Origin of the sequence: Rothia amarae (assembly GCF_042677725.1) — a bacterium.
Classification (GTDB): Bacteria; Actinomycetota; Actinomycetes; order Actinomycetales; family Micrococcaceae; genus Rothia; species Rothia amarae.
This window is the reverse complement of the sequence record NZ_JBHUCN010000005.1, coordinates 191,546-242,098: the sequence shown is the minus strand read 5'-3', so window position 1 is coordinate 242,098 and position 50,553 is coordinate 191,546. Positions and strand designations below refer to the sequence as shown.

Sequence of the window (50,553 nt, the reverse complement as noted above, 5' to 3'; positions counted from 1 at the left end):
GTTCTTCCGGTTTGGCTTGAGGTTATTTGTGATGATTTAACGCTCATTTTTGCCTTCGGTGGGACCGTTGTCTAGTTGGTGGCGGGTTCCTGGTTTTTACCCCTTATGAATAAGCCTCATGGCTTCCAAAGCCCCTTGCTCAAAACTTTTCAATTCGAAAGCGCCGATTGCTGTAGGTGGTAAAACTTCTGAAGTCGATCCATCTCTTGCTAATGCCACTTTAGGATCTGCTCCTGCCTCGAACCGCTCATTTCTTCTCCCACTCCATTCCATCTGCCGACACAAACGTCACGCCCTCGCCCGCGTTCTTCACCCAGCTTGGGTAATTGGTGGTGAGGGAGTAGCCCTCTTTGTCTGCTTTCGCTTTCTCCAAGAAACTCGGCTCTGAACCACCCGGGGTAAAGCCCTCGGGGAGGAAAGCTGACCAGGTTGCGCCGGCGTCGGTCGTAATGAAATTCTCGCCACCGTCTGGTGTTCCAAACCCGATGACCCACACATGATCGTCCAGCGGAATAACATCGTAAACTTCGCGGTGCATTCCAATCGCGGTAATGTCGCCGCCGCGTACCCATTCCCCATCAACTTGCTGAACGCTCTGATAGAAATTGCCGTCCAGAACTATGCTCAAATTGTGCGCTGCACCCGCACCAGGGACTTCAACGGGAGCGTGGACGAGCGAATCCTCCGAAACCGCCGACGTCGCCGGGGTATGGAGCGGCGGAGTAGTAGATTTTTCAGCCGAGGTAGAATCGGTGTCTCTAACACTGGGTTCAGTTGTGGATAGAGAATCTGGATAAGTTGGTGATTGAGTAGGATTCAGCATTGAATAGACATCCGAACACGATTGAGCAGAATATCCGGCTGTTGAAGGTTGCCAAGATTCAAGAAAGAATAAGTTTTTCGCTTGCATATAGCGGCAATCCCTGCTCATACTTGCAGGGCGAATGTAATATGTTTTTCCATCAACCGTTATATATGTTTCCGGCTTCACAAAGCTGATACATACAAAGATTACCGCCGCAGCAAGTGCAATCACACCGCTTGAACCAAGAATCGAAGAAATTGCAAAATCTCTCCGGGGTTTAGCAAAATTTTTCCCAGGATAATCGGCAGCTATTTCACGGTGCTCCTTCAAGCTGTTGAAGAGGCATCCAAATGCTAAAAACAAAAGCTGAATTGCGGCTAAGGAATATAGCCCCAGGGGAGTGAGGGAATTCGACCCAAAGATGCCAAAGACTGCGCAGAAGAAAAACCCTGTAATCATTATCCCAGCTAGGGAAGTGAGCGTCGTTTGTTTCAAGTTTTCTCCAAAAGCTATGAGTCTTTGCCGCAGTGTATCTGACCTGAAAGAAGCGAACGAATTGAACTGGGCTAGCCACTGTCGAAGCAGACGAGAGGGATTGCTTGCCGAGACTGTGTCAGGTTGTCCGAGACACATCTTCAAAGCCTTGTGGGTACGGGTTTTATTATTCCTTCCTCTGGGTTTGGGTGGAGGGCGTGGACTAAACCCAGGACATATCAGTCTTTTGGCTAAAGCAGGAAAGAATCCACATAGTCTTCACTTCAATAGAAAAACTTAGTACCAACTAATTTATAGAGGTTTATTAGAAGCTTCATTATCAGAGTGGAATTAATAGTGCCCCCTCTTTCGCCGGAGGGGGCACTATTAAAACATTTTGAACGCTAGCTTCTTGGGGCGATTTCGTCCTCAGTGACCCATTTATGGTTCTTCATTGTCATACCATTTGCCTCATAATCGACCATATAAACAGTCTGATCGGTAACCTGGGAAATTGTCGCTTCAGCACCCTTCATCCCTGGCATGTGGTCTGCCTCAAGCACCGCTTTATCTCCGACTTTAAGAGGCGTCTTGCCTGCATCTTTGAGCTCTTCCTGAACTACCCACTTATGATTTTTGATGGGTGTTCCGCCATCTGTGGGAGTGTAATCTACGGCGTAAGTTGTGGTCTTGTATGCACCAACAATCTTGGCTGGCGCTTCTTTCATGCCTTCCATGTGGTCCGTAGTAAATGTCACCTCGGTACCTACCGGGTATTTGGGAGCGTTGGCGTCAACGATACCCGCAGGAGCTGAACCGCCATCCATACTGTGGCTGGCCATCGAATGACCCTCCGATGAGGAGCTATGTGATGTGGAATCATTCGATGTGTTCGTTCCACATCCAGCTAAAGCAAGCGTAGCTACTACAGCGGTGGCGAATATTATGGGTCTACGGGACATAGTAAACTCTCCTTAAGTTAGACAGATAACTAAAACTGGGTATAGCTAGTTCTTTAAATCTAACCTAGCCTTCTGATAAGACCCTGATAACATCCTAGAAATTTATTCAGTCGAGAACCGAACCACTGATTCATCTGAATTTTGCAATAACTCGCCTTTTATCGTCTTCTCATACTTTGCTGGCGGGTTTCTTGCAATCGCGCCGCAGGGGTTACGGAGGTAGCCGATTTCTTCTGTGCCACTGTCTGACTCTTGCGCTGAATCAGTGCTTTCTCGGCGGCTAGGCTTTCACGTGCCTTTGCAGGTGAAGACCCTGCTGCCAAGTATCGCTGGTCGCGTTTCATCTGACGTTCAGAAACCTCATGTGCCTTCGCCTCGGTCATCGACGGTTTGATGACCCGTGATTCTTCATGGGACTCATGCTCTGCCACGTAATCCGTATAAGCACGCTGGCGGGTATCGGTTGCGGTTGTGGCCTTCGACTCTAAGGAACCAACCTCGGACTCTGCTGCCTCTACTCTCTTCTGCGCCTCGTCAGCTACACCAGCGCGACGAGCATACTCACCATCAGTACTCAACCAGTCCACGTCGGTACGCTCTGGCACATCAGAACGACCGTACTTCGCCTCGAATTCACCCTTGACCGCCTCAAACTCATTCGTCCGTGCAGAGCGAGTGAAGAAGTTCGCGGATTCCGCACGTTGTTGAGCTTGCTCAACTCATCCTAATCGCACCCAGCCACTCGCGGAATAAAACCATGCCGTCCTACTGTTTAATGGGTGAGAACAAGCTAACGGAAACAGGGGGAGTCACCTATGTCGAACATCCAAGAATTCGATCTCATCATCATCGGATCAGGTTCAGGCAACTCAATCATCAACGAAGAATGGGACGGCAAAAAGGTTGCCATCATCGACGGCGGCACCTTCGGCGGTACCTGCCTCAATTTCGGCTGCATCCCCACCAAGCAGTACGTCTACCCGGCAACGGTAGCCACCGAAGCCACGCACATCGGACGCCTCGGTGTTGAAGCTGAAGTCACCCACGTGGACTGGAAGTCCATGCGCGACCGCATCTTCAAACGCATCGACGCTATCTCCCACGGCGGCCTCGACTACCGCAAGAGCCTGGACAACGTCACCGTCTTCGAAGAATATGCAAAGTTCACCGGCACTCACGAACTTGAAACCGCATCTGGTAAAAAATTACGCGGCAAGCAAATCGTTATCGCTGCCGGCTCCCACAATCAACTTCCCCAGGTTCCCGGAATCGACCACCCCGCCGTCCACACCTCTGACACCGTCATGCGTATTGACGAACTACCTCAGCGCGTCGTGGTAGTTGGAGGTGGATTCATCGCTGCCGAATTCGCCCACGTATTCAACGGGCTCGGCTCAACGGTCGTGCAGGCAAACCGTAGCGAAACCCTGCTACGTAGCTATGACCAAGAAATCGTCGAGCGTTTCAAACGTGAAGCCGCAAAACAGTGGGACTTGCGCCTCAACTACGCACTGGCGAGCATCGAGAGCAATGACGACGGCTCAGCCCGCGTCGTCTTCGAACACGACAGCAAAAACCTTTCAATTGACGCCGACCTCGTGCTCATCGCAACAGGCCGCACACCCAACTCAGAATCCCTCAACGCCGCAAGTTTCTTTGATCTGCGCGATTCTGGTGCCATTGAGGTCGACCGTTTTCACCGTGTACTATCCGGTGGAAAACCCGTCGACGGCGTCTTCGCACTCGGCGACATCAGTTCCAATTACCTGCTCAAGCACGTTGCCAATGCCGAAACCCGCACGGTACAGCACAACCTCGTCCACCCCGATTCGCTACGCGAAACCGACGAGCGCTTTGTTCCCGCCGCCGTCTTCACATACCCGCAAATCGCTACAGTCGGTTTGACCGAAGACGAAGCGCGCACCAAAGCAACCGAAGAAGGCTTCGAAATTGCGGTGAAAGTGCAGAACTTTGGCGACGTCGCCTACGGCTGGGCAATGGAAGATCAGGTCGGGCTGTGCAAGGTCATTGCCCGCAAAGATACCGGCGAACTTTTGGGCGCACACCTGGTGGGCGAAGAATCCTCGATGCTCATTCAACCACTGATTCAGGCAATGAGCTTTGGACTCACCGCCCATGAGATGGCGCGTGGGCAGTTCTGGATTCACCCGGCGCTTACAGAGGTAGTAGAGAATGCGCTTCTGGGCCTAGAACTAGAAAAGTAAAAACTCGACGGTATGAAAAGGACACTGGCTTAGCTTATTACTGTAGCTTCCTTCAGCGCTGACATTGCTCGCTTCGCAAAACTCGCACGTCTCGTTCTACAGTAAACGCTTCGCGCGTGCCCTTTTCATGACCGCTTATACCCTGTTGTTGATTTGTTCTTAGGCTTCCTACTTCTCCTCAGCCTTAGACTTTCCATGTTTCTTAGAGTTCTTCGGTTGAGGATTCTTTAGCTGTGAGCCCAAGTCAATCAACTTATTGCCGGTCTCATGGCGGAATTCCTCAAACTTCTCAGCTCGTTCTGCACGCTTAACCTCAACCCGCTCCGAACGCTTATCCGAATACTCCTGGAGCTTCTTGCGAGATTCCGCGATAGAATCCTTGGTGCGGTTGTACATATCATCTACGTACGCCGAAAATTCCTGCAGAATAACTGGACGCTTAATCTTCTGCGAGGGAGTCAAATGTCCGTCTTCCTCAGTGAAATCGCGGTTAAGGATACGGAATTCGCGGATCGACTCGGCACGAGATACAAAAGTATTGGCATCATCCACAAACTTCTGTACAGCCTCCCGCACACGAGGATTAATAGCTGCCTCAGAGACACTCATATCGCGGGGTAGACCCAGGTGTTCCAGCTGATCTGGTAAGGTGTCCGGATCGAGTGTAACTAGCGCTGCAATAAAAGGCTTTTCGTCGCCAACCAGCATGGCATTAGAAACCATGGGGCTGGTACGCAAACGATCCTCTGCAGAGACGGGAATGACGTTCTTACCGCCCGCCGTCACAATAATTTCTTTCTTGCGTCCCACAATCTTAAGGAAACCGCGCTCGTCAATCTGCGCTAAATCTCCGGTGCGTAGCCAGCCGTCTTCTGTGTACGCCACCTTATTTTCTTCTTCATTGTTGAAATAGCCAGGGGAAACTCCGATACCCTTAATTTCCAGCTCGCCATCCTCCGCCAAACGCGCTGAAGTGCCGGGAATCAAAGGTCCCACATTGCCCACTTCGAATTCACGAGTGCGCCCTACAGCCAAGGAACCGGTGGTCTCTGTCATACCGTAGCCCTCGATTACCTTCACGCCTACAGCGTGGAAGAAATGACCAAGCCGCGGCGCCAACGCACCACCGCCAGATACAGCGTACTTAATTTCACCACCCATCGCCTTGCGCAACTGGGAGTAGACTAAGCGGTCATAGAAGCGGTACTGCATTTCTAAACGCTTGGGTACGTCACCGGCAATCTTCGCCTCAGACCATTTACGAGCCACATCAACCGAGCGGTGGAAGAGCTTGGAATTAATGGCGCTTCCCTTTTCGGCCTTCTGAACCGATGCCTCATAAATCTTTTCAAAGACGCGCGGAACCACCAGTAGAAAGTTTGGCTTGAAAGAGTCAAGGTCTGAGGTGAGGTTCTTAATATCGGGGGAGTGACCAACCACCACTCCAGCATCCAGAGCCAAAATCTGGATTTCACGTGCTAAAACATGTGCCAGTGGCAAGAAGATAATGGTGGAGTTACCCTCGCGCGCTACGTTGGGCTCACATACCCTAACGTTTGCAGAGAGACGCACAAAATTCCCGTGGGTCAGCAAGCACCCCTTTGGTTTTCCAGTGGTACCAGAGGTGTAGATGATAGAGGCTGTGTCTTCGAGGGTAGCTGCAGAACGGCGTCGCTCAACCGTTTCATCTGAAATATGCTGCCCCTGTTCTACCAGTTCAGCGAGTGCACCGCTATCAATCACCCAGGTATTTTTAAGGGAAAGCGTTTCAAAGTCGTTGCCCTGCTCGACGACACCGGCAAGTTTCTCAGTCTCCACAAAAACTGCTTTAGCACCGGAATGGGAGAGCGCCCAGGCTGCCTGAGCCGGCGATGAAGTTTCGTACACAGGAACAGAAACCAAACCCGCATACCAGATAGCGAAGTCGATAAGCGTCCATTCATAACGCGTGCGGCTCATAATACCTACGACGTCGCCGCGGTTAAGACCGGCTGCAATCATGCCCTTGGCGAGCTCCACTACCTGCTTTTTGAATTCGGTGGCTCGTACCGGAACCCAGTTGCCGCTCGATCGCTGCACCTTGTAAAGGACAGGATCAGTAGAATCCGATACCTTGCGTTCGAGGATGCTGGTGAGGTTCTGCGAGGGGTCGGAAACTACTGCTTCAGGTATAGAGATGTGTTTCATGCGTGACCTTTCAGATCAGCTTCTAGTGATTGCACAAACTCAAGGGAGTTTTTCAAAATAACGGGCGCATCATAATCGAGCGTTGCTACGTGGTAACTGCGTTCAAGCTCAATAAACTTTACAGGGCATTCAGCATGCTTATGAAAAAAATGGTGGGATTTGTCCGAAACCACATGGTCTTCAGCTGACCGAAAGTAAAGAACGGGAGCCTTAAGAGAGCGAACGAGCGGGCGTGTTTCTTTGCCCAGCGCATGTAGCTCAGCGGCGGCTTTCAATGGAACGCGCGGGTATCCTCCCTCGTCAGCACCGGGTTTAGCAATGTCAGAGGTAATCCCCTTAGTGCTTGCCACAAAACGAGAAAACAATCTTGCAAAGCGCAATAAGACGGTTGGATCTTGCACAAAAGGATTGATGAGCACTGTCCCTAAAACTTCCCTGCGCACAGATTCCCGTAGAGCCAGCATCCCACCCATTGAGAGCCCAAAAATGACGACGTGCGAAGCTCTTTGACGAAGTTTCCAATAGGCGGCGTCAACTTCCGCCATCCAATCGTGGTGAGTCACCGGCATCATGTCTTTCCAATGGCTACCGTGGCCCGGCAGCAGAATCATCTCCACAGGGTAGTCCTGCTCGGCAAAAAATTCCGCAAGCGGTCGCATGCTCCAGGGCGAGCCCGTAAAACCGTGGATTAGCAAAATGCCGATGGGACGGCTACCTGGATGCGATAGCGGGTCGTGAATAATCTCGGAACTCATAGTGCGATGCCTCTCTGTCGGTGCACTTTATTCTGACATTTCCAGCGCTCGACGGCGAGGACCTGCACCATATAGCTCGCTCTCAGCGCATTCTTTCTTAGCCGGGGAGAGCTTTGTGCGGAAATGAGAGCCAGGCAGGTAAAATTTTAAGAAACAGGCAGAAAAATACGTTTGAGGAGTTTTAGATGCTCTATATGGCATTGAAAAAGACCGTGGTGGGGCCGCTGATGTCTCGACTAGTACACCATGAAATGCAGGGCGTGAAAAACCTTCCCCAGACAGGCGCCATCTTAGCGAGCAACCACCTTGCTTTCTGCGACTCTATTTTTCTGCCCCTTGCTGTTCCGCGCCAGGTATACTTCTTGGCTAAGTCTGACTACTTCACCGGCACCGGCATTCAGGGCGCGGTCAGTCGCTGGTTTTTTACCGCGGTAGGGCAGCTACCGCTGGATCGCTCCGGTGGCGCTAAGAGCCAGGCATCGCTAGATGGCGGAGCGCAGAAACTCCAAGAAGGCGGCTACTTGGGTATTTATCCAGAAGGCACCCGCAGCCCCGACGGTCGCGGCTACCGCGCCAAGCTTGGCGTCGCACGTCTGGCACTGACTCAGCGCGTACCCGTGGTACCGGTGGGACAAATCGGCAACAACGATTTTCAGCCTAGTGGTAGCAATAAGATTAACCTGCGGAAGAATGGCAAGAAAGTTACCATCCGCACCGTCATTGGTGAACCTCTTGATTTCTCCGAATACTGGGACCGCGCCAAAGACCATAAAGTTCAGCGTATGGTGGCAGACAAAATCTCTGCAGCTATTAGAGAACTCAGTGAGCAAGAATATGTGCCGCTCTACGCCAGTGATGTTAAAGATCTCATGGCAGAGAAGAATATTTCAGCCTCCGCCGCTGTTGAAGAATTATTGAACAAATAGAGTCATGGTTAGGGGCTACGTGAAATTCTCTCAGCATCTGAAATAAGAGACCGAGAGCGCCTGCCCCGACCCTAGACTGGACAAACAGGCTTGAGTGAATTCTTAAACCCTGTTCTCATTGACTACATAACTAAAGGATTCTCCACCATGACTATGGATCAAGAGACTTTGGAAAACGGACTAGCTGGTAGCGCAAGCTCGGCAAAAAATTTTCCCGGTCTTGACGACTGGCGCCAACTTAACATTGACCAGCAACCCACATGGCAAGAGCATCCTGACTATACGAATGTTATCAACGAGCTCAACACCGTGCCCCCGCTGGTATTTGCTGGGGAAGTTGACCGCCTGCGCAAGAACCTCGCTGAGGTAGCAAAGGGAAAGGCATTCTTCCTGCAGGGCGGCGATTGCGCTGAAACTTTCGAGGGAGCAACTGCCGATAAGATTTCAGCCCGCGTAAAAACCCTGCTGCAGATGGCAGTTGTTTTGACCTACGGTGCCTCGATGCCCGTGGTCAAAATGGGGCGTATGGCTGGGCAATTTTCGAAGCCCCGCTCGTCTAACACCGAAACCCGCGATGGAGTGACTCTGCCGACTTTCCGCGGTGAAATGGTCAACGGTTTTGAGTTCGCTGAGGAAGCACGCGCACATGACCCCCGCCGGATGGTGCAGGGGTACCACACTTCGGCATCGACGCTGAATTTGGTGCGTGCGTTCACCACAGGCGGCTTTGCTGATTTGCGCTTGGTTAACCAGTGGAATCGTGGGTTCACATCTAACCCCGCTCATGCCCGCTACGAATCGCTCTCGGGTGAGATTGATCGTGCACTGAAGTTCATGGAGGCATGCGGAGCGGACTTCGACGCCATGAAGACCACCGAACTTTACGTGGGTCACGAAGGTCTTTTGCTCGATTACGAGCGCGCTCTGACCAGGATTGATTCTCGTACCAATCAGCCGTACGACACCTCAGGACACTTTATCTGGATTGGCGAGCGTACGCGTGGGCTCGACGACGCTCACGTCGATTTCCTCTCGAAGGTACGCAACCCCATCGGCGTCAAACTCGGTCCCAGCACCACTGCTGATGATGCCCTGCGTCTGATAGACAAGCTCGACCCTGAGCGGGAACCTGGCCGTCTTACCTTCATTACCCGCATGGGGGCTTCTAAGATTCGGGAGAATCTGCCTGCGCTGGTGGAGGGAGTTCAGGCCTCCGGTGCCAAGGTGGTGTGGGTGACTGATCCCATGCACGGCAACACTATTTCGGTACCTTCGGGCTACAAGACTCGCCGGTTCGATGACGTGGTTGATGAAGTCAAGGGTTTCTTCGAGGTGCATGAGGCGTTGGGTTCTTTCCCCGGCGGTATCCATATTGAGATGACCGGCGACGACGTCGCAGAATGCTTGGGCGGTTCGGATCCGATTAATGAAGAAGCTTTTGCTGATCGTTATGAGACCCTGTGTGATCCGCGTTTGAATCACCGACAATCACTAGAGATTGCTTTCTTGGTGGCAGAGTACCTTTCCCGCCGCTAAAGAGAGTGAGAGAAAGGAGCGTTACCTTGGGAGGTAGCGCTCCTTTTTGCTGAGCACATTGAATGAGCTAGGTGCCAAGGTGGGCTGTTTAGGCGGAACCGGAAAAGCTATCAACAAAACTGACCCAGCTGGCAAACCAGCCTGACTGCACCGTGGATTGGGCTATTTGCCAACCCATAAATCCTGCAACCACAAATGCCAGCAGGATGCCGATAAAGATTAAAACAACGGTGGGCAGGGCTGGGGCAGGTTGCCATAGTTCCGGTGCTTTTCGAGGATCCCCTTTGGTGGGGAAATCTTCGCTGGCGGGGGGTACCTGTTCAAACTGTGAGGTATGAGGAAGACTATGCTCTTGGGCCGATGAGCTGCTTTCATGCCGGTAGGACGCTGAAATCGGTTCATAGCGGGTGCTGCCGCGTTCGTCGATGAAGGTGGCGCCTGTTTCGTCTTCTATGAATTCTTCAAGGTAAGAAGTATGGGGCGCCGGTTGGGGGCCAACCCCTGAAATTTCCTGGGGCTCGTAGTACTCGGTTTCAAGGAAATCAGAATCTGTCTCGTTCCACGAGGAGTCGTCGTGGTCATTTTCAAGAGTTCTGAACCCGCTGATGGAAGTTCGTTGAAGCACGTTGGTCGCGCCGGTGCGCTCCGCGATGTATTCAACGTCGTCCCACATCTGCGTTTCTTGAGGGGCAGAACTTTGGGCGCGATACGCTAACTCGTCCTGGGTGAGTCGCTCGCGAATAGACTGCAGAACTTCAAAAAGTTCTGACCCGTCGGCGGGGCGGGCAGATGCTTGCTTGCGCGTGCACCACTTCACGACCCCGACAATATCCGAATCAATACCCGGTGCAAACTGCGCCAGTGAAGGTATTTCGGTATTGATGTTGTGGTAAATAATTTGCTGGTCGTCGCTGAGCCCGGTGAAGGGTAGCCGACCAGCGAGCATCCGAAACATCACTATACCCAGGGCAAAAATATCGACGCCGGGACCAACGCTGGCTTTGGGGTCAACAATTTCAGGAGCCACGTAGGCTGGAGTTCCCATGAGCTCGCCGGTCCATGACTGGTCGGTGCGCCGCGTCAAACCAAAATCGGTGAGTTTGATAGAGCGTTCCAGCGATGAGAGAAGTATGTTGCTGGGCTTAATATCTCGGTGAATAAAGCGGTGGGCATGTACTTCAGACAGGCCTTCAGCTACCGGAACGATGATGTCTAAGGTTTCACCAACGGACAGGACTGGGCGCGTGGTCAACAGCTGCTGGAGTGTACAACCGTGCACATAGTCGAGCACGATAAACATCAGCTTCAAACCGTGTACCGTTTGCGTTCCAGACCCCAGAACGCCCACCACGTGTTCATGGCTAATCTGCCGTAAAGACCGTTCTTCGCGAAAGAATTTCTGCTGTTGCGAAGGGTCGGCTGAAAGTTGAGGAGAGAGAACTTTGATCGCAACCGGGTTGTTGGACCACAAATCCACGCCGTGGTAAACCTCTGCCATTCCGCCACGGGCAATCAGGTGGCCTACCTCGTAGTGGCCATCAAATATTTCGCCTGTTAGCCAGGGCTGTTTCTTCTTCTCACTCATATCCCTATAGATAGTAGGGGAAAAAGCTGGAAAGTTCGTGTACTGAGCCAGAGGCCTGGGAGGTGTGAGGCAAGCGGTGAAAGAATTTGCAGCTAAAACTCGTCAAACACTGGGGATTTCTGGCAGACTCATAGATGTGACTGAAGAAAACTCAACTGCACAGATTTTTGACCTCGTGGGCGAATGGCTCACCATCCCCGACCTTGCTGAGGCATTTGACCTCAAAGTAACTCGGGTACACACTTTGATTTCCGAGCGGGCTCTGCTTGCTCTGCGTGATCCTGAAACCGGGGTGCGGAAGGTTCCTGCCCTTTTCGTACGCGGAGACCGCCCGTTGGAACCGCTCAAGGGTACCTTAGTGGTTTTGGGCGATGCTGGATTTACCGATGAAGAAGCAATCGAGTGGCTCTTTACCGATGACGAATCGTTGCCGGGCCGCCCCATCGATGCACTCATCGATGGCCGCAAGACCGAAATTCGCCGTCGTGCCTCTGCGCTTGCCTGGTAGTACCTCACTCGGTAACCGCTCAGTATTTTATAAAAGCGTGCGTGTGATTCATCTAATGGATGGATCACACGCACGCTTTTTAGTGAAAAATTAGGACGCGCGGTGAAGCAGCCGAGCCACAATATTTTCTAGAGCCAGCCGAGGCGTTTCTTCAATCGGCATTGCCTCAAGCGATGAAATCACGTGCTGACCGATTTTCTCTATTTCTGCTTCTAAGCTGGCTAGTGCTCCGCAGTCGATAATGATGTTTTGGAGCTCTACGATGTCGGTCTCTGTGAGGTCTTGGTTGCCGAGGGCAGAATCGAGTTTTTTCCAGAGCGCGGGTTCTGCTTTTTGCTGGGTGAGGGCAATCAGGAGGGTGCGCTTGCCTTCGCGGAGGTCATCCCCTGTGGGTTTTCCTGTGATGGCGCTTTCGCCGAAGACGCCCAGGACGTCGTCGCGCATTTGGAATGCTTCGCCGAGGGGGAGTCCGAATTGGCTGAGGTTTTGAAGGAGTGGTGCGGGTGCGTCCACGCGGGCGGAAAGCGCCAGGGCTGCGCCCAGCACGAGGGGGTGTTCGCAGGAGTACTTTGCAGATTTGAAGCGCAGTACATTGCGGCTGCGCGTGATGGCGGCGCTGTTTTTTTCGGTGTTGACTACTTCGCCGAGAATGTCGAGATATTGACCTGCCATAACTTCGGTGCGCATGAGGTCGAAGATTGCTCTTCCTTGGGAGAGTCCTTGGGCTTTTTCTCCAATGGTGTTAAACATTTGTTCTGACCAGGAGAGGCAGAGGTCGCCGGTGATAATAGCACTGGAGATGCCGAAGGTTTCGCTGTCGGTTCGCCAGTTTTGCTGGGTGTGCTGAGCTTGGAACCGGCGGTGGACGGCGGGTGCGCCACGTCGAGTGTCGGAGCGGTCGATGATGTCGTCGTGGATGAGCGCTGCCGATTGGAAAAGTTCGATAGCGGCACCGCAGCGGATGATTTCGGGGGAGTTTGCGTCTCCTCCTGCGCTACGGTTACCCCAGTAGGCAAGGAGAGCCCGGAGCCGTTTGCCGCCGGTGGAGAGCTGTTGGATAGATTCGAGCAGGGGCAATGATTCGGGGGAGATGCTCTCAAGGATAGTTTTTTGCTGGGCGAAGAAGTAGCTCAGTTCTTCTTCGAGAGCTGCGAGGTATGCCTTTTCTTCGGCGGCGACGCTCTGAAATTGTTGCGCGGTGCTCATGGGCTGCCCTTTCGGTTGGGAGAATCTCTTTCCAGCTTAGGTCAGAGTAAATGTTTTGACTATTGAGGGATTCTGACGGGGTAGCGGTACAGACCATTGCGGACTAGAATCGAATATGTATTCGAATTGAGGGGGTGCTGTGGAACGAATGTCTGGTCGGGTCATTATGCATCTGGATATGGATGCTTTCTTTGTCAACGTTGAACTTCTACAGCGCCCTGAACTGCGCGGCAAACAAATTATTGTGGCGCGGGAGTCTGAGCGTTCGGTGGTTTTGTCTGCTTCTTATGAAGCACGGGTTTATGGAGTGCGATCGGCAATGCCGTTAGTGCAGGCCAAGCGTGCGTGCCCGACTGCGATTGTTGTGGAACCTTCACAGCCGTATCGGGAATACTCGGCGAAAGTGATGAAGATTTTGCATGAGGTCACTGACCGGGTGGAGCAGGTCAGCGTCGATGAGGCTTTTGTTGATTTGACGCCAACGCTAAAGCGGCTGGGGGATCCTGTGCAGACTGCCCAGCGGGTTCGGGAGCGTATCCATGATGAACTTAACCTTCCCTGCTCGGCAGGTATTGCTGCCAATAAGTTTATTGCCAAGATGGCGTCCTCAGGCAGTAAGCCTAATGGGCTGTGGGTTATCCCTCCTTATAGAGTGCAGGAGTTTCTTGATCCATTGCCGGTGGGGAAATTGTGGGGGATAGGGCCGAAAACAGCGCAGAATATTGAGTCCATGGGCATCCACACGGTCCAACAACTGCGGGGATGCACTCTTCCTTTTTTGCAACAAAAATTTGGGCAGTCTTTAGGGGCACATCTCTTTGCAATTTGCAGAGGGAAGGACGACCGCGCGGTAGTTACCGAGCGCGAAGAAAAGTCCATGGGCGCAGAACATACTTTTCTTAAAGACACCCATGAAGGCACACAAATAACCCAAGAGCTCTTTTCCTTAGCGATGGGAGTAGCCCGGCGTCTGCGTTCGGCAGATAAATATGCCCAGAATCTGAGTTTCAAGATACGTTTTGAAGGATTTGAAACCATTACTCGCTCATGTATGCTCACCAGCCCCACCGATTCGGGGCAGAAAATTTACCGAGCGGTGATCAAGCGGCTATTGGAATTGGGCATCTTGGAGAAGCAGAACGACGGCGCGCTCATTGCCCCTCGCGCCATCCGATTATTGGGTGTGCGAGCTGAACGGTTACAGACTCGTTCCTCTGGTTTTCAAGAATCTCTCTTTGCCGAAGATATGACGGCGGTGCGTGAGCAGGGGGCTCCAGACTGGTACTCGGTGGAAAGTGCTATGGACCAGATACACAGTAAATTCGGCTCCCACGGACTGCTCCCTGCAACTCTGCTAAAAAAACACTCAGGGTGATTCATAGCGTGCACCCCGCAATATCTGTAATATTGAGAACACTTCCTATTGGATTACTAACCGCACCACTCAAGGAGAAATCATGGCTCTTTCGGATCATGAACAGCAACTGTTTGACCAACTTGAGCGTGAGTTGCGGGAGAATGATCCGGATTTTGTGAGCTCAATCAGCGCTGAAACGTCTGAGTCTACCCAAGCTACTCAGCTTTCGGTACGAAAGATTGTATTGGGTGTTGTTGCCGTACTTGTGGGACTGGGTCTCATTATTTGGGGAGTATCTACTAAAATTATTTTGCTGGGAGTGCTTGGTTTCTTAGTGGCGGCAGGCGGAGTCTATTGGGCATCTACCTCTGACAGAGGTGCCAAGAGCGCAGAACGAACCGCCGGCGCTTCAACAGCTGCGCCCCGACGTCGTGAATCCAGCACCTTTATGAAGAACCTGGAACAGCGTTGGGATAATCGCCAGGGTGGCTCCTTCTAACCGCATTGCTTCGATGGAACAGAGCAAGAATCTTGAGAAAGATTCTTGCTCTTTTTCTTTAATAACTTTTCCCTCCACTTCCCACCCCGTTGATGACGTTCGGCGAAGAATCGTGGCGCATTCGAACTCCCATAAGCTCTTTCACCCAAAAAATTTTCCGCAGAAAACCCTGAAAATTCGCAGGGTGGAGCGTCTTTTGATTGAATGTGGTTCATTGTGGAGTAAAGTGGAGGAAAGTAGAACAACAAACATGTAGTTTTGGTGCTCTGCACGCAAGAAGAAGAGAAATGAGGTGTGGTCCATGTTCCTTGGAACATACACACCTCGACTGGACGAAAAAGGCCGAGTCATCCTCCCGGCAAAGTTCCGCGAGGAACTGTCTGCGGGTCTAGTGCTTACCCGGGGGCAGGAGCGTTGCCTCTACGTCTTTTCCGCCCAGGAATTTCAGCGAGTCTATGAACAAATGCGTTCAGCGCCGCTTTCTTCGAAGCAAGCCAGAGACTACATCCGCGTGTTTCTTTCAGGAGCCTCCGACGAGCAACCTGATAAACAGGGTCGTGTAACTATTCCTCAAGCATTGAGGGACTACGCGGGACTGGGAAAAGATTTGACTGTGATTGGTGCAGGTGCACGGGCTGAGATATGGGATTCAGCCGTGTGGAATTCCTACCTTGAAGAGCAAGAACAGCAATTTTCCCAAACCGATGAAGAAGTAATCCCCGGACTTCTTTAATCACCCGGCGCAAGCCACCAAATATCGCACCAGCTGACCAAAAGCCAGAGGAGCCCCAGTGACCGAAAACGCCAACATCCCAGGTGTTTCGGGTAAGCGCGCAGAAGAACGTCACATGCCCGTCATGCTAGAGCGTTGCCTTGAATTGCTTGCCCCTGCCTTTGACCGCGAGAACCCCGTGGTCATTGATGCGACCCTTGGTATGGGCGGACACTCGGAAGCCATGCTGGAACGTTTTCCTCACCTCACCGTCATCGGAATTGACCGAGACCTCATGGCACACCGCATGGCAGGAGAACGCCTACAGCGCTTTGGCGATAGATTCAAACCTGTCCATGCTGTCTATGACAAGATTGAACAGATCTTACTCGACCGCCAACTTCAGGGAGTCGACGGCATCCTGATGGATTTGGGCGTATCCTCCATGCAACTAGACGAACGTGAACGCGGTTTCGCATACTCCTATGACGCGCCGCTCGATATGCGCATGGATTCGACCGAAGAACTTACTGCAGCGGTTGTTGTCAACGAATACGAAGAACACCAGTTACGCCGCATCATCCGAACCTACGGTGAAGAAAAGTTTGCTTCCCGCATTGCACGAGGAATCGTAGAGGCACGAGCCAACCAGCCGCTGAAAACCACAGGCGAGCTGGTTGCCGTCATCCAAAATGTGGTACCAGTTGGCGCCCAGCGTAAGGGCGGACATCCAGCCAAGCGCACCTTCCAAGCCTTGCGTATTGAAGTCAACCACGAACTAGACGCCTTAGAACGCGCCGTTCCCGCAGCCATCAATGCCCTGAATCTGGGCGGTCGCCTGGTTGCTATGAGTTATCACAGCCTGGAAGACAAGATAGTCAAACAGGCCATTGCCGAAAAAGCTCGATCTAGCGCGCCCAAGGGATTCCCTGTAGAGCTAGAGGAACATAAACCTGAGCTCAAAATCATTACCCGCGGAGCAGAACCACCCACTGAAACCGAGATTGAAGAAAACTCTCGAGCCGCCAGTGCCAAACTACGTGCCGCTGAAAAAATCAAAATGACGAAGGTTGCATCATGAGCGCCGAACCACAGTTCCCCGGCAACGAGCGGGAGGTCAAACGACGCCACCTGAGCGTCGTGCCTCGTGGCGACGACCGGCGCGTGCCGGAGAAATCTTCGCGCTCGCAAAAGGCTTTGGTGCCCGATGCTACTCCGCGCACCCGCTGGACCATGCTGATTTTTGTCATCGCATCCATCCCGTTGACCCTGATGTTGATTCTGCTCACGAACATCCTCACCGCATCGCGCCAATACGACCTGGTGGATTTGCGAACCCAGGAGCTTTCACTGAGTCAGCAAAATGAGGCTCTCTCCCAAGAGATTGCCTACTACCAAGCGCCCCAGGATTTAGCGGTGCGAGCTTCACAGCTGGGACTCATTGCTACGCAAGCACAGGCAACTATCAACCTGCAAACCGGGGAAATCACCGGAACGCCGGTACCTGCCGCTCCCTTGGCTGAAGACGATCAGTCGAAGACCGAAAACCTCATCGATCCACCCGCTCTCTACGACACGCAGGCATATGCAACGGCAAGCCAGCGCGCTGAGGAGCAAAAGAAGAAGGACGAGGAGGCCGCTAAGGCTAAGGCTGAAGAAGAGAAGAAAGCCGAAGAAACAAGAAAAGCTGAAGAGGCCAAGAAATCTGCTTCAGCGTCTCCTTCGCCTTCCTCTAGCGGTCACTAACGCATCAGCGTGGAGCAAGCTCTAGCCTGGATGCCCGGAATTCTCATTTTCCGGGCATCCTTATTATCAACTACAGTGGGAATGGTTCTTTATAGAAAGGAAACCGGTGGCACCTCAGAACTCTAACGGAGTCAATCCAGGCGACCCGCGCGGTATTGGGCGGCGTGGTTTTCTTGCCAGTGCAGCTGCGGTGGGTGGCCTCGGCATTCTGAGCACCCGGTTACTTTATCTTCAGGGGTTTGACCCTCGCGGTATCGCTGAGCAAGCCAAAGAGTCTCGCACCAGAACTCAGATTATTCCTGCCCTGCGTGGCCAAATTTTAGATACGAACAATAAGGTTTTGGCCAGGTCAGTCCAGCGTTACAACATCACCGTAGATCAAAGCGCGGTCACCACTTTTCAGCGTTTCAAGAACAACCAGTCGCAGGACAAAGAAGAAGTTACCCCCACGCAACTGGTGTATCAGCTGGCAGATATCTTGGACATGAAAGATTCTGAGGTCAAATCTGCCCTCGACGGCACTAGCAAATACAAGGTCATTAAAGAAAACGTGACCCCTGAGGTCTACACCAAAGTAATGGATCTGGGGGCTACTTTCCTCTACGGTGAAGTTAAATCCGAACGCATGTACCCCAACGGTTCTGTAGGCGGTTCGGTAGTCGGCAGATTCAGCATGATTGAAGCTGCGGTTGAAGGATCCGATAAGACTCAGACCACCAACAATTCCACCGGTATCGAGCGGGTCTATGACGAAGCTCTGCGCGGTACAGACGGTGAAAGAATCTTTGAAATCTCTGCTGACGGCATTCGTATTCCCGTGGGCGACGAACAGACTAAGAAAGCTCAAGATGGGCAGAATGTTCGTCTTACCATCAATCAGGACATCCAATATTTTGCCCAGGAAGTTATCGCACGACGCGTCAAAGAATTGAAGGCACAGTGGGGCACCGTCGTCGTGATGAAGGTCGACGACGGCTCGATCATCGCGCTGGGAGACTCTAAGACGATGGATCCCGGTTCGGAGAAATTTGAACTCGAAGATATGACGCCCCGCTCCATCAGCCAGGCGGTTGAACCGGGTTCTACCGAAAAAATCTTGACGTCCACCGCCGTTTTGGAGGACACCGATGTCACGCCCACCACGGTCTTTGATGTACCCGCCGAACTCCAAATCGAGGGTCAAACTATCAACGATGCGTTCACCCACCCCGCCCAGAAACGTACGTTCTCCGGCATCATCACCGACTCGATGAACACCGGTACCGTACTCGCTGGCAAAAAACTCAGTAAAGAGCAGCGCTATAACTGGCTGAAAAAGTACGGCATGGGGGAGCTGACCGGCATCGAACTTACTGGTGAAAGCCAGGGGCTTGTTCCTAACTACACCGACTGGGATGTACGCCAGCAGTACACCGTTCTTTTCGGTCAGGGTGTGGCACAAACTCCGCTACAGACCTCCCTGGTCTTCCAAACCGTGGGCAACCTGGGCATTTATCAGAAGCCGCGCATTGTAGAAGCTGTTATAGATCCCGACGGCACCGAACACCCCATTCCTGTCGAAGAAGGTAGGCGGATTATTTCTGAGGAAACAGCCCGTGAAACTCTCTCGCTCATGGAAAACGTGGTGGTTCAGAATGCCGAGGGCGCGCAAATCACTGGCTACCGTACCGGCGGCAAAACGGGTACTGCGCAGGCACCGAGCGAAACGCAAGCGGGTTACGACGGCTACACCACCTCATTCTTTGGCGTGGCGCCCATAGAAAATCCCCAGTTCGTGGTCTCTGTGACTATTCAGCGTCCCCAATCCAATGCATCCAATGTAGGTCTTGCAGGCGGCGCCGACCAGTTCTCACAAATCATGGAGAAAGTCTTGCACACCTACAAGGTTCCCTATTCCACTACCGAACCTGTTGAAATTCCTAAATTCCCCGACGGACACGACGAAAAGGGATAAGGAATTTCAGCGGAAGATACAGCGAGGCTGTGACCGCCTCACCTCCAATGGGCGTCTCAGACGATAGAATCAATAAATCATGAAAGCACAGAACCCGATGAGCAATAACGATTCCGCACTCGCAGGAACAGCGCAGACTCTCCGGCCTGCGACGGTGAAGGAACACACCGCTCAAGAGATTTTTACCTGGTTAAACGACCGCGGATTTGACGTCGAACTCCTCTCGGAAGAAAACGCCCCTATCCTAGGTATCGCCATGGATTCACGCGAAATCCAGCCCGGGGATCTCTACGTGGCATTGCCCGGTGCAAAAGTTCACGGCGCTTCCTTTGCAAAAACCGCGGTCGAGGCAGGTGCCGCTGCTATCCTGACCGATCGAGCAGGGTTAGAACTGTGCAAAGACACCAGCTCGCAGATAGGGCTGTTGCGCACGGAGAACCTGCGCGGCATCGTCGGTCCTCTCTCTGCAGAAATTTACGGTTCACAGCCTGCAGACGGGTCTGCACCTACTCTCTTTGCAGTGACCGGTACTAACGGTAAGACCACCACTACTTATATGGTCAATTCCATCATGCAGCACCTGGGGCATACCACCGGGTTGATTGGAACCATCGAAATTCTTGCGGGCGGGGCATCCATACCCTCGAAACTCACCACTCCGGAGTCAACGCATGTGCACTCGCTGATTTCCCTCATGCGCGAGCAGGGGATTACCTCAATGGCTATGGAGGTCTCCTCCCACGCTCTTGACTACAGGCGAGTCGACGGCGTGAAGTATGACGTCGCAGGCTTTACGAACCTCACCCAAGATCACCTGGATTTGCACGGCACCATGGAGAACTACTGCGATTCTAAGGCGCAATTATTTACTCCAGACCGCACATCCCGCGCAGTTATTACTGCTGATGATCAGTGGGGCGAGTCGATGGCGCAGAAAGCTATCGACGCTCTGGGCCGGGAAAGCGTTGTTCGTCTCTTTACTGCACACGGGAACGGTTATGAATCTTTGCCCGAACTTGAAACTTTTGACTGGGCTCTTACTGCCGTATGTCGGCAGGGTATCGGGCACTCCTTTGAAGTGGTACGCGGCGACGGCGTCCGCCTTAAATCTTCCACGCAGCTACCGGCAGATTTCAACGTCTCCAACGCGGCACTAGCTGCGGTCATGGTCTATGAAGCAGGCATTGATTCCAATGCCTTAGAAGCTCAACTCGCGGAGACAGAAACTCTCACCCCCGTTGTTCCCGGTCGCATGCAACTCATTTCTACCGAACCTACCGCTATCGTAGATTTCGCCCACAATCCCGATGCTCTTCAGCGGGCACTAGAGGCGCTTGACCCGGCAGAAGAAGACGGCAAAGTGATAGTAGTCTTTGGCGCCACCGGGGAGCGCGATCAGACTAAGCGTCCCATCATGGGCGAAATTGCAGGCCGCAACGCCGATATCGTGATTGTTACCGACGACGATCCCCACGACGAAGCCCCCGAACCCATTCGAGCTGAAGTCGAAGCGGGTGTGCAAAAAGCAAACCAAGACGGTGCTCGCGTTCAACAGATTCTCAATATCGAACCGCGATCACAGGCAATTGCACGAGCTATTGAACTTGCCGGCCAACACGATTCAATTTTGGTGGCAGGGCGCGGGCACGAAGTAGCTCAAGAAGTCGCCGGAGTCGATTTAGAACTCGATGATCGCGTAGAAGTGGCACGTTCACTGCAAGCTCAGGGATATTCAGTACTTCCCGCATATCAAGCAATGGTTGATGAGGCATAAGAGATGATATTACTAACCGCCCGCGAAGTAGCTCAGGCAACAGAAGGCGAGCTTTTTGGCCTTTCCTCTGAGCAAGCAGATTCTGTGGAATGCACCTTCGCCACCACTGATTCTCGTGAAGTTAACCAAAACACGCTCTTTCTAGCCAAGCCGGGAGAAACCACGGACGGCCACCTCTTTGTGCCCGCAGCTTTCGAATCCGGAGCAACCCTAGCGCTGGTAGAGCGCCCTATTTCCGACGCCGCTGGCAACCTTTTTGCCCAAGTGCAGGTTGACGATATCGTTCTAGCAATGGGGCGCTTGGCGAAATACTGCCTAGAAAAGATGCGAGCCCAGGGTGAGCTGACCGTAGTCGGTATTACCGGCTCTGCTGGTAAAACCACCACTAAAGACCTCCTCGCAGGCATCTTTGAAACGGCAGGCTCCACCGTGGCTCCTGTGGGGTCCTACAACGGTGAAGTCGGAGTACCTCTCACCATCTTCCGATCCGATGAAAATACTCGCTATTTGGTCAGCGAAATGGGCGCCGATCACGTGGGGAACATCGAATACCTAGCGAATATTGTCCAGCCCGATCACGGCGTCATCCTTAAAGTAGGCACCGCCCACGCCGGTGAATTCGGCGGCGTAGAAAACATCGAGAAGACCAAGGGTGAATTGGCTGAAGGCTCCACTGTCAGCCTGGCGCTCAACGATGACGACTTCCGCGTCCGCCGCATGATTTCTCGTGCAGCGGTCCCCACTCTGTACTTTGGTGTGGGCACAAAAAACCACGACGGTGGAGAACAAGAACGCGTTTATGCGGAAAACCTGGTCACAGGGGAAACCGGCTGCCCAGAATTCACTATCCATTTTCCTACCGGTGAATCCTTCGATGTGAAGTCCCAGCTCATCGGTGAGCACCACGTTTACAACCTCCTAGCAGCAGCATCTGCCGCATTTCAGGCAGGAATTGCCCCCGAGGTTATTGCTGACAAATTGAATACCTCAGGCGCCGTATCCCGCTGGCGCATGCAACGAATTGACCGAGCCGACGGCATTACAGTCATCAACGATGCCTACAACGCCAACCCCGAATCTATGGCAGCAGCTTTGCGTTCATTGGCTCAGCTGGGTCGCGCATCTGGACGGCGAACCTGGGCTGTACTGGGTGCCATGCTTGAGCTCGGCGATGTCTCGGTGGAAGAACATGACCGCTTAGGGCAGCTTGCCGTGCGCATGAATATCTCTAAACTCATTGCCGTGGGGGAAACCGCCAAACCCATCTATAATGCGGCCCATCTCGAAGGCTCCTGGGGCAATGAGGCAACCTGGGTAAAGTCTACCGATGAAGCTTTAGAACTTCTCAAAAGTGAGCTGGAACCTGGCGATATCGTCCTGTTCAAATCATCAAACGGTGCAGGCTTAGGTATGCTAGGTGAGGCTGTTTCGACCGCCGAGCAACTGATGAACCGCGAGAGTTCTGGCAGAAATACTCAGTGGCTCAGCGCCGGCGACCAGATTGGCGCGGTAGACTCAAACACCGACGCATGCGATATGTCCGATGCACACGATAACGATACGACCCGGGAAGGCTAATTTCCACGCATGATTCCCATTTTGCTAGCGGCTGCCTTTGGCCTGATAATTTCAATTGTGGGCACTCCGATGTTCACAAAGTACCTGGTGAAGCAGCACTACGGTCAGTTCATTCGTGAAGATGGCCCCACGTCCCACCAAACCAAACGTGGGACGCCCACGATGGGTGGCGTGATGATTATGGGTGCCACGGTATTGGGCTTTTTCCTCTCCTTATGGGTGACGGCCCTTTTCTTCGACACCACCTGGGTGCCTTCGGCGTCTATCATGCTGGCGCTCTTTTTAACGTTGGGTATGGCCGGTGTTGGCTTTATCGATGACTATAAGAAAATCTCTAAGAAACAGTCCGAGGGACTTACCCCGCGCGGAAAAATTCTTCTGCAGGGAGCTGTGGGCACCATTTTTGCCGTTCTGGCGTTGTTGTTACCTAACCACCATGGTTGGACGCCGGCGTCCTCTCATATTTCCTTTACGCGAGATACGGCGATAGATTTTGCTTTCTTTGGACCGATTATCGGTTTTATCTTGTTCGTGATTTGGACGAATCTCATTGCTACGGCAACCACAAACGCGGTGAACCTCACCGATGGTTTGGACGGTCTAGCAACCGGCGCCGCCATTATGGTGTTCTCCGGGTACATGCTGATTTCTATGTGGCAGACCAAGCATCTGTGCGCTCCTGGTTCTACCGATGCCGTCTGTTATGAAGTGCGTGATCCTTCGCAGATGGCGATGCTTGCGGCGGCGCTGATTGGTGCTCTGATTGGCTTCCTCTGGTGGAATACCTCGCCCGCGACCATCTTCATGGGAGATACGGGTTCCCTCGGTTTGGGCGGTGCTCTCGCAGCTTTTGCCATTTTGACCCGCACTGAATTGTTGCTCATTATCATCGCTGGTTTGTTCGTCATCATCGCGATGAGCGTGATTATTCAGGTGGGTTACTTCAAGCTATCCGGTGGCAAGCGAGTCTTCCGCATGGCGCCGCTGCAGCACCACTTTGAACTAGGTGGCTGGAAAGAAGTAACCGTGGTGGTTAGGTTCTGGATTATTGCCGGACTCTTTACCATGGCTGCGCTCGGAATTTTCTATGGTGACTGGTTGCTCAGTCACGGAGGAGTAGTGAAGTAACCGGTGAAAGCTACGAACGAAAACCCGTTGTGGAATAATCCGCGCTTGGAAGAGCTCACGAGCTGGGACGCTTCCTGGGCTGGTCTGCGCGTGGTAGTAGCGGGTCTGGGCGTCTCCGGTTTCGCCGCTGCAGATACGCTCATTGAACTGGGTGCGCGCGTAGTGGTTGTGGACGGCAACGATTCAGAAGCTAACCAGCAAAAAGCTGAAACGCTGAAGATTGTCGGGGCCACCGACGTCCTGCTGGGCGCCACTTTTATGGATTCTCTACCTCAGGTTGAAGGCGATGATCCGGAATTGGTAGTAACCAGCCCCGGTCTCCGCCCGACCCTGGGCTTGCTCGCAGATGCTGTAGAAAAGAAAATTCAGATTTGGGGCGACGTCGAACTCGCCTGGCGCTTGAACCGCCGCGAAGGTCGTGCAACCCCTCAGTGGTTGTGCATCACCGGTACTAACGGTAAAACCACCACCGTGGGAATGACCGAATCTATTCTGCAAGCAGCCGGTAAAAAGGCTATCGCCGTGGGGAACGTGGGCACGCCCATTCTCGATGCTCTCCGTGATCCGGTGGAGTACGAGTACTTTGCCGTAGAACTCTCCAGCTTCCAGTTGCACTGGACTCATTCGATGGCGCCTTTGGCATCGGTGGTTCTCAATGTTGCAGAAGATCACGTGGACTGGCACGAAGGTTACCCCAACTATTTGGCTGATAAGGCACGTATCTTTGAGAACACTCAGGTAGCGTGCGTTTTCAACGCGAACCAGCCTGAAATTATCTCGATGGTAGAAGAGGCAGATGTCCAAGAAGGATGCCGCGCCATCGGCTTCCACGCGGACACTCCAGCCGTTTCTATGCTGGGTGTGGTGGAAGGTCTGCTGGTCGATCGCGCATTCACCGAGAACCGCCAGAAAGAGGCACTGGAGGTGGCGGCGGTTAGCGATACCGGTGCGCTGCCCACCAAACACACTGTTGAGAATGCCCTGGCTGCTGCCGCCTTGGCGCGAGCTGCTGGTATTTCCCCTGCAGATGTGCAAAAAGGCTTACAAACTTTTGAACCCGGCGCTCACCGTATTCAGTTGGTCGCTAATACGCATGGCGTGCTGTGGGTCAACGATTCTAAGGCAACTAATCCTCACGCCACCAACGCCTCTCTGGCTTCTTTCAATCCGGTCATTTGGATTGCCGGTGGACTCTCCAAGGGCGTTGACTACACCGAACTCGTGCAAGAACACGCAGACCGGCTCAAGGCGGTGTTGGTCATTGGCACCGATACCAAGAACCTGCTCCAGGCTTTAGAGGCGGAAGCGCCGTTGGTGCCCGTTTACTCCATCACTGACCAGGTTGAGGATTCGGCAGACGGCAAGCTCGTTTTGAAAAAGGCAGTAGCTAAGGCTCACGAGCTCTCAGAGCAAAATGATACGGTGCTCCTCGCGCCCGCAGCAGCTTCCATGGATCAGTTCGTGTCCTACGCAGACCGCGGTAACTCGTTCATCCACGCGGTGACAGAGCTCGTTGAAGAGATCAACTCCTAAAAATTCATATTCAGAGCACACTTTGAGTCTTTCACCTCGTCCGAGGTGAAAGACTCCTGTGTTTGGTGTGATAGAACAGAAACTAAGAGCATTCGAGACACTAAAGGGGACCATTAGCTTGAGCATTGCCAGCCCTACCCGTCCAGGGAAAAAACCGCACAATGGTTCTTCGCAATCTTGGGGCGCACGATTGAAACGAAACGTTGTTGCGTTCGGAGAGAGCCAGTATCGCAGGCTCAGCATTTCGCCCCTGCGCGGTGTGCCCATCTTGCTTTTATTTATTGCTATTGGCATGACTTTTTTTGGCATCATTATGGTGCTTTCTGCCTCCAGCGTGGAGCAGATTTCGATGGGACTTTCGCCCTTTAGCCAGGTGTCGCGTCAGGGAATTTTTGCTCTGCTAGGTTTTATTGGTTTGGGCGTGATGGCGTTTATGCCGGTGCGTTGGTATCGCCGTCAGAATGTGCTCTATGCGCTGATGGTTGTAGCTATCTTGGTGCAGTTGCTGACCGTCATCATCGGTAAAGATGTAAACGGTAACCGAAACTGGATTGTGCTCGGTCCTTTTCAAGTCCAGCCCTCAGAATTTAGCAAACTCATTTTTGCCATGTGGGGGAGTTGGGTGCTGATCCACCAGGGGAATATAGCCCGTTTCCCGCGGAAGGGACTGTTCCCTCTCCTCTTGGGCTTGGGTCCTCTGGTCCTCTTCATTTTGATGGGGCACGACGTCGGCACCGTGCTGGTCTACGCGCTGATGCTACTGGCACTGTTATGGTTCGCGGGCTTCAGTAATAGAGCGATGGTCACCGGGCTAGGCGTTGCAGTGCTTGCGGGTGCAATTGCTGTATTTTCTTCGCCCAACCGCATGGCGCGCGTCCTGGGCATTTTCGGGCACTGTGAGGGCGCGACGTGCGATCAGTCCAACGCCGGCCTCGCTGCATTAGCTACGGGCGGTTTCTGGGGTGTAGGGCTGGGTCGGTCACGCCAGAAATATAACTACCTTCCCGAAGCTCACAACGACTATATTTTTGCCATCGTGGGAGAAGAACTGGGGCTGATCGGTACGCTGATGATTATTTTGCTCTACCTCGGTTTGGTCTTTTGCTGTGTACGTATCATGATGCGCACTGCCGACCGCTTTATCGCTCTCACGACCGGTGCAATCATGGTCTGGCTCATGGGCCAGGCAATGATCAATATTGCAATGGTCACCGGTTTCTTGCCGGTTATCGGTATTCCTCTACCTCTTATTTCCTACGGCGGTTCATCCCTGATTACCTCGCTTGTAGCTATTGGGGTGCTCATTGCATTTGCCCGGCAAACACCGTTACTCACGATTACAGATACGCAGGGTAACTATGCTTTTGCGCCGCAGACTGACATGAAGGACGAGAAGCGACGACGCCCACTCAATGAGATGCTGGTGCGGGAGAACCGTGCTCTGCAAGCTCAGGGTGATAAAGCGGGCTGGGACATCATGGTTTTCTTACGTAATCTAGGAATCGGCGTGGGGCAATCATCGAGAGCATCACAACAGCGTGCTCGAAATACCGCACCGCGTTCAACAGCTCCGCGCGGTTCACGTTCGCGTGCGCAGCAACAACGTCCGCAACCAACAAGTAGACGACCCGCCGGCGCCGCTGAGCGGTCTGCCGATAGCCGGCGTACAGTTTCCTCCCGTACCGCTCCTCAACGCGGGCAGAAAGAACAAAGTTCTGGACGACGTCGCCGCTCGGAGATTCGTGGAGAAGGAACTACCCCTCAGACTAGAACGGTACGAGCCACTTCTTCAACCGGTCCCCAGCATAGCCAGCTCCCACTCCAACAGAGTCAGCGGAAAAAACAGCAGGCGGCACCCGCACCTGTACAGGAAGAGCGCCTGCCTGAAGGTCTGGCGCCTCTCAAAAAACTGCGTCAGAAAAATCGGGATTCGCGCTAATCAACTGAAGTGAGTTTTAGGTTGGGGGAGTGAAGAACGTAAAATAAGGGGCAGAACAGCCAAATGCCCGCGAGATTCTGGGGAGAGAAGAATGAATAAAGTTCCTTCAATTGTGCTTGCAGGCGGTGGCACAGCAGGGCATATCAACCCCATGTTGGCAATCGCTCGAGAGATTCGAGCACTGTCACCGGACGCCTCTATAGTGACCGTCGGTACTGAAAACAGCATGGAAGCAACCATGGTCCCTCAAGCCGGATACGATATAAAGTTCATTCCGCGGGTGCCTTTTCCCCGCCGCCCCTCCACAGAAGTTCTGACTTTCCCCGGGCAATTTCTGAGCTCACTGAAAACAGCTCAGAACATTTTGAAAGAGGCAAAGGCAGATGCAGTGGTAGGCGTGGGTGGGTATGTGTGTACTCCCATGTACTTGGCTGCCCGCAAACTTAATATCCCCGTGATTATTCATGAGGCAAATGCAAAACCAGGGTTAGCTAACAGGGTGGGTGCAGCGCATGCGGCTTTGGTTGCCACAGCTTTTCCTAACACGCCCATTAAGAACGCGCACCACGTGGGTATGCCCATGCGGGCAGCTATCGAAACTCTCGATAAGGACTCCCAGAAAACGGGTGCTCGTCAGCGTTTAGGTCTAGATACAGACCTTCCCACCTTGGTCGTCACCGGAGGTTCCTTGGGTGCTCAGAGCCTCAACAATGCAGTACGGGAAATCTATCAGCGGTTGGAAGACTGGGGATTTCAAATGCTTCACATCACCGGGCGTAATAAAGCACTCGCCGATGAGAACGGAAATCTTCTCACCGCACCTCAGTACCATCAACGCGAATTCATTACCAGCATGGAAGATGTCTATGCTGCAGCCGACCTCATGGTGGTGCGTTCGGGCGCGGCAACTGTATCTGAAGTTGCTGCCGTCGGGGTGCCTGCTATTTTCGTTCCTCTCCCCATCGGCAACGGAGAACAGGCATTGAACGCCACTTCCCTCGTCGACGCCGGTGCAAGCCTTCTCATCAATGATTCCGAATTCGATGCTGCATGGTTTGTGAACAATATTCCTACGCTCATGAACGACTCCCAGCGCCTTGAAGAAATGCGTAAGCGTTCCTACCAGCAGGGTATTCGTAATGCCGCTCGCACTATGGCCCAAGAAATTTTGAAAGTAGCACAACATGACTAATTCAATGATGAACCTCTCTTTAGATTTGCCCTCCCCTCTTAACCCGCCTTTTGCCGAGCGCCCCGATCTCAAATCGCTGGGTAAGGTTCATTTCGTGGGTATCGGTGGTGCCGGCATGTCTGCGATTGCCACGTTGATGCTTCAAGCGGGAATGACTGTTTCCGGTTCTGATAAGTCCGAGAGCGCTGCGGTGGAGAAATTGCGCTCACAAGGAGCGACCGTGGTAGTTCCCCAGGCAGCCGCTAATATCGGCGATGCTGACACTGTCGTCATTTCTACGGCTATTAAAGAAGATAACCCTGAGCTGGTCGAAGCTCGTGCTCAGGGTATTCGCGTTTTGCATCGCTCTGAGGCTTTGGCGGCAACGATGAGCGATTCCCATGTGATTGCAGTGGCGGGAACTCATGGTAAAACCACTACCAGCTCGATGGTTTCGGTGATGATGGATGCTTTGCATAAGGATCCCTCATTCGCTGTCGGGTCGGTCATCGCTGGTTTCGATACGAACGCCCGCATGAGCGCATCTGAGGGTGAGCGGTGGTTTGTGGCAGAGGCTGATGAATCTGATGGTTCATTCGTTCGATACCGCCCTGAAATTGCTGTGGTGACCAACGTTGAACCCGATCATCTGGACTTCTACGACACCGACGAGCGAGTCTTCGAATCTTTCAATCGTTTTGTGGGGTCGATGGCGCCTGGCGGCGTACTCGTGACCTGCGCAGACGATGCCGGAGCAATGGATCTGGCAGAGCGCGCCCGTGAGTCAGGTATTAACGTGGTGACCTACGGTCAAAGTGATCAGGCAAATGTACGCCTGGGCAACACCACCAGTGAGGGAATTGTATGCACCTCAGATTTGGTTTGGGACTTCACGCTGCAGGAAGACCATTATCAGGGCAAAGGAAAAATTTTGCTGAAGGTCCCCGGCATCCATAACCAGCTCAATGCTGCGGCATCGTTTATCTGCGGGCTACTTGCCGGCGAAGAAGCTCAGACGGTGCTCGACGCCGTTGCGCAGTTCACCGGAACCGACCGCCGTTTCACGCTACGCGGGGAAGCCAATGATATCAAGGTATTTGATGACTATGCACACCATCCCACCGAAGTTTTCCGTGCGCTAGAAGCCGGTCGTACGGTTGCCGCAGGGCATAGCCTGTACACGTTGTTCCAGCCCCACCTCTTTTCTCGAACCCGTGAGTTCGCCCAGGAATTTGCACAGGCGCTCTCCACTGCAGATCGTTCGTACGTCATGGATATTTACCCCGCCCGTGAGCTTCCTATCGAAGGTGTGACTAGCCGTCTTATTACCGACGCTGGTTTCTCCGAGGTTCACTATGCGAGTCCAGAAGAAGCAATGGAACAGATAGTGCGGCAAGCTCTTCCCGGTGACGTCATTATGACGGTGGGGGCTGGTAACGTGACAGAATTTGGCCCCCGTATGGTGGAGCTGTTGCAGGAGAAGCAGCGAGAGACTGAATAGGGATGCCTGAACACAGCAAGGGTCGAAAAACGACGTCCAAAGAGACGAAGAAGAATCCTTCCATTCGGGTCAATAGCTCGAAGGTTACGCCGTTGAGCCAGGAAACCCTTCAGAAGGTTCAGCCCAAGAGCAAATTTTCTGAGTGGAGGCAGAATCGGTCTCGCCAGGAACTTGTGGAAGAGCCGACGGTTTCTAACGTTACGAGCTTGAGCGGCAGGGTATCTTCTACCCGTACCTCTGCCAAATCTTTTCAGAAGTGGAAGAAATGGCTTATTGCGTTGTTGAGCTTGCTCGTGCTTGGCGCCGTGTTCATTGGGTTGGTCTTCTTCTCTCCTCTGCTGGCGGTACGGACGATTACAGTCGAAGGCGCGCATCTGTTACCAGCTGAGACCGTTCAGGAGCAGCTACAACCTTTAGACGGTACGCCTGTCACGCGAATTAGCGAAGACGAAGTTCAGTCTATGATTGGCAGTTCTCACATTTTGCGGGACGTCACCATCCAAGCGCGCCCGCCGCACGAGCTGGTGGTGACTCTGCATGAGCGAATTCCGGTTGCCGTGGTCAAGGACGGCGACAAGTTCAGCCTGGTTGATGTGGACGGCGTGAAACTGGGGGAAGTGGATTCTGTTGAAGAGGCTGGGCTACCTGAAATTTCTGGTGGTACAGATACCTTGAAGACGCCGGAGTTCAAGACTATTACCGCGGTTCTTTCAGCGTTGCCTCAGAGCTTGCTTGCTGAGGTGAAAGAAGCAAAGGCAGATTCAGCTTCTACGATTAGTTTGAACATGCATGATGACACCGAGGTGGTTTGGGGAACAGCAGAAGACAGTGAACTTAAAGCTAAGGTTCTAACTCAGTTACGCTCTACTTTGGGAGAGTCTGGGGCAATCTCTACCTATGATGTGTCCAGCCCGTTGGTGCCTACCACGAAATAGTTAAAGCTCAACTATAGGTTGGTGCTGAAAACCGTCAATTTACTGAAAAGTTGACGAATTTTGCAGAATTGAAGAGACATAATTACAACGATGTTGATACGCTTTCTCTGAAAAGGAACAGATTTTATGCTGAAGCCCCCAAAACCTAAGCTAAAGGTTTAGGGTTTCGCGCTGATCAAAATAACAATTGAGGGACTTCATGGATACAGCAACCCCCCAGAACTACCTGGCCGTCATCAAAGTCGTCGGAATCGGTGGCGGCGGCGTCAACGCAGTCAACCGCATGATTGAGGTCGGCCTTCGTGGCGTTGAATTCATCGCTATCAACACCGACGCTCAGGCGCTGTTGATGTCTGATGCAGACGTCAAGCTGGATGTAGGTCGTGAACTCACCCGCGGTCTGGGTGCGGGCGCAAATCCTGAGGTTGGTCGCCAAGCAGCTGAAGACCACGAACAGGACATTGAAGAAGTTCTCAAGGGTGCCGATATGGTCTTCGTGACCGCAGGCGAAGGCGGCGGTACCGGTACCGGTGGCGCGCCTGTCGTTGCACGTATTGCACGCTCCCTCGGTGCGCTGACCATTGGTGTTGTTACCCGACCCTTCACCTTTGAAGGTCGTCGTCGTTCAAACCAGGCTGAGACCGGTATTGCGGCATTGCGCGATGAAGTTGACACCCTCATTGTGATTCCTAACGACCGTCTGCTTTCTATCTCTGATCGCAACGTCTCCATGCTGGATGCGTTCAAGTCTGCTGACCAGGTTCTGCTTTCAGGCGTGCAGGGTATTACTGACTTGATTACCACCCCCGGTTTAATCAACCTCGACTTTGCAGATGTCAAGTCCGTCATGCAGGGTGCAGGTTCTGCGCTCATGGGCATCGGCTCTGCATCCGGTGAAGACCGCGCAGTCAAGGCAGCAGAGCTGGCAATTGCCTCACCTCTGCTGGAAGCTTCCATCGACGGCGCACACGGCGTTCTGCTTTCAATTCAGGGTGGGTCAGACCTCGGTCTCTTCGAGATTAACGAAGCTGCACGTTTGGTGCAGGAAGTTGCACACCCCGATGCGAACATCATCTTCGGTGCAGTTATCGACGACGCTCTGGGCGACGAAGCTCGCGTCACAGTTATTGCAGCTGGCTTTGATTCGGTCAACCCCGAAACCAACTCCAACGCTAATAACTCTGCAGCGCAGCAGGAACAGCGCACTGCAGCTACTTTCGGTAGTAACAACACTGTTCCTAACCAGGCTCCTTCAAATAATTCCTGGCAGCAGAACAACTCTTCGAGCTCCAATAACGGCTTCGATGTGGATTTGCCTCCGGTAGTTGAAGAATCAGCTCCTCAGCGTAAAGACACCTTGGATGTTCCTGACTTTCTGAAGTAACGATGACAATACGTTGATTAAAAATGCGCTTCTTCTTGCTTCTGAGAAGAAGCGCATTTTTTATCTCCAAGATATTAGTGATGCCTGGGTGCAGTCGATGTGCGCTCAGTGTAAATGTGAGGAAACCCCATGATGAGTACATCGCCTCTTCTATTTTCTGAGACTACTTTTACTATGGGAGATTCCCGGGTGAGGGTGGCTTTTACCTCTGTGAAGGCAGGCAACCTTGGACTGCATGTGGGGGATGACCCCCGTGAAGTCCTGGATAACCGCGCCCGGTTGGAGGACGAATTGAGATTGGCACACGGGGCTTTTCCTTATCTACAGCAGGTGCACGGGATCGAAGTTTTTGATCCGGATTCTGCTGATGTTAGAAGCGTGGGAAAATCTAGGACCCCTCTGGAGGGGCTGAAAATTAAGCAGGAGGCACCCGTAGCGGACGCCGCCGTGAGCTCGTTTGAACACCCGCTAGCGGTGATGGTGGCTGATTGTATTCCTCTGGTTTTAGTGGGAGAAACTGCTTCCCATAAGCCGGTGATTGCTGTCGCTCATGCCGGACGACAGGGACTGCTCGACGGTGTCATTCAGCAGACAGTCGGTGAACTACTTTATCGAGGTGCTACCAAGATTCAGGCATGGGTCGGACCTTCGATTTGTGGCAAGTGCTATGAAGTTCCCGAACAGATGCGCGAGGAATCGAGCCAGTTGATTCCTGAAATTTATGCTCAGACATCGTGGGGCACACCCGCCCTAGATCTACCTGCCGCTGCTGAGGCAATCTTGAAGAGCCTCGGCGGCGTCCAACAAATTCACCGTGATTTGGCGGCATGCACGCTGGAAAATTCACAACTCTTTTCCCACCGCCGTGGAGAGCCCCAGGGGCGATTTGCTGGGCTGGTCTGGGTAGAGAAATAGGTGAGGAGATAAAAATGTCTTTTTCTCAAGAGCGTCGAGAAGAGCTACGCATTAATTTGGAAGCTGCCCAGCAAGCGGTGAAGTCTGCGAGCGAAGATTTTTCGCAGGTTAGGGATCCCCAGAGTCCGCTTCCGAGATTGACGGTGGTGACTAAGTTTTTCCCTAGCTCCGACGTCGAGGCGCTCTATTCACTCGGAGTTCGGCACGTCGGGGAAAATCGTGATCAGGAAGCGTCTGCTAAAGCTACTGAATTGGCAGAGATTACTGATGCGCAGGATCCTCTGCAGTGGTCCTACATTGGGCAGCTTCAAACGAATAAAGCTAAATCAGTGGTGAAATATGCAGCCGAGGTGCACTCGATAGACAGAATTTCGTTAGCTCAGGCTTTGGCGAAGGCTTATTCTCTCCAGGTTACGCGCTGGGAATCGGAAGAAGCACCGGCACCTTTCGCAGCAGTCCGCGGCGGACTGAAGTGTTTAGTGCAGGTCAGTTTAGAGGACCATGATGGATCTACCGCTGGGCATGCCGCTGAAGGTAAACGGGGCGGCGCTAAGCTCGACGACTTACTGAAGATTGCCGACATGCTCAATTCTTCTGTAGGGCTGGAATGTTCGGGTGTCATGGCGGTGGCTCCTCTGGGCATGAACCCAGATGCAGCGTTTGAAAAGCTATATAACATTTCGCAAAAGCTCCGCGAGCATCATCCGTCTGCACAAGAAATTTCTGCGGGTATGAGCGGAGATTTGGAGGCAGCTATCCGCTGGGGTTCCACGAATGTTCGGATTGGGTCCAAGATTATGGGCGCCCGCCCCACTGCATAAGAACCAGAATATTGACGCTTCACAGAATATCCTCAGCTTTCGTTTTTCAGTATGCTGAGGATTAGTTGATACCTTAGAGACTAAGTACAATATTTTCATTGCATTTCCATCAGGTAATGCACCGTAAACGGGAGTAGAAATGGCACCACGTACCCTGCATCAGGCGATGGCTTATCTTGGTCTCGCTGAACAAACTGAGCCGGTGCGTGATTCTCGGCGATCGAATGATGATTATCCGCATGATTATGCTGATGTTTACGACGACACTCGCGGTGTTGCCTATGACTTTGATGATGACGATCGCTACGACGGCTACCCTGAGGAAGACACCTTTGGCGACGACGTCGCGCACCTGCCTTCAGAATCCCAAAGCGGTTCGGTACGCGAGGACGTTCTGGATTTCCACGAAGAAAAATCTCAGCAGCGGAGTGTGCGAGAAGTATCTGAACCTGCTCCGCGGGCGGCTGTCCGCCAGCAGAGTGCAGGACCCGCTTCAACTGGGCCACTGCACGTGGTGACGTCCGCAGAGAACAAGCCTGCTTCCCGTGCAGTAAACACTAAGACCACAGCAGTAAACGATGAAAGCGAAGACGAATTGCGCCGTATCACCACGATCCACCCCCGTTCTTACAATGATGCCAAAATCATTGGTGAGTCTTTCCGTGAGAGTATTCCTGTGATTATGAATGTCACTGACATGGGTGAATCTGAGGCCAAGCGTCTGGTTGATTTTTCCGCTGGTTTGGCATTTGCTTTGCACGGTTCCATTGAGCGCGTCACCGATAAGGTATTTTTGCTGACTCCTGCGAATTTGGAAGTGTTGGGGGCTGAGGGAGCTGAGGTTCCGGTTGCTCTCGATAGCGAACCTTCCCATCTGTTCGATCAGGATTAATTTTCTCTATGGCTTACCTTTTTGCACTGCTCGCTATTGCCGTGAACCTGGTCAAATGGGCATTGATTTTGCGCATTGTCTTTGACTGGGTACAGATGTTTGCCCGCTACTGGCGCCCTAAGGGGGCTGCTTTGGTGCTTGCTTCTGCCGTCTATGCGGTGACCGATCCACCGATGAATTTTTTGAGAAGAAAAATTCCTCCACTCAATCTTGGCGGTATTTCGCTTGATCTGGGTTTTCTTATCCTGATTATTGGTGTTTCATTTTTGTATTCTTTCTTGGTGCAGATGACAGCGCTTAGCTCCTGAGGGGCATAGGGGAAATCTGTTAACATTTTTGGCAGAGCCAAAAGGATGAAGACATTTCATCCTTTTGGCTCTGGCGTTTTAACCCTGGATTGCATCACAATGTAGGAAGACGATATGTGGGTCAAAGAGGGGTAATCACCGGTATGGTTCGCAACACGAGGGGCGCCCTGAAATTTCTTATTTCGGCATTCGCACTGTCTCTGTGGCGCGTTTTCCCTTGCCAGTAAGTGAGAGCTTTGTAATGTTTTCTAAGTAAAATATTCATTTTGAATAAACTCACATGTATTGTTGGCTATGAATATCGAAAAATAGGTAGAATTCTAACGGCGATGAATGTTTTAGGGATTTTCATTGTGTCGCTCGGGAGTCCAGCTATGCAGAAATTTTAGAGGTGAATTTTTAGTGGCCCTTACACCAGAAGAAGTCATTAACAAACGGTTCCAGGCAACCAAATTCAAGGAAGGCTATAATCCTGAAGAGGTTGACGATTTCCTGGATGAAATCGTAATTGAACTTCGTCGCCTTAACGCTGAGAACTCCAGTTTGAAGCGTCAGCTTGATGACGCCGAGGTTCGCGCGGCACAGGCAGAAGCAACGTCTGTTTCCACCTTCTCTGATGATGATTTCATTGTTGCGGATGAACCCGCTGCTGAAGAAGTTCACGCAGTTGAAGAAGGACCTGCTCAGGAAGCTCCTGAAGCAGCATCGGCTGGCACCTCAAGTGCAGCAGCGCTGCTTGCAATGGCGCAGAAGGTTCACGACGATTACGTACTCGAGGGCCAGCGCGAGAAAGATCGTTTGTTGGCAGAGGGCCGCGAAGAAGCTTCTTCGTTGCTCACCTCAGCTCAGGAAGAGCGCGCACAGGTTCTGGGTGATTTGGATGCAACCAAGTCTTCCCTTGAGTCCTCTGTTGCCCAGCTTCGTCAGTTCGAACAGCAGTACCGTTCAGGCTTGCGCGCTTACCTGGAAGATCAGCTGGTGGGCTTGGAGTCCACTCCCTTGGTGGAAAGCGAAATCGTTCAGCACAATAACTAATTCTTGGCTGAGGTACTTCCCTGAACGCTACCCATCGGTGGCGTGCGGTGTATAAAGTTCTGAAAACACTCATAATATGGCGGTATGCACACCCGGATATGCGGGTTATGCATACCGCCATGAGTGTTTTCTTGGGTAAAGTAGAAGAACGGTTTCACGTCTGCTGGGGTGCATGACGTCGTAACTCAGATTCGCGAAAGGTCGAGATGGTTTCACGTTCTAGCATCCAATCCGAGCAGGGGAAAAACTTACCCCTTGAAGACCCTGTGGGTTATTCCGACGTTGAAAAGTCGAGCTCAGTTCTATCTTCTTCGGGGGCGCGAGCTCTTCTTGCTCTGGCCATTTTTGGGTTGGCGTATGGCGCAGATCAGCTCGTAAAATACCTGGTACAGAAGAATATGGAGCTGGGTGAGACGATCAGTGTGATTGACGGTGTCCTACGCTGGCGTTATATTCTCAACCCCGGTGCTGCCTTTTCTATGGGGGAGAATCACACCTGGGTTTTTACCATAATTATGTGTGTGGCAGCAGTAATATGCTTGGTCAGCCTTATAAGAGCACGCGCAACCGTATGGGTCTGCACCCTGGCCCTTCTGCTCGGCGGTATCCTGGGTAATCTGACGGACCGGCTTTTTCGCGCGCCGGGCTTTGGCGTGGGTCACGTCGTCGATTTTATTTCGGTGGGAAATTTCGCAATTTTCAACATCGCCGACTCCTGCATTTGCGTCTCTATGGCGCTAATTGTTGTTCTGGTTTTCCGAGGCATCAACCTCGATGGCACCAGAGAAGAACAAAATTAGATTTTGAAAGTGAATTTATCAATGAGCGAGAGAATACAACATACCTTTGAAGCTGGTCAGCTCATAGGGTTGCGCTTGGATGCGGCAGTGTCAGAGACCTTATCTATTCCCCGTACTCTTGCTGCCACCTGGATTAAAGAGGGCTATGTTGAGGTAAAGGACAGCAAGGGTCGCCCGCAGAAATCGGCAAAAAGCTATAAGCTTTCAGCCGGCGACGCCGTCAATGTTGATGCACCCGCACCTCGCGATTTAGCGGATATTAAACCGCAACAGGTCGATGGCTTTGAAATTGTCTATCAGGACGACGACATCGTGGTAGTGGATAAACCTGCTGGTGTAGCTGCGCATCCTTCACCGGGGTGGCACGGCCCCACCGTCGTCGGCGCTTTGCTGGGGCTGGGTGTCAATGTATCTACTTCCGGCGCAGCTGAGAGACAGGGGATTGTGCATCGCCTGGACGTTGGTACTTCAGGGTTGATGGTAGTAGCCAAAAACGAACACGCTTATTCAGAGCTCAAGCACGCTTTTAAAGAACGTACGGTCACCAAGGTCTATCACACGCTGGTTCAGGGCCTCCCCGAACCTTTGAAGGGCACCATTGATGCACCATTGGGGCGCCATCCCGGTCACGAATGGAAATTCGCTGTGGTGGAGGACGGTCGTAACGCTGTGACTCACTATGAAGTGCTGGAAGCTTTTGGGCCAGCGTCTTTGGTAGAGGTTCATCTGGAAACCGGGCGCACCCACCAGATTCGTGTGCATTTCTCAGCAATGAACCATCCCTGCGCAGGTGATTTAACCTACGGCGCAGACCCCGCGATCAGTGCTAACCTAGGGCTTACTCGCCAGTGGTTGCACGCTTTTCAACTGGGATTTGTGCACCCGGGAACCGGTAAACAGGTGCATTTTGAGAGCGAATACCCGCAGGATTTAGAGTTCGCTTTGGATTCCCTGCGCGAAGGCAATTTCTAAACCTTGCCGCGCCTGGTGAGTAGACGTCGTGAGATTAGCAGAGAAGAGATAAGACATTGAGTGGAAAAGGCTTCACCCACCTGCACGTACACACCGAATACTCGATGTTGGACGGTGCAGCTCGCATTACTGATCTTTTCGACCATGCAAAAGATTTGGGGATGGGGGCTGTTGCTACCACAGACCATGGGTATCTCTTCGGTGCCTTTGATTTTTGGAACAAGGCACAACAGGCTGATATCAAGCCGATTATCGGCGTCGAAGCTTATGTCACTCCTGGCACTCACCGCACTGACCGCACCCGTATTAGGTGGGGTGAAGACGCCGGTCGTGACGACGTCTCTGGTGGCGGTGCCTATACGCATATGACCCTGTGGGCTGAGACCACCCAGGGCATGCATAATCTCTTCCGTGCGTCGTCCCTGGCATCATTGGAGGGGCATTTTTATAAGCCCCGTATGGACAAAGAATTGTTGCAGACTTACGGCAAGGGGCTGATTGCTACCACCGGTTGCCCCTCGGGCGAGATTCAGACTCGTTTGCGCTTGGGACAGTACGACGCTGCGATTCAGGCTGCTTCGGACTACCGCGATATTTTCGGCAAAGAAAATTACTACTGCGAAATCATGGATCACGGTCTCGGCATTGAGAAGAACGTGATGACCGATCTGCACCGGGTTGCCAAACAGCTCAATTTGCCGTTGGTCGCGACTAACGATTTGCACTACACACACGCTGAAGACGCCAAAGCGCACGCCGCACTATTGTGTGTGCAGTCAGGATCCACTCTTCAGGATCCCAAGCGCTTCAAATTTGATGCCGATGAGTTCTACTTGAAATCGCCCGAGGAAATGCGCCACCTCTTCCGTGATTTCCCTGAAGCCTGCGATAACACTATGGAAATCGCTGAGCGTTGCCACGTTGAATTCAACACAAACGCAAACTACATGCCCGATTTCCCCACCCCGGAGGGGGAGAATGAGGAATCCTGGTTCGTCAAAGAAGTTGAACGCGGTTTACACTACCGATTCCCCGAGGGTATTCCCGATGACGTACGCAAGCAGGCTGATTATGAAGTAGGGATTATTACCCAGATGGGATTCCCCGGCTACTTCTTGGTGGTCGCGGATTTTATCAACTGGGCGAAGAATAACGGAATTCGAGTGGGCCCCGGGCGTGGTTCAGGTGCGGGTTCCATGGTGGCGTATGCCATGCGCATTACCGAGCTGAATCCGTTGCAGCACGACCTTATCTTCGAGCGCTTCCTCAACCCTGACCGCGTTTCTATGCCCGACTTCGACGTCGACTTCGATGATCGCCGTCGTTCTGAGGTGATCCACTATGTGACCGAAAAGTACGGCGAAGACAAAGTGGCAATGATTGTCACCTACGGCACCATCAAGGCGAAGCAGGCGTTAAAGGACTCTTCCCGCGTGCTGGGCTATCCCTTCTCCACCGGTGAGCGTCTGACCAAGGCAATGCCCGATGACGTGATGGGTAAGAACATTGCGCTGGCAAACGTCTACAACGAAGAAGATAAACGCTATTCCGATGCCAAAGATCTGCGTGAACTCATTGAAACTGACCCCGATTCAGCGAAGGTTTTTGAGACCGCTAAGGGCATTGAGGGTCTGAAACGCCAGTGGGGCGTGCACGCTGCGGGCGTTATTATGTCCAGCCACGATTTGCTGGATGTTATTCCCGTGATGCGCCGTGAGCAAGACGGCCAGGTAATCACGCAGTTTGATTACCCCACCTGTGAAGGCCTGGGGCTTATCAAGATGGACTTTTTGGGCTTGCGTAACCTCACCATCATTTCTGATGCTATTTCGAACATTAAGCTCAACCGCGATTTTGATTTGGATCTTGAGGGGCTCGATATAGACGACAAGGGTTCCTATGATTTGCTAGCGCGCGGCGATACCTTGGGAGTTTTCCAGCTCGACGGCGGGCCTATGCGTTCCTTGCTGCGTTTGATGCGCCCGGATAACTTCGAAGATATTTCGGCGACAATCGCGCTTTACCGACCGGGGCCCATGGGCGCTAACTCGCATACGAATTATGCGTTGCGTAAGAACGGGCAGCAGGAAATCACGCCTATCCACCCTGAGCTGGAGGAGCCACTCAAAGAAATTCTAGGCACCACCTACGGTCTGATTGTGTATCAGGAGCAGGTGATGGCTATCGCCCAGAAGGTTGCTGGCTACTCGCTGGGCCAGGCGGATATTTTGCGCCGTGCGATGGGTAAGAAGAAAAAGGCAGAGCTGGACAAACAGTACGAGGGTTTCCACCAGGGCATGATTGACCGTGGTTACTCTGAGGCTGCTATCAAGTCCCTCTGGGACATCCTGCTACCGTTCTCTGACTATGCGTTTAACAAGGCGCACTCAGCCGCCTACGGTTTGGTGTCGTACTGGACTGCCTATTTGAAGGCTCACTATCCGCAGGAATATATGGCGGCGTTGCTGACCTCGGTGGGCGATGATAAGGACAAGCTGGCGCTATATCTGAACGAGTGCCGGCACATGAAAATTACCGTTTTGCCGCCGGATGTCAATGAGTCAGAACTGAACTTTACACCTGTTGGCGAGGATATTCGCTTTGGTATGGGTGCTATCCGAAACGTCGGTGCCAACGTGGTGAACGCGATGGTTCAGTCGCGTAAAGAAAAGGGCCGCTTTGAGTCTTTCCACGACTTCTTGAAGAAGGTTCCCGCCGTCGTCTGTAATAAGCGTACGATTGATTCGCTCATTAAAGCGGGCGCGTTTGACGATTTGGGACATATCCGCCGGGCGTTGTCCATGATTCATGAAGAAGCAGTGGACTCGAATGTGTCGGTCAAGCGCCAGGAAGCAGCGGGACAGTTTGACCTCTTTGGTGGTATGGGGATGGATGACGACGATCCCAGCACCGATTTGATGGTGACTATCCCTGACGTACCCGAGTGGGATAAGCGCGACAAACTCAACTTTGAGCGCGAGATGCTCGGTCTCTATGTGTCCGATCACCCGCTACGCGGTATTGAGGATCAGCTTGATGCGCTATCGGATTCTTCGGTGCAGGGTCTTTTGGCAGAGGATTCTCATAAACCTGATGGCGCCGTGGTCACGGTGGCTGGCATGATTACTTCGGTATCTCGTCGCGTGGCGAAATCCTCGGGTAACCCTTACGCCCGTATCGAGCTGGAAGACCGCACAGGTTCCATTGAAGTTATGTTCTTTGGCCGCGCTTACGAGCCTATTGCACCGGTGCTTTCAGAAGATTTGATTTGTACTATCAAGGGCCGCCTGCAACGTCGAGACGATGGCTCGACGACCATTAGTGCGCAGGAACTGAACCTCCCCGAGATTTCTGCCGACGGCACCTCGGGCCCGGTTGTTATCGCCATTCCCGAATTCAAAGCAACAGAGGAGACTCTGGGGGAGTTGCGCTCTATCTTGCGCAATCACCGCGGCGAATCAGAAGTTCGGATTGCTATGAATACGCGAACAAAGCGGATTATCATGCGTTTGGGCGCCGACTTGCGAGTTCAGCCCAATCCCGCCCTCTTTGGGGACCTCAAAGTTCTGTTGGGGCCGGCATGCCTAGACGTTTAGAGGGTTCATAGTCCTTTTCACCCAAGTATTCATCACTGAAAATGCGCTCCCTCTTCGGAGCGCATTTTCAGTATCTGACAGAAAAACCTCAGCAGGCTTGACCGCCCGCTATGATGGAGACATGAGTACTGAAGCAGCAGAAAACTACCGTGCCCCTCGACTTTCAACTCTTGATCTGCGCGGAACTCATCACACTTACGCCGAGTTGCGCTCGCTCATGCCTCGGCAGAACAGCGAATATGTAGGTAACGCCCAGCAGGCCGTGGACGAAATTATCGCCTCAGTACGCGAACGCGGTGCTGACTACGTCAAAGAACTCTCACAGCGATTTGACGGCGTAGAGCAGGGGGCTTTGCGGGTGCCGCCGGAAGCCATGAAAGACGCCGTCGACTCCATCAGCCCCGAACTCAAGGCGGCGCTGGAAGTATCTATCGAACGTAATCGTGCGTTTGCTGCCGCTCAAAAACCTGGTGAAACCAGCATTGAAGTAGCGCCGGGTGCTCACCTCATTAATCGCTGGACTCCCGTTCGCCGAGTGGGGGTGTATGTGCCCGGGGGATTGGCGGTTTACCCTTCGTCAGTCATTATGAATACCGTTCCGGCTCAGGCGGCAGGAGTAGAGTCCATCGTGCTGTGCACACCGCCGCAAAAAGAATTCGGCGGGTTGCCGCACCCCACTATTTTAGCTGCTGCCTCAATCTTAGGAATCGATGAAGTCTGGGCTATTGGAGGCGCCCAAGCCCTAGCGTCCATGGCGTACGGGCTCACCGATGATGCGGATATTCTTGAACCAGTCGATACCATCACCGGCCCCGGTAACATCTTTGTTGCCCTTGCCAAGCGAGCGTTGCAGGGCGTCGTCGGTGTAGACGGTGAAGCCGGAACGACTGAAATAGCCGTCATTGCAGACTCCTCAGCGAATCCTGATTTCGTTGCGGCAGATCTTATATCCCAGGCAGAACACGATCCCCACGCAGGATCAGTGTTCATCACCGATTCGCCAGAATTGGCGGAGAAAGTGCAAGAGGCTATTGCTAGGCGTGCCAGCGCCACAAAGCACCGTGACCGCGTTAAAGAAGCCCTAGAAGGCCCCCAATCGGGAATTATTCTCACCGATTCACTGCAACATAGCGTGGACGTCGCTAACGCCTACGCTCCCGAACACCTCGAAGTACATACCGAATCTGCAAGCGCAGTAGCTGCGCAGATTCGCAACGCCGGGGCAATCTTTATCGGCCCCTACTCGCCGGTTCCGCTGGGTGATTACGCCGCTGGATCAAACCACGTACTTCCCACCGGAGGAACTGCGGTTTTCGCATCGGGGCTGAACACCAGCACTTTTATGAAGGTTGTTCAGCTCATTGAGTACTCCCAGGACGCACTCGCTACAATTGGGGATCACATTGTTACGTTGTCTACTGACGAAGATTTACCAGCCCACGGTGAAGCCATTACCGCCCGTACCCGAGGAAATAACGCATGATTTGCCCTTATTGTCGGCACCCCGATTCCCGAGTGGTTGACTCGCGTACATCCGACGACGGCGCAGCAATTCGCCGGCGCCGCCAGTGCGCTGAATGTGGGCGCAGATTCTCTACGGTGGAAACCACCTCTGTTTCGGTCATCAAACGTTCAGGTGTAACTGAGCCGTTTAACCGCCAGAAAATTATCTCTGGCGTGCGCAAAGCATGCCAGGGGCGGCCAGTCTCCCAAGATGATTTGGCAAAGCTGGCACAGGAGGTGGAAGAGAGAATCCGTGCTCGCGGGCTTGCAGAAATTGATGCCCATGAAGTCGGGCTCACCATTCTAGAACCGCTCTCCAAGCTTGATACCGTAGCTTTTTTGCGTTTCGCCAGTGTCTACCAGGCCTTCGATAATCTGGAAGACTTTGAAAAAGCAATCGCTGACCTGCGTAAAGAGCGGGTTGACACTCCTGCTCCTGTAAAAGAAGAAGGGAGCGCAGAGGAACGGAATTCTCCGGTTAATAAGACGGTGAAGAAATCCAAGACATCGTCTTCCGGCGAAATAGACCAGCCGACTCTGCTCTAACTGGTTTAAAGTCCCTGTCTTGCCCGGGGGGAAGGGGCGAGACTCTAACGGGGATCAATCAGTAGAGCTTGGGTAAAGAAATCTGCTTCGAGGGAGCAGGCACGTACGAAAGCGTTACGGGCTTGCTCCCTTTGTGCATTTGAGGCGTGTGTGAGCTGGTGCTCCATCACTTCGAGTGTTTGAGCAGTGGCACGCAAAAATTCTTCGTCCCGGTAAGTCCCTATCCACAGTTTGTAGGGGTGGTCATCCGCGATTTCTTCTGGAAGGTACTCCGAAAGCTGGGCATACAACCAGAAACAAGGGAGTATCGCAGCAACTCCTACAACATAGTCGGAAGCCACTTCAGCCCTTAAAAAGTCAGTGTAAGCAAGGGTAAGGGGAGAAGGCTCCACAATGTTTGGCAGAGGGAACTTTCGATGCATTTCCTGCTCCACCGTAATAGTCTGGGTGACCGCCTTCGCCCACATCTTTCGCTCCTCCTCATGAGGGGCGAGGGAAGAGAGCCGCGACAATACAGAGCTGTAGACCTGCAAATAGTAGTCGTCTTGCTCCACATAGAAATGGAACTGTTCTGCGTTGAGAGTACCTTGCATCAAAGCGGGAACAATGCTCTCCTGCGAAAATCGGTCCAACGCATCGCCTGCTAATTCCCACAATTGCTGGGTAAATGGTCCTGCTGCGGGCACAACAGCTTGTCTTCTAGATGGTGAAGAGATGGTGCTATGGGGAACCTGCAGTGAGAACTGGGCCTGGCGGCGGAGGCGGTGGAAATGATCGAGGGGGCCATTACCATGACCCACTTGTAGATTTTCACCAAACTCGAGTGCTTCTCTTACCCACGCTGTCGACCACTGGACGGCGTCGGGCAAGGAATCTCCGTTAGCGATACGGCAGGCTAATGATGATGAGAGCGAACAACCCGTTCCATGAGAGGCAGTAGTGGTAATTTGGGGGGACTTTGCATGGGCTATCACACTGCTCGTACCTACCAGGAAGTTGCCCTTATCCTTGCCGGGTAGATGTCCACCTTTAGCCAATACCAAAGAACCGGTGCTTTGCGCCAGTTCCTGGGCTTGTTTAACCATATCGTCCGGATTTTTTGCAGGCGGCTGATGTAGTAGGAACGCCAACTCGTCGAGATTCGGGGTAATGATGCTGGCTCGATGGAGTAGCTCATGAGACACCGAATCTGCCAGCGCATCGCCAGAGGAAGCAACCATCACCGGGTCAACAATAATCGGAACCTCGGGCTTCTGGGTAGAGAAAAAAACCTCATCCAGCCACTCAACCACCATTTGAGTTGAGGTTTCATCTGCTAGCATCCCGATTTTGACGGCGTCAATAACTACATCATCTGAGACTGCCTTAAGCTGCGCTCGCAAGAACTCTGGCTCAGGGGTGTGTACCTGTTGCACGCCCTGTGTATTTTGTACGACCAAGGAAGTTATAACTCCCATGCCGTAACCTCCAGCAGCTGCAATGGCTTTGAGGTCTGCGTGCAATCCTGCACCACCCGTTGGGTCAGTGCCAGCGATAGAGAGTACTCGGGGAATCATTGTTTATTCTTCCTTCGGGGAAGGGGCAAAAGAAGATGGCGTATGGCTCGTAACCTGGGGTGGATGAGCGCTCAGAGTGAGAGCCGCTAGGCGGGGATTTTCGGCAGACATGATGGCAGAGACCACACAGACACCGTCCACCGTGGTTTGACGCACTGCATTGATATTGCTGCTAGTAATTCCACCAATGGCGACCGATGCTAAAGAGTTCTGGGCAGCTCGCCGGGCGAGTTTCTGTAATCCTGTGATGCCCAGAGGAGCACCGGCGTCTAACTTGGTAGAGGTGGCGAACACCGGGCCTAATCCCAGAACATCCGGGCGAATTGTAGTATCGAGTACAGCGTCCAATTCTGCTTCTGAACCCACCGACAAGCCGATACGAGGACTCGGTCCGAGCAACTCTCTCGCTTGGTGAAGGGGCATGTCGTCCTGACCAATGTGGACGTCAAAACCAAAGCGGGCTGCGATGTGTACGCGGTCGTTGACAACGACGTCGACCCCGTGTGGTCGCGCTACTTCAGCAACAGAGAGCAAAAGTTGGGTAAAAGTTGCATCGTCAGCATGTTTATCGCGCACCTGAACCACAGTGACACCACCTGCGATGGCTTGCTCCACAATCCCTGCTACGTTCTGCCACCCACCTGCCTGCACTGAATCGGTCACTAAATAGAGACCAAAATCTAGGGGAGGACGGCTCATGACTACGACTCCTCGATTTCTGCCATGTTGGGCAAAGAAGCATAAAGCGCATCTATCCATTGAGCATGAAAAGTTCCAGGCCCGTTGGAATGCTTGGCCGCGTGTTCAGCAGCAGTAGCGTAAGCAGCATGGGCTGCTACCGCTGCATCATGATAATAATCCGTGGAGGCTGTATAGGCGGCAACCACTGCTCCGAGTGAACAACCGGTACCTATCACCAGCGGCATGAGCTCGCTACCGCCTCTAATTTTTGTGATACGGTGCGCTGAAACAATAATGTCTGTTGCACCAGAAATCGCTACAACACCACCAGTAATTTCTGCCAGGGCGCTCGCCGCCTCAAGCGCCGATTCAGGGCAATCGGTGGAGTCGACTCCACGCCCACCTTGCGCCTGCGTGCGTGTTACCGCGGCGTGAAGGTTAATAACCTCTGAGGCATTAGCGCGTATAACTGCCGGATTGGCGTAGACCAAGGAGCTGGCAAGCTCGGTGCGCACTGTTAAACCGCCTACCGCGACCGGATCCAATACCCAAGGAGTCCCTAGCTCGCGTGCCACTTTAACCGCCGAACGCATGGCATCAATCATCGGCGGATCTGGATTCCCAACATTCACTAGGACGGCAGAGGCTACCGCAGCAAACTGTTCGGCTTCTTCCGGATGGCTGACCATCGCAGGAGATGCTCCTACCGCTAGCAGCACATCTGCGGTGATTTCTTGAACCACCGAGTTGGTCAGACAATGCACCAAAGGATTCGTGGCGCGGACAGAATGGTGTATAGATTCAAGGCTTGGATGCGACGAAGTCATTTCCACATTCCCTTCGCTAGTTCTAACTAGATCAGGTTCAACGGGTGTAATCTCAGCGCTTCTTCGGTAAAGCGCACCCCGTGTGACACCTCACCATAGTAGCAACAAAACAATCTGGAGTGAATGAACATCACAAAATTTCAGCCATGGAAAGCAAAAGGTGCGGATGTTCCGTGAACATCCGCACCTTTGTATCCTAACGATCAGCTGACTCTTAGTCGACATCCTCCACAGTCTGGGTCCAGCCAGCAGCCCAGAGCGCTGCACCGACGATACCGGCATTGTTGCGCAGGGTTGCCATGACGATGGGGGTCTCTACTTCATCTTCAAAGTAGGGAAGGAACTTATCGGGATTCTTCGAAACGCCGCCACCGATCACGAACAAATCGGGGGAGAACAGCATCTCAACATGGGTAAAGTAGCGGCGCAGACGTTTACCGTACTTCTTCCAGGAGAGATCCTCGCGTTCGCGGGCACGTGCTGAAGCACGCGATTCGGCGTCCTCCCCATCGATTTCCAGGTGGCCCAGCTCTGTGTTGGGAACAAGCTGACCGTTGATAATGAGGGCAGAGCCGATGCCGGTGCCCAGAGTAATCACGGCGATCAGACCGTCTTTGTCTTTGCCCTGCCCGTAGTGAGCTTCGGCGAGTCCGGCGGCATCGGCGTCATTGAGGCCATACACGCGGCGTCCACCTAGCGCCTTGGACATGATGCCTTCCAAATCAGCACCAATCCAAGTTTCGTCTACGTTGGCAGCGGAGAGAGTACGACCGTTTTTGACGACGGCGGGAAAGTCGATACCTATGGGAGAATCGGGTGCAGGCGCGAGGTCGCGGGACTGTAGTTCTTCCACAATCTGCACTACAACCTCGGCGCAAGCCTCGGGTGTCGCCGGTGAAGGAGTGGGAATGCGGAAGCGGTCCGACACCAGGTTACCGGTGCGGATATCGACAATACCGCCCTTCATGCCGGTTCCCCCGATATCAATGCCGATGGCAAGATCAGCGGGAGTAGGTTTGGTGACCTCTACCTGAATTTCTACGGTTTCGGTAACAGTTTCAGTCATGAGTTCTATCTTTCGGGTTAGGAAATGGTGGGAAGGGTAAGAATATCTGCGCCGTCTTGGGTGACCACGAGGGTGTGCTCGAATTGGGCAGTGCGCTTGCGGTCGCGGGTGACGACCGTCCAATCGTCCTCCCACATATCCCAGGCAATCTCACCGAGGGTGAGCATAGGTTCAATAGTGAATATCATGCCCGGTTCCATCACGGTGTTGTATGCCGGAGCTGCGTCGTAGTGAGGCACAATGAGTCCCGAGTGGAACTCACGGCCTACGCCGTGACCGGTGAAATCGCGCACCACACCGTAGCCAAATCGTGCGGCATATTTTTCGATAACGCGGCCAATCACGTTGATTTCTCGCCCGGGTTTGACCGCCTTGATAGCGCGGCGTAGGGATTCTTCGGTGCGCTCAACGAGCAGGCGTGATTCTTCGTCTACATCGCCCACTAGCAGGGTTACATTGGTGTCTCCGTGGACGCCGTTCTTATAGGCGGTGACATCTAGATTGAGAATATCGCCGTCTTCTAGAACGGTGGAGTCGGGGATACCGTGGCAGATAACTTCGTTGAGAGAAGTGCAGACTGCTTTGGTGTATCCGCGGTAGTCGACGGTCGAAGGGTAGGCGTCGTGGTCGCAGATGTACTCGTGAATAAGCACATCAATCTGATCGGTAGTTGTTCCGGGCTGGGCAATTTTCGATGCTTCAACAATGGCATTGGCAGCTATCTCACCGGCGGCACGCACCATCTCAATTTCCTCGGGAGTGTACATGTTGGAGTCATTCCCCTCGTTCGCCTCTGCTTTGCCCACGTATTCGGGGCGTTCGATGTGGGCGGGAACGGAGCGCATAGGGGCAATGACGCCGGGGCGTAGGTTGCCCAGGGGCGCCTTGCCGGGTTCGGCGGGTAAGTTATGTGAAGCAGGAGTTGTAGCCATACCCTCTATCTTAAACCTTGTGGCAGGGTAAGGGTGTTGAGGTGATGTTTCAAGCTCAGAATCTTTTGCCAACCGAGAGGCGAAGAGGAGCTGGACAGAGCTCACCCAAGCGGTTGGATTGAACACGCTATGATAGAAAAGTAAGCAGATTCACTGAATGCATTTCATTAAACTCAAGGAGTAAACATGGCTATTGAAGATTTGAGCGGTGCCCGCGACGAAAAGTTCTGGTACAACCTTTCCACCGGTCAGGTAGAGAAAGGACAGCAGTCTAAGATAACTGAGCTGTGGGGACCTTTTGATACGGCTGAAGAAGCTTCGCACGCGATGGAAAAGGCAAAAGCACGCAACGAAGAACTTGATGCCCAGAAGGATTCCTGGCTCTAGAATTTAATCGTTTCGCTGTTGAGCGAGAAGGTTTTTTAAACTTCAGGACGGTCACTACTGGTGAAGTAGTGACCGCCATTTTGCGCCGACATTAGGATTTAGCGGGGTGCAGAAATGCCCTGCTATAGATAGCGAAGAGTTCCTGGGAAGGGGCATAGCCTCTCTCACGTGCTGGGAAGGTCTTCTCAAACTGTTCGGCAGCTTCCGCATCTATCTGAAAGAGCGGGCTTTCGCTATAGACCCACCGTTGTCCGCCGAGTGAGCCTTCTGTGAGTTCTAGAACCAGAAGCGCCATCGGAAAAGATCCGTCGGCTATGCAGACCTTAAAATCGAGGCAGGCGCGGAATCCGCTACCGACGTAATTTTCTGGGTTGCCCATAATAACAACAGCTTCGTAGCCCAGCGCTTTAGCTCGTTCAAAACTCTCTTGCATGAGCATCTTGCCGATGCCTCTCCGCTGATAGCCAGGGTGCACCGCTAAGGGGCCGAAGGTCACGATTTTCTTTTCCTCACCCGCATCATTTTTCAGAGTGGACATCGTATACATGATGTTTCCCACCAGCTTGCCGTCAACTTCGGCAACCAGAGCCAGCTCGGGCACGAAATCTTCATGGGTACGCATGACGTGCACCAGATAGTGTTCGTTGCAGCCAGGCTGAAAAACGTTCCAGAAAGCATCCCGGTTAAGATTTTCAACTGCTTCATAGTCAGCGGAAGCCTCTAAACGGATCTCAACATTCACCTTTAGTGCTCCTTTAGTCATCAAAGCGATGCTCGGCAGCAGGGTAGGCTCCGGAGCGGACGTCGGCACGGTAGGCGCGAGCGCCGTCCTGAATTGTGTCAAAGAGGTTGGCGTACTGTTTGACGAAGCGGGCCATCTTGCCCTGGCGTAGGCCAAACATGTCTTGCCAGACCAAAACCTGACCGGTGGTTGCGCCACCGGCGCCAATTCCGATGGTGGGGATTTCCACGATGCGTTCAACCTCGGCGGCGACGTCTGATCGGAGCATTTCCATCAGAATGCAGAAAGCGCCTGCTTCTTCCATGAGTCGGGCCGTTTCTACAACCTTTGCCCCTGTTTCGCCGCGCCCCTGCACTCGATAACCGCCCAGAGCGTGTTCAGACTGGGGTGTGAATCCGATATGCGCCATGACAGGGATACCAGCTTGAGCAACCGCGCGGACGTGGTCAACGAAATAATCATTGACCTCCATTTTGACGGCGTGAGCGCCTCCTTCTTTCATCATTCGAACAGCTGTTGCCACAGCCTGCTCAGGGGACTGCTGGTAGGAACCAAAGGGCAGATCAGCTACAACCAGTGCTCGCTGTGCCCCGG

Annotated in this window: 44 protein-coding genes and 1 riboswitch (1 of these 45 running past the window's edge); of the genes, 30 read left to right on the top strand and 14 right to left on the bottom strand. The window is 52.9% G+C overall.

Translation table 11 applies throughout. From position 1 onward, the window contains the following. Window positions 1-247: 247 nt before the first annotated feature. The 3 genes from ACFR81_RS02450 to ACFR81_RS02440 form a co-directional block, all read right to left on the bottom strand. On the bottom strand, window positions 248-823 hold the full coding sequence (locus ACFR81_RS02450; RefSeq protein ID WP_343874040.1) for a hypothetical protein: 576 nt from the start codon (window positions 821-823) through the stop codon (window positions 248-250). A gap of 860 nt (window positions 824-1,683) precedes the next feature. Then, the gene (locus tag ACFR81_RS02445; RefSeq protein WP_343874037.1) at window positions 1,684-2,241 is read right to left on the bottom strand and encodes a YdhK family protein; all 558 of its coding nucleotides are present in this window, start codon (window positions 2,239-2,241) and stop codon (window positions 1,684-1,686) included. A gap of 158 nt (window positions 2,242-2,399) precedes the next feature. Continuing rightward, window positions 2,400-2,846 (bottom strand): hypothetical protein, encoded by a 447-nt coding sequence (locus ACFR81_RS02440; protein ID WP_068168708.1) that lies wholly within the window; start codon window positions 2,844-2,846, stop codon window positions 2,400-2,402. A 210-nt stretch (window positions 2,847-3,056) separates the two neighbouring features. Between ACFR81_RS02440 and ACFR81_RS02435 the strand changes: the two genes are divergently transcribed. After that, window positions 3,057-4,466 carry a mycothione reductase gene (locus ACFR81_RS02435; RefSeq protein ID WP_068168704.1) on the top strand — a complete coding sequence of 470 codons (1,410 nt, stop codon included), beginning with the start codon at window positions 3,057-3,059 and terminating at the stop codon, window positions 4,464-4,466. 168 nt (window positions 4,467-4,634) lie between these two features. Here the strand turns inward: ACFR81_RS02435 and ACFR81_RS02430 are convergent, their stop codons facing one another. Both ACFR81_RS02430 and ACFR81_RS02425 read right to left on the bottom strand, forming a co-directional pair. Continuing rightward, the gene (locus ACFR81_RS02430; protein ID WP_068168701.1) at window positions 4,635-6,653 is read right to left on the bottom strand and encodes an AMP-dependent synthetase/ligase; all 2,019 of its coding nucleotides are present in this window, start codon (window positions 6,651-6,653) and stop codon (window positions 4,635-4,637) included. Next, a complete protein-coding gene (locus tag ACFR81_RS02425; RefSeq protein WP_145174270.1) occupies window positions 6,650-7,408 on the bottom strand; it encodes an alpha/beta hydrolase in 759 nt (252 codons plus the stop codon). The genes ACFR81_RS02430 and ACFR81_RS02425 overlap by 4 nt, the downstream gene beginning before the upstream one ends. Window positions 7,409-7,593: 185 nt before the next feature. Between ACFR81_RS02425 and ACFR81_RS02420 the strand changes: the two genes are divergently transcribed. Continuing rightward, the gene (locus tag ACFR81_RS02420) at window positions 7,594-8,334 is read left to right on the top strand and encodes a lysophospholipid acyltransferase family protein (RefSeq protein ID WP_145174272.1); all 741 of its coding nucleotides are present in this window, start codon (window positions 7,594-7,596) and stop codon (window positions 8,332-8,334) included. 153 nt (window positions 8,335-8,487) lie between these two features. Continuing rightward, window positions 8,488-9,870 carry a class II 3-deoxy-7-phosphoheptulonate synthase gene (locus tag ACFR81_RS02415; protein ID WP_145174675.1) on the top strand — a complete coding sequence of 461 codons (1,383 nt, stop codon included), beginning with the start codon at window positions 8,488-8,490 and terminating at the stop codon, window positions 9,868-9,870. Between the two features lie 88 nt (window positions 9,871-9,958). Here the strand turns inward: ACFR81_RS02415 and ACFR81_RS02410 are convergent, their stop codons facing one another. Next, on the bottom strand, window positions 9,959-11,455 hold the full coding sequence (locus tag ACFR81_RS02410) for a serine/threonine protein kinase (protein WP_343874026.1): 1,497 nt from the start codon (window positions 11,453-11,455) through the stop codon (window positions 9,959-9,961). A 136-nt stretch (window positions 11,456-11,591) separates the two neighbouring features. Here ACFR81_RS02410 and ACFR81_RS02405 point away from each other — a divergent pair, with 136 nt between their 5' ends. Continuing rightward, entirely contained in the window at window positions 11,592-11,963 is a 372-nt protein-coding gene (locus ACFR81_RS02405; RefSeq protein WP_068168722.1) for an Rv2175c family DNA-binding protein, read from the top strand. 90 nt (window positions 11,964-12,053) lie between these two features. Here ACFR81_RS02405 and ACFR81_RS02400 read toward each other — a convergent pair whose 3' ends face one another. Then, a complete protein-coding gene (locus ACFR81_RS02400; protein ID WP_151146804.1) occupies window positions 12,054-13,169 on the bottom strand; it encodes a polyprenyl synthetase family protein in 1,116 nt (371 codons plus the stop codon). 148 nt (window positions 13,170-13,317) lie between these two features. On the opposite strand from ACFR81_RS02400, the gene dinB reads away from it, so the two are divergent. The 25 genes from dinB to nrdR all read left to right on the top strand — a co-directional run bounded on the left by dinB (window position 13,318) and on the right by nrdR (window position 43,768). Continuing rightward, entirely contained in the window at window positions 13,318-14,544 is a 1,227-nt protein-coding gene (gene dinB / locus ACFR81_RS02395; protein ID WP_343874310.1) for a DNA polymerase IV, read from the top strand. A gap of 82 nt (window positions 14,545-14,626) precedes the next feature. Further along, entirely contained in the window at window positions 14,627-15,025 is a 399-nt protein-coding gene (locus ACFR81_RS02390; RefSeq protein WP_068168684.1) for a DUF3040 domain-containing protein, read from the top strand. Between the two features lie 301 nt (window positions 15,026-15,326). Next, entirely contained in the window at window positions 15,327-15,758 is a 432-nt protein-coding gene (gene mraZ, locus ACFR81_RS02385) for a division/cell wall cluster transcriptional repressor MraZ (protein WP_068168681.1), read from the top strand. A gap of 115 nt (window positions 15,759-15,873) precedes the next feature. Further along, window positions 15,874-16,818, top strand: a complete 945-nt coding sequence (gene rsmH / locus ACFR81_RS02380) for a 16S rRNA (cytosine(1402)-N(4))-methyltransferase RsmH (RefSeq protein ID WP_083147124.1) — start codon at window positions 15,874-15,876, stop codon at window positions 16,816-16,818. Further along, window positions 16,815-17,483 carry a cell division protein FtsL gene (gene ftsL, locus ACFR81_RS02375; protein WP_343874020.1) on the top strand — a complete coding sequence of 223 codons (669 nt, stop codon included), beginning with the start codon at window positions 16,815-16,817 and terminating at the stop codon, window positions 17,481-17,483. The genes rsmH and ftsL overlap by 4 nt, the downstream gene beginning before the upstream one ends. A 106-nt stretch (window positions 17,484-17,589) precedes the next feature. Beyond that, window positions 17,590-19,437, top strand: coding sequence for a peptidoglycan D,D-transpeptidase FtsI family protein (locus ACFR81_RS02370; RefSeq protein ID WP_068168675.1), 1,848 nt, complete (start codon window positions 17,590-17,592; stop codon window positions 19,435-19,437). Window positions 19,438-19,516: 79 nt separating this feature from the next. After that, entirely contained in the window at window positions 19,517-21,211 is a 1,695-nt protein-coding gene (locus ACFR81_RS02365) for a UDP-N-acetylmuramoyl-L-alanyl-D-glutamate--2,6-diaminopimelate ligase (protein WP_343874015.1), read from the top strand. Window positions 21,212-21,214: 3 nt separating this feature from the next. Continuing rightward, window positions 21,215-22,789 (top strand): UDP-N-acetylmuramoyl-tripeptide--D-alanyl-D-alanine ligase, encoded by a 1,575-nt coding sequence (locus ACFR81_RS02360; RefSeq protein ID WP_343874013.1) that lies wholly within the window; start codon window positions 21,215-21,217, stop codon window positions 22,787-22,789. Window positions 22,790-22,798: 9 nt separating this feature from the next. Continuing rightward, complete coding sequence (gene mraY, locus ACFR81_RS02355) at window positions 22,799-23,917, top strand: phospho-N-acetylmuramoyl-pentapeptide-transferase (RefSeq protein WP_068168666.1); 1,119 nt, start codon at window positions 22,799-22,801, stop codon at window positions 23,915-23,917. 3 nt (window positions 23,918-23,920) lie between these two features. After that, window positions 23,921-25,450 carry a UDP-N-acetylmuramoyl-L-alanine--D-glutamate ligase gene (murD, locus tag ACFR81_RS02350; protein ID WP_343874010.1) on the top strand — a complete coding sequence of 510 codons (1,530 nt, stop codon included), beginning with the start codon at window positions 23,921-23,923 and terminating at the stop codon, window positions 25,448-25,450. Window positions 25,451-25,568: 118 nt separating this feature from the next. Then, entirely contained in the window at window positions 25,569-27,389 is a 1,821-nt protein-coding gene (locus ACFR81_RS02345; RefSeq protein WP_343874006.1) for a peptidoglycan glycosyltransferase FtsW, read from the top strand. 91 nt (window positions 27,390-27,480) lie between these two features. After that, window positions 27,481-28,581, top strand: a complete 1,101-nt coding sequence (gene murG, locus ACFR81_RS02340) for an undecaprenyldiphospho-muramoylpentapeptide beta-N-acetylglucosaminyltransferase (protein WP_068168658.1) — start codon at window positions 27,481-27,483, stop codon at window positions 28,579-28,581. Next, a complete protein-coding gene (gene murC / locus ACFR81_RS02335; RefSeq protein WP_343874003.1) occupies window positions 28,574-30,061 on the top strand; it encodes a UDP-N-acetylmuramate--L-alanine ligase in 1,488 nt (495 codons plus the stop codon). Before murG ends, murC begins: the two co-directional genes overlap by 8 nt. Before the next feature lie 2 nt (window positions 30,062-30,063). Beyond that, the gene (locus tag ACFR81_RS02330) at window positions 30,064-30,996 is read left to right on the top strand and encodes a cell division protein FtsQ/DivIB (protein WP_145174293.1); all 933 of its coding nucleotides are present in this window, start codon (window positions 30,064-30,066) and stop codon (window positions 30,994-30,996) included. 199 nt (window positions 30,997-31,195) lie between these two features. After that, complete coding sequence (gene ftsZ, locus ACFR81_RS02325) at window positions 31,196-32,380, top strand: cell division protein FtsZ (protein WP_151146786.1); 1,185 nt, start codon at window positions 31,196-31,198, stop codon at window positions 32,378-32,380. A gap of 129 nt (window positions 32,381-32,509) precedes the next feature. Then, window positions 32,510-33,295: a purine nucleoside phosphorylase YfiH/LACC1 family protein gene (locus ACFR81_RS02320; protein ID WP_343873997.1), complete on the top strand. Its 786-nt coding sequence runs from the start codon at window positions 32,510-32,512 to the stop codon at window positions 33,293-33,295. Window positions 33,296-33,309: 14 nt separating this feature from the next. Continuing rightward, window positions 33,310-34,116: a YggS family pyridoxal phosphate-dependent enzyme gene (locus ACFR81_RS02315; RefSeq protein ID WP_343873994.1), complete on the top strand. Its 807-nt coding sequence runs from the start codon at window positions 33,310-33,312 to the stop codon at window positions 34,114-34,116. A gap of 352 nt (window positions 34,117-34,468) precedes the next feature. Further along, window positions 34,469-35,008, top strand: a complete 540-nt coding sequence (locus ACFR81_RS02310) for a cell division protein SepF (protein WP_141669340.1) — start codon at window positions 34,469-34,471, stop codon at window positions 35,006-35,008. 8 nt (window positions 35,009-35,016) lie between these two features. Beyond that, the gene (locus ACFR81_RS02305) at window positions 35,017-35,316 is read left to right on the top strand and encodes a YggT family protein (RefSeq protein WP_145174299.1); all 300 of its coding nucleotides are present in this window, start codon (window positions 35,017-35,019) and stop codon (window positions 35,314-35,316) included. Window positions 35,317-35,718: 402 nt separating this feature from the next. Further along, on the top strand, window positions 35,719-36,351 hold the full coding sequence (locus ACFR81_RS02300; protein WP_068168647.1) for a DivIVA domain-containing protein: 633 nt from the start codon (window positions 35,719-35,721) through the stop codon (window positions 36,349-36,351). 206 nt (window positions 36,352-36,557) lie between these two features. After that, window positions 36,558-37,151, top strand: a complete 594-nt coding sequence (lspA, locus tag ACFR81_RS02295; RefSeq protein ID WP_083147120.1) for a signal peptidase II — start codon at window positions 36,558-36,560, stop codon at window positions 37,149-37,151. 21 nt (window positions 37,152-37,172) lie between these two features. Continuing rightward, window positions 37,173-38,123: an RluA family pseudouridine synthase gene (locus tag ACFR81_RS02290; protein ID WP_190616718.1), complete on the top strand. Its 951-nt coding sequence runs from the start codon at window positions 37,173-37,175 to the stop codon at window positions 38,121-38,123. 56 nt (window positions 38,124-38,179) lie between these two features. Then, window positions 38,180-41,719: a DNA polymerase III subunit alpha gene (gene dnaE, locus ACFR81_RS02285; RefSeq protein ID WP_343873985.1), complete on the top strand. Its 3,540-nt coding sequence runs from the start codon at window positions 38,180-38,182 to the stop codon at window positions 41,717-41,719. A 121-nt stretch (window positions 41,720-41,840) separates the two neighbouring features. Next, the gene (gene hisD, locus ACFR81_RS02280; RefSeq protein ID WP_343873982.1) at window positions 41,841-43,202 is read left to right on the top strand and encodes a histidinol dehydrogenase; all 1,362 of its coding nucleotides are present in this window, start codon (window positions 41,841-41,843) and stop codon (window positions 43,200-43,202) included. Then, a complete protein-coding gene (nrdR, locus tag ACFR81_RS02275) occupies window positions 43,199-43,768 on the top strand; it encodes a transcriptional regulator NrdR (RefSeq protein ID WP_343873979.1) in 570 nt (189 codons plus the stop codon). The genes hisD and nrdR overlap by 4 nt, the downstream gene beginning before the upstream one ends. Window positions 43,769-43,812: 44 nt before the next feature. Here nrdR and ACFR81_RS02270 read toward each other — a convergent pair whose 3' ends face one another. From ACFR81_RS02270 to map, 5 genes are all read right to left on the bottom strand, one after another. Beyond that, window positions 43,813-45,324 carry a bifunctional hydroxymethylpyrimidine kinase/phosphomethylpyrimidine kinase gene (locus ACFR81_RS02270; RefSeq protein WP_343873976.1) on the bottom strand — a complete coding sequence of 504 codons (1,512 nt, stop codon included), beginning with the start codon at window positions 45,322-45,324 and terminating at the stop codon, window positions 43,813-43,815. A 3-nt stretch (window positions 45,325-45,327) separates the two neighbouring features. Next, window positions 45,328-46,023: a thiamine phosphate synthase gene (gene thiE, locus ACFR81_RS02265; RefSeq protein WP_343873974.1), complete on the bottom strand. Its 696-nt coding sequence runs from the start codon at window positions 46,021-46,023 to the stop codon at window positions 45,328-45,330. A gap of 2 nt (window positions 46,024-46,025) precedes the next feature. Next, window positions 46,026-46,832, bottom strand: a complete 807-nt coding sequence (gene thiM / locus ACFR81_RS02260; RefSeq protein WP_145174314.1) for a hydroxyethylthiazole kinase — start codon at window positions 46,830-46,832, stop codon at window positions 46,026-46,028. Next, window positions 46,823-46,923: riboswitch (TPP riboswitch) on the bottom strand. Its footprint overlaps the gene before it by 10 nt. Window positions 46,924-47,046: 123 nt before the next feature. Next, complete coding sequence (gene ppgK / locus ACFR81_RS02255; protein ID WP_083147383.1) at window positions 47,047-47,898, bottom strand: polyphosphate--glucose phosphotransferase; 852 nt, start codon at window positions 47,896-47,898, stop codon at window positions 47,047-47,049. A gap of 17 nt (window positions 47,899-47,915) precedes the next feature. Beyond that, entirely contained in the window at window positions 47,916-48,830 is a 915-nt protein-coding gene (gene map, locus ACFR81_RS02250; RefSeq protein ID WP_190616710.1) for a type I methionyl aminopeptidase, read from the bottom strand. A gap of 186 nt (window positions 48,831-49,016) precedes the next feature. Here map and ACFR81_RS02245 point away from each other — a divergent pair, with 186 nt between their 5' ends. Beyond that, on the top strand, window positions 49,017-49,217 hold the full coding sequence (locus ACFR81_RS02245) for a hypothetical protein (RefSeq protein WP_068173204.1): 201 nt from the start codon (window positions 49,017-49,019) through the stop codon (window positions 49,215-49,217). Window positions 49,218-49,308: 91 nt separating this feature from the next. Here the strand turns inward: ACFR81_RS02245 and ACFR81_RS02240 are convergent, their stop codons facing one another. Both ACFR81_RS02240 and panB read right to left on the bottom strand, forming a co-directional pair. Next, complete coding sequence (locus ACFR81_RS02240) at window positions 49,309-49,959, bottom strand: GNAT family N-acetyltransferase (RefSeq protein WP_343873967.1); 651 nt, start codon at window positions 49,957-49,959, stop codon at window positions 49,309-49,311. 13 nt (window positions 49,960-49,972) lie between these two features. Further along, on the bottom strand, window positions 49,973-50,553 hold the 3' portion of the coding sequence (gene panB, locus ACFR81_RS02235; protein WP_190616707.1) for a 3-methyl-2-oxobutanoate hydroxymethyltransferase. 346 nt of this gene lie beyond the right edge of the window; 581 of the gene's 927 nt are visible here — the last part of the coding sequence; its start codon lies off the right edge, out of view; it ends in the stop codon at window positions 49,973-49,975.

Excerpts from the sequence above, each read along its gene's own strand:
- ACFR81_RS02450 (WP_343874040.1), bottom strand. The coding sequence starts at position 823 with ATGCTGAATCCTACTCAATCACCAACTTATCCAGATTCTCTATCCACA.
- ACFR81_RS02445 (WP_343874037.1), bottom strand. The coding sequence starts at position 2,241 with ATGTCCCGTAGACCCATAATATTCGCCACCGCTGTAGTAGCTACGCTT.
- ACFR81_RS02435 (WP_068168704.1), top strand. The coding sequence starts at position 3,057 with ATGTCGAACATCCAAGAATTCGATCTCATCATCATCGGATCAGGTTCA.
- ACFR81_RS02430 (WP_068168701.1), bottom strand. The coding sequence starts at position 6,653 with ATGAAACACATCTCTATACCTGAAGCAGTAGTTTCCGACCCCTCGCAG.
- ACFR81_RS02425 (WP_145174270.1), bottom strand. The coding sequence starts at position 7,408 with ATGAGTTCCGAGATTATTCACGACCCGCTATCGCATCCAGGTAGCCGT.
- ACFR81_RS02420 (WP_145174272.1), top strand. The coding sequence starts at position 7,594 with ATGCTCTATATGGCATTGAAAAAGACCGTGGTGGGGCCGCTGATGTCT.
- ACFR81_RS02415 (WP_145174675.1), top strand. The coding sequence starts at position 8,488 with ATGGATCAAGAGACTTTGGAAAACGGACTAGCTGGTAGCGCAAGCTCG.
- ACFR81_RS02410 (WP_343874026.1), bottom strand. The coding sequence starts at position 11,455 with ATGAGTGAGAAGAAGAAACAGCCCTGGCTAACAGGCGAAATATTTGAT.
- ACFR81_RS02400 (WP_151146804.1), bottom strand. The coding sequence starts at position 13,169 with ATGAGCACCGCGCAACAATTTCAGAGCGTCGCCGCCGAAGAAAAGGCA.
- dinB (WP_343874310.1), top strand. The coding sequence starts at position 13,318 with ATGTCTGGTCGGGTCATTATGCATCTGGATATGGATGCTTTCTTTGTC.
- ACFR81_RS02390 (WP_068168684.1), top strand. The coding sequence starts at position 14,627 with ATGGCTCTTTCGGATCATGAACAGCAACTGTTTGACCAACTTGAGCGT.
- mraZ (WP_068168681.1), top strand. The coding sequence starts at position 15,327 with ATGTTCCTTGGAACATACACACCTCGACTGGACGAAAAAGGCCGAGTC.
- rsmH (WP_083147124.1), top strand. The coding sequence starts at position 15,874 with ATGCCCGTCATGCTAGAGCGTTGCCTTGAATTGCTTGCCCCTGCCTTT.
- ftsL (WP_343874020.1), top strand. The coding sequence starts at position 16,815 with ATGAGCGCCGAACCACAGTTCCCCGGCAACGAGCGGGAGGTCAAACGA.
- ACFR81_RS02365 (WP_343874015.1), top strand. The coding sequence starts at position 19,517 with ATGAAAGCACAGAACCCGATGAGCAATAACGATTCCGCACTCGCAGGA.
- ACFR81_RS02360 (WP_343874013.1), top strand. The coding sequence starts at position 21,215 with ATGATATTACTAACCGCCCGCGAAGTAGCTCAGGCAACAGAAGGCGAG.
- mraY (WP_068168666.1), top strand. The coding sequence starts at position 22,799 with ATGATTCCCATTTTGCTAGCGGCTGCCTTTGGCCTGATAATTTCAATT.
- murG (WP_068168658.1), top strand. The coding sequence starts at position 27,481 with ATGAATAAAGTTCCTTCAATTGTGCTTGCAGGCGGTGGCACAGCAGGG.
- murC (WP_343874003.1), top strand. The coding sequence starts at position 28,574 with ATGACTAATTCAATGATGAACCTCTCTTTAGATTTGCCCTCCCCTCTT.
- ACFR81_RS02330 (WP_145174293.1), top strand. The coding sequence starts at position 30,064 with ATGCCTGAACACAGCAAGGGTCGAAAAACGACGTCCAAAGAGACGAAG.
- ftsZ (WP_151146786.1), top strand. The coding sequence starts at position 31,196 with ATGGATACAGCAACCCCCCAGAACTACCTGGCCGTCATCAAAGTCGTC.
- ACFR81_RS02320 (WP_343873997.1), top strand. The coding sequence starts at position 32,510 with ATGATGAGTACATCGCCTCTTCTATTTTCTGAGACTACTTTTACTATG.
- ACFR81_RS02315 (WP_343873994.1), top strand. The coding sequence starts at position 33,310 with ATGTCTTTTTCTCAAGAGCGTCGAGAAGAGCTACGCATTAATTTGGAA.
- ACFR81_RS02305 (WP_145174299.1), top strand. The coding sequence starts at position 35,017 with ATGGCTTACCTTTTTGCACTGCTCGCTATTGCCGTGAACCTGGTCAAA.
- lspA (WP_083147120.1), top strand. The coding sequence starts at position 36,558 with ATGGTTTCACGTTCTAGCATCCAATCCGAGCAGGGGAAAAACTTACCC.
- ACFR81_RS02290 (WP_190616718.1), top strand. The coding sequence starts at position 37,173 with ATGAGCGAGAGAATACAACATACCTTTGAAGCTGGTCAGCTCATAGGG.
- hisD (WP_343873982.1), top strand. The coding sequence starts at position 41,841 with ATGAGTACTGAAGCAGCAGAAAACTACCGTGCCCCTCGACTTTCAACT.
- nrdR (WP_343873979.1), top strand. The coding sequence starts at position 43,199 with ATGATTTGCCCTTATTGTCGGCACCCCGATTCCCGAGTGGTTGACTCG.
- ACFR81_RS02270 (WP_343873976.1), bottom strand. The coding sequence starts at position 45,324 with ATGATTCCCCGAGTACTCTCTATCGCTGGCACTGACCCAACGGGTGGT.
- thiE (WP_343873974.1), bottom strand. The coding sequence starts at position 46,023 with ATGAGCCGTCCTCCCCTAGATTTTGGTCTCTATTTAGTGACCGATTCA.
- thiM (WP_145174314.1), bottom strand. The coding sequence starts at position 46,832 with ATGACTTCGTCGCATCCAAGCCTTGAATCTATACACCATTCTGTCCGC.
- ppgK (WP_083147383.1), bottom strand. The coding sequence starts at position 47,898 with ATGACTGAAACTGTTACCGAAACCGTAGAAATTCAGGTAGAGGTCACC.
- map (WP_190616710.1), bottom strand. The coding sequence starts at position 48,830 with ATGGCTACAACTCCTGCTTCACATAACTTACCCGCCGAACCCGGCAAG.
- ACFR81_RS02245 (WP_068173204.1), top strand. The coding sequence starts at position 49,017 with ATGGCTATTGAAGATTTGAGCGGTGCCCGCGACGAAAAGTTCTGGTAC.